The organism is Glycomyces salinus (genome assembly GCF_016428645.1).
In the GTDB taxonomy this organism is placed as follows: Bacteria; Actinomycetota; Actinomycetes; order Mycobacteriales; family Micromonosporaceae; genus Glycomyces; species Glycomyces salinus.
Genome location: NZ_JAELXW010000072.1, coordinates 1 through 46,476, shown reverse-complemented (window position 1 = coordinate 46,476; position 46,476 = coordinate 1). Strand labels below are relative to the sequence as shown.

Sequence of the window (46,476 nt, the reverse complement as noted above, 5' to 3'; positions counted from 1 at the left end):
TCCGAGCTGTTCTTCGGGGGTGTCCATGGCGCGCAGGAGGTTCAGGTGGGTCTCGGTGCCCAGCACGGTCGCACCGGTCTTGGCGGCGACGTACGGGATGTCGGTGATGTGGTCCCAGTGGCCGTGGGTGACCAGGATGCAGTCGGCCGCGCCGATGTGCTCGTCCACGGCCTCCTCGTCGATGACCAGGGGCGCCTCCCGGTTCCAGTCCGAGCCCTTCGGCGCGCCGGTCTCGAAGCGGGTCACCCACGGGTCGACCAGGACGGTCGCGCCGTCCCGCTCGATCTCCCAGGCGTTGGTCCCCAGCCAGCGGACGGTGATCTCAGAAGTCATGGCTCTCCAGGTGGTCGATGACGATGAACTCCGAGTCGGGGCTGGCCTCGGCCACGCGGTCGCGCACGGGCTCCCAGTCCAGGCCGGGCACGGCCGGCTCGGTCAGGGGCTCGTCGAAGTCGTCCCAGTGGGTCAGGACCACATAGGGCGGATGGCCGGTGGCCTCCAGCATCCGTCCGACGTAGTCGGGGGTGTGGCCGCCGCCGGGCTGCACGAACAGGACCGTGGGGCGGATGCCCTCGATCTCACGGTCGAGGAAGTTCGCCGAGCCGGCGTTGAAGAAGGAGACGCCGCCGAAGTCGATCAGGTAGGTCAGGCTTCCGCCCTCGATGAGGTCCTTGATCCTCTTGGGGCGCTTCGGAGCCTCGGTGGTGGTGCCGCCGAAGACGATCCGCTTGTGCTCGCCGCCGGCCGAGTGGGTGGAGCGGAACACCTCGACGGTGAACCCGTCGAACTGGTAGTACTCGCCTCCCTTGACTTGGCCGAGCTGTTCTTCGGGCGCGTCCATGGCGCGCATCAGGTTCAGATGCGTCTCGGTGCCCAGCACGGTAGCGCCGGTCCGCCTGGCGAGGTAGGGGACGTCGGCGATGTGGTCCCAGTGGCCGTGGGTGACCAGGATGCAGTCGGCCTCGGGAAGGTGCTCGTCGATCACGTCCTCGTGGACCTCGATCCGGGTGTCGGGATCGGCGCCGCCGGAGGAGTAGGCGCCGGTCGGGAACCGGCTGACCCACGGGTCGATGAGCACGGTGGCCGTCTCGGTCTTGAACTCCCAGGCGTTGGTGCCGAGCCAGCGGAGGCGGACGCCGCCGGTGGGGTTCTCGGTGTCCGAGTCGGCGAAGGCCGCGTCGACCGCGACCTTGCCTCCGGCCGCGGCCGCGACGCCGGCCCCGGCGGTGATGCCCAGCCGCCGCCTGGTGAGGCGGCCCGGTGTCCGCCGCCGTTGTTCCTCGTGTTCGGTCATGGGCTCAGTCAAGCCGCGGAGACCCGGTTTCGTCCAATATCAACGCTGACCGGGGTCCATATGGGGATTGATATCGTCCCCGCATGGACATCATGCGGCACTTGGAGTGCTTCCTGGCGGTTGGTGAGGAACGTCACTTCGGCAGGGCGGCAGAGCGTCTGGGCATGGAGCAGCCGCCGCTGAGCCAGCGCATCAAGCGGCTGGAGAAGGAGCTCGGGGCCGAGCTGTTCGACCGCGGCGGCAAGCAGGTGTCCCTGACCGCGGCCGGGCACACGCTCATGCGCGAGGCCCCCGAGCTGCTCAAACGCTACCGGCGGATGCGGGTGCTGGTGGCCCGGGCCGCCTCCGAGGAGCGCCCGGAGCCGCCGCGGCCCTGGTCGGAGATCTACTGACCGAGCCGCTCGGTCAGCAGCAGCGCGGCCCGGCTCATGGCCCGCTCGACCTCGCGGAAGTTGCGGCGGCCGGTCTTGGCGAACACGGCGAGCGCGTGGCGGCGGCCGTCGGGCCATTCCCAGACGGCGATCTCGTTGAGCCATCCGGGCAGGGTGCCCGAGCGGCCGAAGGTCACGACCTCGCTGGGCGCGAGGCGGGCGAGCCGCCCGCCGGTGAGCTGGCGGCCCATCCAGTGCCGCATCTCGCCGCGGGTCGGTTCGGGGCCGTTCCAGATCATGTCGAGGAACGCGGTCAGGTCGGCGGGGGTGGAGACGTTGGTGCGGTCGGTGTCCCAGGCGCTGGTCCGCCGCAGCTCCTCGGAGGTGACCGCACCGCCGGCGAGGACGTGGGCGAGCGCTTCGAGGTCGGCGATGTCGAGGTCGCGGGCCACTTCCTCCAGAATGGTCCTGGGGCTGCCGACCAGGCGGGTGCCGTCGAGTCCGAGGCCGGCCGGCAGGCGCCGGATCGATCCGGCGCCGAGGTGCCTCACGACCAGGTCGGCGGCGGTGTTGTCCGAGACCTCCATCATCAGCTGCACCAGGTCGCCGAGGCTGAGGACCGCGTCGTGCCGGAACCCGGACAGTCCGGTCCCGCCGAGCCGGTCGGCGGCGGTGGCCTTGACCGTCTGGGCGGGGTCGACCAGGCCCTGCTCGACCTGGCGGCTGAACTCCCAGGCGATGAAGATCTTGATGACCGAGACGAGGATGACCGGCTCGTGTTCGCGCTCTCCCAGGCTCCGGCCGTCGTCGAGGTCCCTGATGTGGGCGTGGACGGTGGCGCCGAGGGGTTCGAAGAGCTGGTCGAGCACCTGTCGGCCTCCGTTCTGTGCTCGGGCGCGGCCGAATGGACCCTAGCGGATCTCCACCCGCCCGACCACGGCGATCCGATGGGTCGGTATCGGTGACGGTAGGCTCGATCTGCAGGGTGTTAACAGGCTGGAGGATGAGACGTGGGGCGCGGCACGGTGACGATGAGCGATGTCGCCCAATTGGCCGGAGTGTCGAAGATGACGGTCTCCAACGTCGTCAACAACCGGGGAGGGGTGAGCGACCGGGTCCGCAAGCGCGTCCTGGAGGCCATCCGCGACTCCGGTTACCGCCTCAACGTCTCGGCGCGGGTGCTCAAGTCCGGGCGCACCGGCGTCATCGGCCTGGCCGTCCCCGAGATCGCCCCGCCGTATTTCAGCCAGCTCGCCGCCCACGTGATCGAGGCGGCCGACCGGCACGGCTTCCACGTCGCCGTCGAGCAGACCGGCGCGATCGCGGCCGGGGAGCGCGACGTGATCTCCCAGTCCCACAAGCTCCAGTTCGACGGCCTGATCCTCAGCGCGGTCGGTCTCGATTTGGAGCGGTACCGTCCGCCCGAGGGCGATTTCCCGATCGTGCTGCTGGGCGAGCAGGAGTTCGGCAAGAAGTTCGACCACGTGCTGATGGCCAACGAGGAGGGCTCGAAGGCCGCCACGCTGCACCTGATGGACCGCGGCTGCGAGCGGATCGCGATCGTGACCGGCTCGGTGTTCGACCGGATCAACATCGAGACCCGCCGCCACCGGGGCTACCTGGAGGCGCACGAGGAGCAGGGCATGGTCGCCGACCCGGACCTGCGGCTGACGCTGGCGGCGATGGACCTGGAGTCGGGGCGGGCCGCGGCGCACCGGCTGGCCGACTCGGGCCTGGACTTCGACGGGGTGGTCGCGGTGACCGACACCGTCGCGCAGGGGGTGCTGCGGGGCCTGTTCGACCGCGGGATCCGCGTGCCCGGGGACGTGCGCCTGATCGGCTTCGACGACATCCTGGAGTCGCGCTACATGGTGCCGGCGCTGTCGACGGTGGCTCCCGATCACCGGTGGATGGCCGACAGGGCCGTGGAGCTGGTGATCGCCCGCATCGGCGAGCCCGGCCGCCCCACTGGAGAGTACTTCGCGCCGTTCGAGTTGCGGGTGCGCGAGTCGACCTGCTGATCGTCGTCGGCTAGGTTCGTGGGTGTGGAGACCCTCGAGACTTCCAAGGCCGCACTGCTGGAGCGGGTCGGGGCCCTGCGCGGCGGCGGCCGCGTCCTGATCGGCATCGCCGGGTGCCCGGGGGCGGGCAAGTCGACCGTGGCCCGCTGGCTGGCGGCCGCGCTCGACCCGGGCGGGCGGCGGGCGGTGCAGGTGCCGATGGACGGCTTCCACCTCGCCGACGCGGCGCTGCGGCGGCTCGGCCGCCTGGACCGCAAGGGCGCCATCGACACCTTCGACGGCCGCGGCTATCTGTCCCTGCTGCGCCGCGCGGCCGCCGAGACCGGTGCGACCGTCTACGCCCCCGAGTTCGACCGGCGGCTCGAGGAGCCGGTGGCCGGGTCGATCCCGATCGGGCCGGAGGCCGAGGTCGTGGTGACCGAGGGGAACTACCTGCTGGACTCGGGCGAGCCGTGGCCGGCGGTGCGCGAGGCGCTCACCGAGGTCTGGTACTGCGAGACCGACGACGGTCCGCGCCTGGAGCGGCTGTCGGCCCGCCATCGGGCCTTCGGGAAGTCGGCAGAGGAGACCCGGGCCTGGATCGAGGCGGTCGACGAGCCGAACGCCCGCCGCATCCGCAAGTCGCGCGACCGCGCCGACCTCGTTTTCGACTACGACGCACTCGGACTTGGAGCCGCTGAATGAAACCGATCGACCCGGGAGTGCGCCGCCGCACCGTCCTCGGCGGGCTGCTGGCCCTCACCGCCGCCGGATGCGCCGATGACGACCAGGGCGGGGCCGAGCCGACCAGCAGCCCCACGCCGGTCGAGCCGTCCCCGAGCGCGAGCGACCCGACCGGCGCGCCGGACCTCGACGGCGGGCAGGAGCTGGTCCGGGGGCTGGCCGTGCCGTGGGGGCTGGCGTTCCTGCCCGACGGCTCGGCGCTGGTGTCCGAGCGCGGCACCGCCGACATCCTGCGCGTCGGCCTCGACGGTTCCGGTCCCGAGCAGGTGCAGCGGATCGAGGGTGTGCGCGCCGAGGGCGAGGGCGGCCTGCTCGGTCTGGCGGTCTCGCCGGACTACGAGGCGGACGAGCTGGTCTACGCCTATTTCGCCTCCGACGAGGGCGACAACCGGATCGTGCGGTTCCGGCTCGGCGAGGAGCAGGAGTCGGTGTTCACCGGCATCGCTGCGGCCGGGAACCACAACGGCGGCCGGATCGCCTTCGGTCCCGACTCGATGCTCTACGCCGCCACCGGCGACGCCGGGGACACCTCGCTCTCGCAGGACGAGAACAGCCCCAACGGCAAGATCCTGCGTCTGACCTCCGAAGGCGACGCCGCCGAGGGGAACCCGACCGAGGGTTCTCCGGTGTGGACGCTGGGGCACCGCAACGTCCAGGGGCTGGCCTGGGACGCCGACGGGCGACTGTACGCCAGCGAGTTCGGGCAGAACGCCCTCGACGAGCTGAACCTGATCGAGGCGGGGAACAACTACGGCTGGCCCGAGGTCGAAGGCGAGGGCGGCACCGACGACGGGCGGTTCACCGATCCGCTGCTGACCTGGCCGGTCGAGGAGGCATCGCCGTCGGGGATCGCGATCGCCGGGGACGTGCTCTACATGGCGGCGCTGCGCGGGGCCCGACTGTGGACGGTCCCGCTGAACGGCGACGGCACGGTCGGCGAGCCCGCGTCCAGGTTCGAGGGCGAGTACGGGCGGCTGCGGACCGTGGCGGTCGCGCCCGACGGGGCGCTGTGGCTGACCACGTCCAACACGGACGGACGCGGCGAGGTGCGCGACGGCGACGACAGGATCATCCGCTTCCCGGCGGGGTGATTCGCCCGGACCGGGTACTCCACTTTATGTCGCCAGGCGGTAACCTCCTGTTAAGGGCGGCTCAGCCCGTGTGCCGCCGGCCCCATCTCCGGGAGGCACCCCCATGGCGAGCAGACGACTGGTGACGCTTCGCGATCGCGGCCAGACCGCGGTCGTTCGGGACATCGGGGCCGAGGTCCTGGCCGAGTATCCGGACACGATGCTGGTGCGCTGCACCGACGCTCAGGCCGCGCGCCTGGTCGAGCAGGGCATCGAGTCCTCTCCTGTCGAGGATTCGCCGGTGCAGGTCACCGGCGCGAGGTTCGCGTTCGGCGCGGCCGTGGCCGCGCAGCAGTCGGCGCCGGTCGAGCCGCCGCCCGGGCGCACCGCGTACTTCCTGGTCAAGCTGGCCGGTCCGCCCGCTCCGGAGTGGATGCGCGAGCTGGCCGAGTCCGGTGCGACCGTCCACGGCACCCTGCGCGGCTTCACGCTGCTGGTCGGGGCGCTGCCCGAGCGGATCGAGTCGGTCAGGTCGCGGCCGTGGGTCGAGGACGTCACCCCGTTCCGCCCGGTCATGAAGGTCTCGCCGAAGCTGCGGCGCGGGGCGCGGCGGGAACTGGACGCCCGGGCCCTGGCCGCGCCCGCCGCCGACGAGATCGAGGACGGCGATGCGCGGCTGGTCGAGATCTCGGTCTTCCCCGGGGAGACCACCGACGAGGCCGTCGAGCGCATCGAGGGCGCCGGCGGGCTGATCATGACCCGGCTCCCGGACTCGCTGGTCGCGTCCGTCCCGGCCGGGACCGTGGCCGCGCTGGCGGACCTCCAGGGCATCCAGGCGATCATCCCGTTCTCCTACTCGCAGATGACCAACGACCGGGCCCGGGAGATCATGCGGGTGCCCTCCGAGACCGGAGGCTCGGGGACGGTCCCGGCCGGGGAGGGCCAGATCGTCGGCGTGGCCGACACCGGACTGGACTCCGGTGACGCCGCGACCATCCACCCCGACCTGCGCGGCCGCATCGCCGGGCTGGTCAGCTGGCCGGTCCGCCGGGTGCTGGCCCAATACACCAACGACCCGCCCGAGAGCGACGACGGCCCGGCCGACATCGCCTCGGGTCACGGCACCCACGTCACCGGCTCGGTCGCCGGGGACGGCTCGGCCGCGGCCGCGGCCGGAGGGAGCGCGGTCCCGGTCGGGGTGGCGACCGCCGCGGAGGTCTTCTTCCAGGCCATCGGGCAGCGCCTCCGGTGGAAGACCGAGGCCGAGCTGGCAGAGGAGGGGTTGCGGCCGTTCGAGCGGCCGTGGCCGCCGCCCGAGTACAGCCTCTACGGCATCCCGCACGACATCGGCGACCTGTTCTCCCAGGCGTACGAGGCCGGGGCGAGGATCCACACCAACTCCTGGGGCGCCGACGTGGCGGGGGTCTACAACCGCAATTCGTTCGCGGTCGACCGGTTCATGTGGGACCACCCGGACATGCTGATCCTGTTCGCGGCGGGCAATTCCGGGATCGACGCGGACGCCGACGGGACGATCGACCCCGACTCGATGGGCGCGCCGGGGACGGCCAAGAACTGCCTGACCGTCGGGGCCGGCGAGAACGCCCGCCCGGCCGAGTCTGATCCGCCGCCGGGAGTCGACAAGCAGTGGAAGGACCTGCGCTGGCCGAAGCTGGGCCCGGCCGGGCACGTCTCGGACGACCCGGACGGCATGGCCGCGTTCTCCTCGCGGGGTCCGACCGACGACCTGCGGGTCAAGCCGGACGTGGTCGCGCCGGGCACGAACGTGCTCTCGCTGCTGTCATCGGTGTTCCCCGAGAACGACGAGCCGCTGTGGGGCCGCCTCCCTGAGGGCCATCCGCTGCGGGACCGCTACTGCTGGAGCGGCGGGACGAGCATGTCGACCCCGCTGGTGGCGGGGGCGGCCGCGCTGGTGCGGCAGCGTCTGCTGGACACCGGCGGGTTCGACCAGCGCGGTCCGTCTGCGGCGCTGCTCAAGGCACTCCTGGTCGCCGGGGCCGCGCCGATGGCCGGGCAGTTCCCCGGGGAGATCCCCGAGGGCACCAACGACGTCAGCGGGTTCGGCCGCGTGGACGTGACCGGGACGCTGGCCGCGGGCACGCTCCACACCGACGATCCGGCCGACGCGGTGGCCACCGGCGAGGTCCGCAGGTACCGGGTCGAGGCCGGTCCCGGGCCGCTCAAGGTCGCGCTCGCGTGGACCGACGCGCCGTCGCCGATCGGCGCCGACGGCCTGGAGAACCGGCTCTATCTGCGGGTTCGCGCGCCCGGCGGCGAGGTGCTGGACGGCGACACGAGCGCCTTCCCCGATCCGCTGAACAACGTGCAGCAGGTGGTGGTCGACGATCCGGCCGAGGGCGGGTACGAGGTGCTCGTCCACGGCGTCGCGGTGGTGCACGCCGCCCCGGCGGCCGGTGCCGAGGAGGGCGGTCCCCGCCAGGACTTCGCGCTCGCGGTGGTGAACGCCTCCGGCGGGGACCTGGTTCGGGTTCCTAGCGCAGGATCGGGAGGCTCCTGACCGGGGCGAGCCGGCTCCATCGGCGTCCGAGCCCCCAGGTGTCGCCCGCGGAGGCCGCGGCCAGGGCGATCATGGTGAGCGCGTAGAACAGGTGGACGTCGAGGAACGGGTTCGACTCGAGCGGCAGCATCGAGGCCCACATGGTGACCATGAGGATCGAGCCGCCGATGGCGGCCGGGCGCAGCGCGATGCCGAGGGTGAGGGCGATCCCGAGTCCGGCCATGCCGATCATGAATCCCCAGTCGGCCCAGGCGCTGCCGGCCATGGCCTGGAACAGGTCGCCGAGCGCACCGTCGCGGCTGGCCAGGAAGCCGGAGGTCGGGCTCGCGCCGTCGATCCAGCCCTGTCCGGCGGGCGAGCTGTAGCCGAGGCCGAAGGTCTTGTCCAGGAAGGCCCACAGGAAGACCCAGCCGAGCGCTATGCGGACGAGGGCCAGCGCGCGGTCGACCGTCGCCGAGGCGCGGCCTTCGACCCGTTCTGGAGTGCGGATGGAGGTGGTTGAGGCCATGAGTTATCCCCTTTGTGCGTGTCGGGCGACGGCGGGGATCGGCGGCGGTCGACTTCCCTGTCCGTCTTGCGCCAAGGGTTGGCCGTCGTCGACTCACGAATGGAAGCGTTCCCACGATAACATAGATGCGCATCTATATCAAGTTGGCGGCCTATATACCGAGATGCGCCCCGAGGACCCCTCCCCTTGCAGGACCCCAGGGTTTCCTTCCCTCTTTATATGGATTTGGCACTGTGCCTGACCGATGGTGGGACCGTCCGTTCCGGGGGGCAATGAGCCAAACGATTTTGGCAAAACTTTTTCAGTGTTTGGCGTTGACAGTCGCTGATCCGGGGCAGCACACTCGTGCCAAGACGTTTTGTCAAAACGTTTTGTCACCGCTTCGACGGTGACCCCTCGCGCGTAGCAGTGCTGCTACAAGAATGGAGTCGAAGTCATGACGCTTCGCGATACCAGCGGTCGTGCCCGAACCGCATCCCTCGGAACCGCCGCGGCGATGGCGGGCGTGCTCGCGCTCTCGGGCTGTGGCGCAGGCGGCGACGCCGCGGCGGACGAGCTCACCGTCGTCGTCGAGGGCGGCGGACTGGCGGAACTGCAGCCGATCGCCGACCTCTACAAGAGCGAGACGGGAACGACGGTCACACTCGTCGAACTTCCGTATGACGGCCTCTACGACCGCGTCCAGTCCGAGCTCGGATCGGGCAGCGTGTCCTTCGACGTCGCCGCTCTCGACGCGATCTGGCTGAGCGCGTTCTCCGACGGCGTCTCGCCCCTCGACGACCTGTTCACCGAAGACGTGAAGGCGGATCTGTTCCCGGGCCTCGTGAGCGAGGCGCAGATCGACGGCGAGTACGTCGGCATGCCGATCTTCACCAACTCCGAGATCCTCTACTACCGCACCGACCTGTTCGAGGACCCGCAGAACCAGACCGACTTCGAGGCGAAGTACGGCTACCCGCTCGCGCCGCCGACGAACTGGGAGCAGTACCGCGACGCCGCGGAGTTCTTCACGCGCGACACCGACGGCGACGGTCAGATCGACCTCTACGGCACCGATGTCAAGGGCGCCGTCGAGACCGAGTGGCTCGCCACGGTCTCGCAGACGGGCGAGGAGCACATGGTCCTCGACCCGGAGACCGGCGAGGTCACCATCGACGACGCCGAGCACCTGGAGGCGCTCGACTACTACACGAGTCTGCTGCCGTACGCCCCCGCCGGGTCGGCGCAACTGGACTGGGCCGGAGCGCAGAACCTCTTCTACCAGGGGCAGCTCGCCATGATGCGGTTCTGGGGCCACGCCTACACCCAGACACCTGACGACTCGCCCGTCGCGGGCGAGATCGGTGCGGCTCCCATGATCGCGGGCGCGGGCGGCGTCGCGGGGGTGCCCGGCGCCTGGTACCTCTCGGTGCCCGCGGCGGGAACGAAGCAGGATCTGGCGAAGGACTTCATCGCCTTCGCGTACGAGCACAACGACCTCTCGATCGACACGTCGCTGGGTCTGGTCGCGCGCATCTCGGCGTTCGAGTCGCAGGCGGAAGTCGCCGGCAGGGAGAACTACCCCGCGATCCTCGAGACGCTCAACGCCCCGGCCACCCGCCCCCGCCCGGCGACACCGCAGTGGCAGGAGATCGTCGACACCGTACTCACGCCCATGCTGCAGAAGGCCGTCGAACCCGGGGCGGACAACGCCGCCCTGCTGCAGGAGGCGGAGGCGCAGATCGAGGCGATCCTCCAATAGCCGCCGACCGCTCCGCACCGGTGGCCGACCGCATCGCAGCCGTCGGCCACCCCGTCCGATCAGAAAGACCTTCCACGTTGCGTGTCACCGATCGCCGTTTCGCCTTGTTGCTCATGGCGCCGGCAGCCCTCTTCCTCGCGGCCTTCGTGCTCTGGCCGCTCGTCCGGTTCGTCTCGAACGCCTTCTACGACATCTCGCCGATCGCGGGCGGACCCCGCACCCCGGTCGGCCTGCAGAACTTCATCGACGCGTTCGCCTCGGCCTCGTTCCAGGGCGCGTCGGTCCGCACGGTCGTCTACACCTTCGTCGTCGTCTCGCTCGAGTTCGCGATCGGACTCGTCGTCGCGCTGATCTTCGCGGCGCTGGGTCGGCGCTCGGCGGTGTTCCGCACGGTCTTCATGTACCCGCTCATGATCGCGCCGGTCGTGGCCGGGTTGCTGTGGCGCTTCCTGCTCGTCGACAATTTCGGCATCGTCAACGAGATCCTCGTCCGGGCCGGCATCCTGGAGAGTTCAAGCCAGGTCGGCTGGCTGAGCGACCCGAAGATCGCGCTCTTCTCGGTCGCCCTCCCGGATATCTGGCTGACGACCTCGTTCATCACCCTCGTGCTCTTCGCCGGGCTGCAGACCATCCCGGGCGAGATCCTGGAGGCCGCCCGCATCGACGGAGCGCGATTCCCCACGATGCTGTTCCGGGTGATCATCCCGCTGCTGCGTCCCGTGATCGCCGTCGCGCTCATCGTGCGCGGCATCGACGCGGCCCGCGCGTTCGACATCATCCTGATCCAGACGAACGGCGGTCCGCAGGAGAGCACGACCACGCTCAGTCTGCTCATCTACCGCACCATGACCCGCTACGGCGACATCGGACTGGCGAGTGCGATGGGGACGATCTACCTGATCGGGATGCTCCTGGTCGCGTCGGTGGCCGTCACCGCGATCTGGCGTCCGGGGGAGGCCCGATGAACGGCATCGAAACCCGCCGCAGGTCGACGAAGGCGATCCTCTACGTCCTGCTCGCCGTGATCCTGGTGCTGTACGGCTTCCCGTTCGTCTACCTCCTGCTCACCTCCTTCAAGACCCCGAGTGAAGCGATCGCGGTGCCCCCGTCGGTGGTCCCGGACGTGTGGACGCTGGAGAACTACGTGGCGGCCCTGGCGAAGGAAGGCGTCGTTCCAGCGCTCGTCAACAGTGTCGTGACGGCCGTGCTCAGCACGTTGTTCTCCCTGGTGCTCGCGGTTCCGGCCGCCTATGCGGTCACCAGGTACCGCACGCCGAGCGGGCGGGTGTTCGTGCTCGCGGCGCTCGTCACCCGGATGGTGCCGACGATCGCGATCGGAGCCCCGCTGGTGGAGACGATGCGCGCCCTGGGGATCAGCGACACCTCGTTCGCCCTCGCGATCGCCCATACGACGATCTCGCTTCCACTCTCGATCTGGCTCATGGCGAGCTTCTTCGAGGCCATTCCCGACGAGCTCGAGGAGGCCGCGAAGATGGACGGGGCGTCGCGGCTCGGAGCCCTCTGGCGGGTCGTCCTGCCGGTGGTGTCCGGCGGTCTGGCGGTGACGGCGATCTTCGCGTTCCTCGCTTCGTGGAACGAGTTCCTGTTCGCGCTGCTGCTCACCTCGGTGCGCGCGCAGACGACTCCCATCGTGATCGCGAACTTCCAGACGCAATTCGGGCTCGACTGGGGCGCCATGACGGCACTCGCCGCCGTCTACTCGCTCCCGGTCATCCTGCTCACCCTCGCGCTCCAGCGCCACATCGTCGCGGGCCTCACCCTCGGCGCGGTGAAAGGATGAAGGGACCCAATCTGATGCAGGAAGGCAGGAGACGACAGTGGCGGTGAACGGAGTCGGCATCCGAGACGTGGCCCGGTTGGCCGGCGTCTCCATCACCACGGTGTCCCACGTACTCAACGACACGCCGCAGACGCGGGTCTCCGCGGAGACGCGAGCGCGCGTCCGCGAAGCGGCGGCGACGCTCGGCTACGGCCCCAACCGGGCAGCGCGTGCGCTGCGCACCAACCGGTCCGGACTGATCGGACTGCTCAGCGAGGAGATCGCGACCACCCCGCACGCGGGCCGGATCATCCTCGGCGCGCAGGACGCGGCCCGCGTCCACGACCTGACCCTGGTCATCGTCAACGCCGAACGTGAATCCAGCGGCAGTTCGCACGAGGACGACGTCCAGACACTGATCGACCGGCAAGTGGAGGCGATTCTCTACGCGACGATGTACCACCGCCAGATATCCGTGCCCGCGAATCTGCGGGGCGTGCCGGCCGTGCTGATCGACTCGACCGACCGGGACGGCGTCCTCCCCGCGGCCGTCCCCGACGAGGTGGGCGGCGCGGTCGCCGCCGTCGCCCACCTCGTCGAGGCCGGTCACCGGCGGATCGGCTTCCTCAACAACGACGACGACGTGCCGGCCACGCACGAACGCCTGATCGGCTTCAGGCAGGTGCTGCACCGGCACGGCATCCCGATCGACGAACGCCTGATCCTCCAGGCGCCGTCGGAGACCCTGCCCGGTTACGCGCTCGCGCGGGAGGTACTCGCCAGGCACGACCGGCCGACCGCCCTGTTCTGCTACAACGACCGGATGGCGATGGGCGCCTATAGGGCCGCAGCCGAGCTGGGCCTCGACATCCCGCGAGACCTGTCCATTGTCGGCTTCGACGATCAGGAGCTCATCTCCGCGAACCTGTTCCCCGGCCTCACTACGGTGGCACTCCCGCACTACGAGATGGGCGAGTGGGCCGTCTCGACGCTCGTGCGCCTGCTCAGCGGGGACACCGAGCACCGGCTCCCCCGCAACGGTCCGACCCGCCTCCACTGCCCACTGGTCACCCGCGGTTCAGTCGCCGCCCCCCAAGAGCACCGAAAGGCCTGAAATCATGCTTCGACTTGCCGCATCGTGGGTGTGGGACTTCTGGATCGCCGACGACGGCGATCGCTACCACCTGTTCTTCCTGAAAGCACCCCGGGCGCTCCTCGATTCCGACCGACGGCACTGGCGCGCGACGATCGGCCACGCGACCTCCACCGATCTGACGACGTGGACCGAGCACGCCGACGCGGTCGTCCCGGACGACGCCCCCGCATTCGACGACCTCGCGACCTGGACGGGGTCCGTCGTCCGCGGTGACGACGGCCGGTGGCGGATGTTCTACACGGCGGTCAGCCGCGCCGAAGGCGGGCTCGAACAGCGGATCAGCTCTGTCGTCTCCGATGACCTCTTCACATGGCGTCGCGAGCCCGAGCGGCAGGTGCTCGAACCGGACGCCCGCTGGTACGAGACGGCCGCGACGCGGCAGTGGCCGGACCAGGCATGGCGCGACCCGTGGGTGTTCCGCGACCAGGACGGCTGGCACATGCTGGTCACCGCGCGCGCGAACCGCGGCGCGTCCGACGACCGTGGCGTGATCGGGCACGCGACCTCACAGGACCTGGTCCACTGGACCGTTCAGCCCCCGTTGTCCGAGCCGGGCGCCGGATTCGGGCACATCGAGGTGGTCCAGGTCGCCGTCGTCGACGGCACACCGGTCGGGCTGTTCTCCTGCCTCGGCTCCGAACTGGCCCGCGGCCGCCGGGACGGGGACCCCGCGGGCGGCGTCTGGGCCTTCCCGATCGACTCCATGACGGGGCCGTTCCCGCTGGAGGAGGCGTACCGCATCACCGACGAGCGTCTCTACGTCGGCAGGCTGGTGCAGGACCGCGCGGGACAGTGGTGCTTCCTGGCGTTCCGCAACGACGACGAGCAGGGGAACTGGATCGGCGAGATCACCGATCCGCAACCGGTCCAATGGGTCGACGGCCGACTCGCAGTCGACGGGACAGGCCGGTCCGAAGTGCTGCGGACACGAAGGAGAACCTCGATGTCGACCGCCAACTACTACGATGTCACGCAGTGGCCCGTCGGCAATGCGGCCGAGGACATCGGCGAGGTGTTCAACAGCATCATCGCGGATATCAAGAGCCGGCAGAAGGCCACCGACGAACACGACGGCGGCAAGCCCGGGGCGGTGATCCACGTGCCTCCCGGGGACTACCGTCTTCGCACGCAGGTGCTGATCGACATCAGCTTTCTGCGGATCGAAGGCGCCGGACACGGATTCACGTCGTCGAGCATCCGCTTCAACGTTCCCGAGGACGAGTGGCCGGATCTGCACGAGCTGTGGCCCGGCGGCAGCCGCATCCTCGTCGACCTGCCCCCGGGAGACGAGGAGACCGCGGGCGCGGCCTTCTACGTCGCACGAAGCGGGAACCCGCGGATCAGTTCGGTCGAATTCGTGGACTTCTGCATCGACGGGTTGCATTTCAACTCGGACGGGTCGGGGCTCCACTCGGAGAACACCTACGTCAACGGCAAGAGCGGCATCCACGTCGCGGACGCCAATGATTCGTTCCGCGTCAACGGCATGGGCTTCATCTACCTCGAGCATGCGCTCACCGTCTGCAACGCGGACGCGCTTTCAGTCCATGACAACTTCATCGCCGAATGCGGCAACTGCATCGAATTGCGCGGATGGGGCCAGGCCTCCAAGATCACCGACAACCTGATCGGGGCCGGTTTCAACGGCCACTCGATCTACGCGGAGCACCATGGTGGGCTGCTGATCACCGCGAACAACGTCTTTCCCCGCGGAGCGAGCAGCGTCCGCCTCAACGGCGTCACGAGATCGAGCGTCACCAACAACCGGCTGCACTCGTTCTACCCCGGAATGGTCGTACTGGAGGCGAGTTCGGAGAACCTGGTCGGTTCGAACCACTTCCTGCGAGACCACGAACCCTGGTCCCCCTTCTTCGGCGTCGACAACGGACTCGACGACGGCTTCGGGTTGCTCACCGTCAGCGGCAGCGGCAACTCCGTCATCGGGAACCACTTCTCCGCGATCGTCGACGCTGACAGGATCCGCCCGGCGGGGGCGGCGCCTGTCATCATCCGTCTGAGGGCGGGAGGGGGGGAACTACGTCGCCACCAACCACGTCGTGTCGATGGACGTCCGCGGCAAGTCGAGCGGCTCCGCCTACGCGGCGCAAGTCGACGCCCTGCTCTCGACCGATGCCGCGGACGTCCTCGCCGTCACGACCGTCATGGTCGACCCGGAGTCGAAGCGGAACACGATCCTCGATTCGGGGACCGAAGGCCAAGTCGACATCGATGTCGCGGCGAATGCTTTTCGGGCCAGCCCTGCCGTCCCCTCTCAAGACGTCAGCGCAAGCGGATCTGTCTAGGTGAACGACCCACACATCGCTGCGAAGAGCCCTTATGAGCCGATGCTCGCCACGGCGAAGATCCCGGCGGCCAGCGCGAAGCCGACCAGGCCGATGAGGGTCTCCATGACCGTCCAGGTCTTGAGGGTGGTCTTGACGTCCATCTCCAGGAAGCGGCCGACCAGCCAGAACCCGGAGTCGTTGACGTGGCTGGCCATCACCGACCCGGCCCCGATCGCGATCACGATCGCGGCGAGCTGGACGCCGTTGTAGTCGCCGCCGGCGACGATCGGCTGGACCAGTCCGGCAGTGGCCGTCAGCGCCACCGTGGCCGAGCCCTGGGCGATGCGCAGGACCGTGGCGATGATGAACGCCGCCACGATGACCGGCAGGCCGATGTCGGACATGGCGTCGGAGAGCGCGTCGCCGATGCCGCTGGCGCGCAGGACGCCGCCGAACATGCCGCCCGCGCCGGTGATCAGGATGATCGCGGCGACCGGGCCGAGCGCGGAGTTGACCAGGTCCTCGATCATGGCGCGGGTCTTGCCGCGCCGGGTGCCGAGCACGTACGAGGCCACGAACACGGTCGCCAGCAGGGCGATCGTGGTCGAGCCGAGGGTGCGCAGGACGTTGAACCAGGTGGCCTCGCCGTCGACCCAACCGGCCTCGCCGGCGGTGTTGAGGCCGGTGTCCATGAAGATCAGGACCAGCGGCAGCAGCATGATGCCGATGACCGTGGCGGCCTTCGGCGGGTTCTCCTGGCGCTCGGCCTCGGGCCCGCCGCTGAGGATCTCGGGGACGGGCAGGTCGAACTTCCGGCCGGCCCACAGCCCGTACAGGTAGCCGGTGACGTACCAGGTGGGGATCGCGACCAGGAGGCCGAGGGCGACGACCAGGCCGACGTCGGCCCCGAGCAGGGCACTGGCGGCGACCGGGCCGGGGTGCGGCGGCAGGTAGATGTGCATGATCGAGAACGCGCCGGCCGCGGGCAGCGCGTACAGCAGGACGCTGCCGCCCAGCCGCCTGGCGACGGCGAAGATGATCGGCAGCATGACCACGAAGCCGGCGTCGAAGAAGATCGGGAAGCCGAAGATCATGGAGGCCACGCCGAGGGCGAAGGGCGCGCGTTTCTCTCCGAAGCGGCGCAGGAGCGCGTCGGTGAGCGACTGCGCGCCGCCGGAGACCTCGACCAGGCGCCCGAGCATGGCGCCGAGGCCGACCAGCAGTGCGACCGCGGCCAGGGTCGAGCCGAAGCCTTCGGTGAGGGTGGGGATGACGTTCTCGGCGGGTATGCCTGTGGCGAACGCGGTCGCGACGCTGACGGTGACCAGCGCCAGGAAGGCGTGCACCCGGAATTGGATGATCAGCAGCAGCAGTACCGCGATCGCCGCGGCGGCGATCAGCAGGAGCGGTCCGGCTCCTAGCGTCTGTGTCCACTCGGTTTCCATGGGCTAAAGCTCCTTTGCTTTGCGGGGGACGGCGTTTCACCCGGGTCAGGCGGTCACGCCGGGAGTTCGAGTTCGTTGAGGGCGGTCTGGACGATCTGCTCGGGGGTCGCGGCGACGTCGACGGTGACGCCGTCTTCGTCGGGGCGCAGCGGTTCGAGGTCGCCGAACTGCGAGTCGAGCAGGCTGGGCGGCATGAAGTGGCCGGAGCGGGCGGCGATCCGCCCGCCGATGACCTCGCGGCTGCCGCTCAGGTGGACGAACCGGACTCGCGCGGCGGCGCCGCCGAGGATGTCGCGGTAGGAACGTTTCAATGCCGAGCAGGTCACGACGGTGCTCTGGCCGTCGGCGGCGCGCTCGCTGATCCAGTCGCGCAGGCTCCGCAGCCACGGGGCCCGGTCGTCGTCGGTGAGGGGGTCGCCCGACTCCATCTTGGCGATGTTGGACTCCGGGTGGAACTCGTCGCCCTCGGCCATGGGCCACCCGAGGCGCTCGGCCAGCTCCCGGGCGACCGTGGTCTTCCCGGCGCCGGATACGCCCATCACCACCAGACTGGTCGCGCTCACGACCCCTCCTCATCGAAAGGTACTATCTTTGGAACGAAAAGATAGCACCATTGAACCCCGGCGGCAAGTGGTCCCGGATAGACTCTTGACATGGATTTGAGGGCCAGGACGAACGGGACCGCGCTGCACGACCCCGTGCTCGACGCCATCGGCCTGGAGATCGCCTGCGGCGAGCTGCCTTCGGGCCACGTTCTGACCCTCGACGGCATACAGGAGCGCTTCGAGGTCTCCCGCACCGTCGCCCGCGAGACCATGCGCATCCTCGAGTCGATGGGCCTGGTGCGGTCGCGCCGCCGCGTCGGCATCACCGTCCAGCCGCGCGAGTCGTGGAACCTGTTCGACCCCCGCGTGATCTGGTGGCGGTTGTCGGGATCCGGCCGCGACGCCCAGCTGCGGTCCCTGACCGAGCTGCGCATCGCCGTCGAGCCCCTGGCGGCCGGCGCCGCGGCCCGCAACGCCTCGGGCGACCAGCGCGCCCGCGCCGTCGAACTGGCCGCCGAGCTGCGCAAGCTCGGCGAGGCCGGGGATCTCGACGAGTTCATGGAGTGCGACGTCGAATTCCACACCCTGCTGCTGCGGGCCAGCGCCAACGAGATGTTCGCCGCGCTCGCGGACGTGGTCGGCGCGGTCCTGCGCGGCCGCACCCAGCTCGGGCTGATGCCCCACCATCCGGTGCCCGAGGCGCTCGACCTGCACGAGGCGGTCGCCGCCTCGGTCTCGGCCGGACGCGGCGGCCCCGCCGAGGAGGCCATGCGCGAGCTGCTGGCCGAGGTCCGCTCCGCGGTCCTGCACCCGTGAAGATCCGATTATTCTGACGGGATGTCCTATCCCGAACCGAAGTACCACGGCGAGGACGGCGAGGTCAGTGCCGTCTTCCGTCCCGCCGGAACCCCTGCCGACCTGCTGTTCCACCGGAGCGGCGGCTCCGCCGACTACCTCGCCACCGGCGCCACGACCGGCGGCAAGTTCGGCCTGTACCAATGGAACATGGGTCCGGGCCGCTCGGGCCCGGACCCGCACTTCCACAAGACGATCACCGAGTCGTTCTACATCCTCAGCGGCACCGTCAAGATCTACGACGGCACCAAATGGGTCGAGACCCACCCGGGCGACTTCGTGCACGTGCCCGAGGGCGGCGTCCACGGCTTCCGCAACGAGTCCGGCGAACCGGCCTCAATGCTGCTGCTGTTCGCCCCCGGCGCACCCCGCGAGGGCTACTTCGAGGGCCTGGCGACGCTCGGCGAGATGAGCGACGCCGAGCGCCGGGAGTTCTTCGAGTACCACGACAACTACTGGGTCGAAGAGTAGAAGATCCGCGCGGCCGGTCCGGCCGGGACGCGCACGGTCGGCACGCCGTCGGCGTCGGCGACCTCCCACTCGGGGAGCGCGGCCGGGTAGCGCTGCTCGAGCTCTCGGCCGCGCAGGCCCGGCAGCGGCACCTCGGTCGCCTCGCCGCGCGACCAGACGGCCAGCAGGGTCTCGCCTTCGGTTTCGAAGGCCAGCGCGATCACGTCGTCGTCCCAGCCGGGCAGGCCCAGCGGCCAGGCCGGGTGGGAGGCGGCGATGCGGCCGCGCCAGTCCTTGTGGAGCGCGACCGCCTCGTGGACCAGCGCGCGCTGCTCGGCGCCGAGTTCGTAGAGGAAGCCGGAGAGGTACAGGCGGCCCATGACGCCGGCGACCATGGCGAAGGCGGTCTCCTCTTCGGACATGCCCGGGGCCGGGTAAGCCCAGTTCCCGGCCTGCTCGGGCACGAGGCCGGCCGGGGCAGCGGCGGCGACGGCCGGGTAGCGGCGGAAGTCCTCCTGGTCGCTGGTGGACTGCATGTGGACCGCCGAGAGCAGGCCGTAGTCCATGCGCATCGCCCCCGACGAGCAGGCCTCGATAACCAAGTCCGGGTGGCGGTCCTGGACGTCGAGGAGCCACTGCCGGTAGGCGCGGGAGTGGTCGAGCAGTCCGGCCCCTGGAGAGGTCGCGTCGGTCTCGGTGCCGGCGCCGGGGTTGATGTTGTAGTCGAGTTTGAAGAACCCGGTCCCGTGTTCGGCGATGAGCCGGTCGACGGTCTCGTCCAGGTGGGCGCGCGCGGCCGGGTGCCGGAAGTCCAGGTGGTAGCGGCCGCCTTCGGCCAGGCGGGTGCCGAAGCGGCGGAAGAACGCCTCCTCGGGGAGCAGGTCGGCGACGGGCGAGTCGATGCCGACGACCTCGGGTTCGAGCCACAGTCCCGGCGTCATGCCCGCGGCCCGGATCGCGTCGATGACCTCCTTGAGGCCGCCGGGGAACCGGTGGGCGGCCTCGCGCCAGGCGCCGACGCCGCTCCACCAGCCCTCGAAGCCCTCGCCTTCGGCGAACCAGCCCGCGTCGATGCAGAAGTACTCGGCTCCGGCCGCCGAGGCCGATTCGACCAGCGGCAGGAGCTTCTCGGTCGTGGGGCTGCCCATGAGGGTGTTCATGTAGTCGTTGTAGACGACCGGGAGGGCGTCGTCGGCGCGGTGGCGGACGCGGATGGCGCGGCGGTAGTCGGTCAGGGCCGCGAAGGCCGCGTCCGGGCCGCCCGCGGCGACCACCAGACCGGCCGGGACGGTGGTGAACTCCTCCCCCGGCGCCAGCCGCCGGGCCGCCTGGTGCTCGGTGTCGGTCGGCCCGAGCACGGCCACCCGCACCGACTCCTCGGTCCGCACGGCCTCCCAGTGCCATCCAGCGCTGGTCTCGACCTGCCAGGCGATCGACGGGCCGCCGTCGGAGGCGAGCGCGCCGGTCGGCAGGTGGTCGCCGGTCGACCAGGAGCCGCGGCTGGTCAGCGCGAACCGGTCCTTGCCTTCGCCGCCGCGGTGCTCGAAGTGGAGATCGGGAAGGACTTCGGCGACCGGGGCGCGGTGCCAGCGGCCCTCGGCGATCCAGGCGCTGTCGCCCCACAGCAGGTCGTGCTCGCCCGACGCGGTCGCGAAGGCCAGGGAGGTGACCGCGGTCAGGACCACGTCGCCCGCTCCGGTGTTGCGGACGGCGCTGGCGACCTGGAGTCCGGGGCCGGCGGCGCGGATGGCGGTCTCGACCTCGATGCCGGTGGTCTCGTCGCGCTGGCGCACCCGCAGTTCGTCGGCGGTCGCCGAGTGGTCGGCGTAGCGGAGCCGGCCGCCGACCGTGGAGTGCGAGTAGGACTGGGTCGGGATGGTGTGCATTTCGGCCGAGGTGAAGACCTCCACCAGCATGTGATCGCTAACAATGTTAGGGGAGTCGGCGTCGGCGGCCAGGAAGTCCCACTGGACCGGGTGGTCGCCGTGGGCGAGCCGGAGGTGCAGGTCCTGGGGGTTCCATTCGATGAGGGACATGCGGTTGCGCTTCCTTCTCTCGGTCGGCGGCGAGCACCGGTGCCGGAGTCCGAGTCGGGATCGTCCTCCGGCACCGGTGTGCCGTCTTTCACGGTGGTCACCTTACGCCGCTCGCACCCGCAAACGCACCTCGACTGCGGGAGCGGCGGCCCCGCGCGCCAGCGCTCCGGGGTCGACCACCGCCGGACGGCGGTTCCCGTCCGGCCCGATCAGCACAGGTAGCGCGCGTAGGCCGGCAGGGTCAGGAACGTCGGGTAGTCCTCGCCGAGCGCGCATTCGGTGAAGATCTCCAGGGCGTCGTCGAAGCGGTCGCCGTCGAACCGCTCCAGGGCCCCGAACTCCTCACGCACCAGCTTGTCGACCCAGTCGCGGGTGACCAGGCGCCCGGCGTCGGTGACGGCCTCGCCGTGGATCCACTGCCAGATCTGGGAGCGGGAGATCTCGGCGGTGGCCGCGTCCTCCATCAGGTTGTTGATGGCCGCCGCGCCGTTGCCGCGCAGCCAGGACTCGACGTAGCGGATGCCGACCTCGATGTTGCCCCTGATGCCGTCCTCGGTGATGTCGCCTTCGGTCGAGGCCACGTCGAGCAGCGCCCGGTCGTCGGGGACCACGTCGTCGCGGAGCCGGTCGATCTGGTTGGGCAGGCCGCCGAGGGTCTCGTCGAAGACCTCCATGGCGACCGGCACCAGGTCGGGGTGGGCCACCCAGGAGCCGTCGAAGCCGTCGTCGGCCTCGCGGGTCTTGTCGGCGCGGACCTTCTCGAAGGCGGCGGCATTGGCCTCGGGGTCGCGGCGGTCGGGGATGAACGCGGCCATCCCGCCGATCGCCGAGGCGCTGCGCCGGTGGCAGGTGCGCACCAGCAGCTCGGTGTAGGCGCGCATGAACGGCTGGGTCATGGTCACCTGCCCGCGGTCGGGCAGGATGAACCTGGTGCCCCGCTCGCGGAAGTTCTTGATGACCGAGAATATGTAGTCCCAGCGTCCGGCGTTGAGCCCCGAGGAGTGGCGGCGCAGCTCGTAGAGGATCTCCTCCATCTCGAAGGCCGCGGTGATCGTCTCGATGAGGACGGTGGCCCTGATGGTCCCCTGCGGAATGCCGAGCAGGTCCTGGGCGAGGACGAACACGTCGTTCCACAGCCGCGCCTCGAGGTGGGACTCGAGTTTGGGCAGGTAGAAGTAGGGTCCGCGTCCCAGTTCGAGGAGCCGGTGCGCGTTGTGGAAGAAGTAGAGCCCGAAGTCGACCAGGCCGCCGCTCATGGGGACGCCGTCGACGGTCAGGTGCCGCTCGGCCAGGTGCCAGCCGCGGGGCCGGACGATGATCGTCGGAAGGTCGGTGAGCGTCCGCCCGGTCAGCGCGTAGCGCTTGCCGCCCGCACCGGTGAACTCGATGCGGCCCTCGATGGCGTCGATCAGGTTCGCCTGCGAGGCGATGACGTTCTCCCAGCTGGGCGTGGAGGAGTCCTCCATGTCGGCCAGCCAGCACTTGGCGCCGGAGTTGAGGGCGTTGATCGTCATCTTGCGCTCGCACGGCCCGGTGATCTCGACGCGCCGGTCCTCCAGGCCCGGGGCGAGCGGGGCCACCGTCCAGGAGATGTCCTCGCGGATCTCGGCGGTCTCGGGCAGGAAGCGCGGGTCGTGGCCGTTGGCGATGGCGGTCCGGCAGTGCTGTCGGCGCTGCAGCAGCTCCTGGCGCCTTCCGGCGAAGGCGCGGTGCAGCCGGGCCAGGAACTCCAGGGCCTCGGGCGTCAGGATCTCGTCCTGTCGGTCGACGCGCGGACCGGCGGCGGTCGCCGGTTCGGGTCGGGTCTCGGTGGCGGTGATCATTGCGTTCTCCTCGGTGTGCGGCGGTGTCCTGGTGTCATTCGAACTGGCCGGTCTCGGTGGAGCCGACCAGCGCGAGCGTCGAGCCGCTGGGGTTGAGCGCGCTGGTGACGTGGTCGAAGTAGCCGGTGCCGACCTCGCGTTGGTGCTTGGTGGCGGTGTATCCGCGGTCCTCGGCGGCGAACTCGCGTTCCTGGAGGTCCACGTAGGCGCTCATGCCCTCGCGGGCGTAGCCGTGGGCCAGGTCGAACATCGAGTAGTTGAGGGCGTGGAAGCCGGCCAGGGTGATGAACTGGAAGGTGTAGCCCATCGCGCCCAGTTCGCGCTGGAACTTGGCGATCGTGTCGTCGTCGAGGTGCCGCTTCCAGTTGAAGGACGGCGAGCAGTTGTAGGCGAGCATCTGCTCGGGGTGGTCGGCCTTGACCCGCTCGGCGAAGGCGCGCGCCAGTTCGAGGTCGGGCGTGCCGGTCTCCATCCACAGCAGGTCGGCGTACGGCGCGTAGGCCTTGGCGCGTTCGACGCAGGCGTCGAGGCCCGCCCGGACCCGGTGGTAGCCCTCGGCGGTGCGCTCGCCGGTCAGGAACGGCCGGTCGCGCTCGTCGATGTCGGAGGTCAGCAGCGTGGCGGCCTCGGCGTCGGTGCGGGCGACGATGACGGTCGGCACGCCTTCGACGTCGGCGGCGAGCCTGGCGGCGTTGAGGGTGCGGATGTGCTGGGTGGTCGGGATGAGGACCTTGCCGCCCAGGTGGCCGCACTTCTTCTCGGAGGCGAGCTGGTCCTCCCAGTGGACGCCCGCGGCGCCGGCGGTGATCATGCCCTTCATCAGCTCGTAGGCGTTGAGCGGGCCGCCGAATCCGGCTTCGGCGTCGGCCACGATGGGCGCCAGCCAGTCCTCGACGCTGCGCTCGCCTTCGGCGTGCTCGATCTGGTCGGCGCGCATCAGGGCGTTGTTGATGCGGCGCACGACCTGCGGGACGGAGTTGGCCGGGTACAGCGACTGGTCGGGGTAGGTGTGCCCGGACAGGTTGGCGTCGGCGGCGACCTGCCAGCCGGACAGGTAGATGGCGCGCAGGCCGGCCTTGACCTGCTCGACGGCCTGGTTGCCGGTGAGGGCCCCGAGCGCGGCGGTGTAGCCGCCGGTGGCGGCGTCGTCGTTCAGGCGGTCCCAGAGGCGCTCGGCCCCGCGGCGGGCGAGGGTGTGCTCCTCGGTGACGGTGCCGCGCAGGCGCACGACGTCGGCGGGCCGGTAGTCGCGGACGACGCTCCGCCAGCGCGGGTCGGAGGCCCACTCGAGGGCCAGCCGCTCGGCGGTGAGGTCCTGGTCGCGTGCTTGATCGGACATCGTCTTCTCCACTCGGCTTCTGTGGCGGCTCCAGGAGCGGCCATTACTTGCAGGTAACAGAATTCTTCCGCCGTGTGGACCCGAAATACAGCGGAACGGACTGGAAAGATCGGCAGTTCTTCGCTAATAATGAAGAAGTGGCAAAGAATTTTCCGAGCGAGCGCTCCCAACCGCGCGAGCATCGCCCCTGGGGCGCGGCCGAGGCCGCCGAGCTGGCCGCCGACGACGACGCCCTGGACCTCATCAGCCTCGGCAAGCAGATCCGGCACCTGCGCAAGCAGAGCGAGCTGAGCCTCGACGAGCTGGGCGAGGCGGTCGGCACCGCCCCGTCGCAACTGTCGCTGATCGAGAACGGCAAGAAGGAGCCGAAGCTCTCGCTGCTGCGGTCCCTCGCCCGGGCGCTGGGGGTGTCCTCGGACGAGCTGCTGGGCGCGAAGCCGCCGAACCGCCGCGTGGCCCTGGAGATCGAGCTCGAACGCGCCCAGCGCGGCAAGCAGTACCGGGACCTGGGACTGCCGAGCGTCAAGCCCTCCTCGCGCATCCCCACCGAGTTCCTGGAGGCCCTCGTCGGGCTGCACCGCGAACTGGAGCACCAGGTGAACCTGCACACGGCCACTCCCGAGGAGGCCCGCCGCGCCAACACCGAACTGCGCCGCCGGATGCGGGAGAAGGACAACTACTTCGGCGACATCGAGGCCGAGGCCAGGCAGCTGCTGGGGCACGTCGGCTACCGCAGCGGCCCGCTCTCGCAGCACCAGATCTCCGACCTGGCCTCGTACCTGCGGTTCTCGCTGCACCACGTGGACGACCTGCCGCATTCGACCAGGTCGGTCACCGATCTGCGCAACCGGCGGATCTACCTGACCCCCAACAAGGACTCCTCGCACGACCCTCGCACCGTGCTGCTCCAGGCCCTGGCCAGCCACGTGCTCCAGCACGAGGTGCCGCGGACCTATCTGGAGTTCCTCGGCCAGCGGGTCGCGACGAACTACCTGGCGGCGGCGCTGCTGATCCCCGAGGCCAGCGCGGTGAAGTTCCTGCGGAAGGCCATGGACGAGAAGGAGATCGCGATCGAGGACCTGCGGGACCTGTTCGCGGTGTCCTATGAGGCCGCGGCCCACCGGTTCACGAACCTGGCCACCCGGCATCTGGACATCCGCACCCACTTCCAGAAGGTCCACAAGTCCGGGATCATCTTCAAGGCCTACGAGAACGACGACGTGACCTTCCCGGCCGACCCGACCGGCGCGATCGAGGGCCAGCCGGTGTGCCGGTACTGGACCAGCCGCGAGGTCTTCGACGTGCCCGACAAGTTCAACGCGTTCAACCAGTACACCGACACCCCCAGCGGCACCTACTGGTGCACCGCCCGCACCGAGCGCGGCCCCGACGGCGAGTTCTCGCTGAGCATCGGCGTGCCGTACGAGTCGGCCAAGTGGTTCCGCGGCAAGGAGACCACCGCCAGGTCGATCTCCCGCTGCCCGGACCCCGACTGCTGCCGCAACCCGCCGAGCGCCCTGGCCGAGACGTGGGCCGGACACGCCTGGCCGACCGCCAGGGCCGCGTCGTCCCAGTTCGCGGCGATGCCGATGGGCTCCTTCCCGGGCGTGGACGAGACCGAGGTCTACCAGTTCCTGGAGCGCCACTCCCTCCGCTGACGCGGCGGGCGGTACGGGAGGGGCGGGTGGGAGAATCCCCGCATGACGCCTACATACGTCCTCATCCACGGCTCGAACGCGAACTCCTTCACTTGGGCGCCCCTGCAAAGGGAGTTGGCGCTTCGCGGCCACCGGTCGCTCGCGGTCGACCTGCCGGGCCACGGCTTCGAGGCGGGTTTCCCGGAGTCCTTCCACTCGCAGGACGCGGCCGCACTCGCGAAGGCACCGTCCAACATGTCCGGTAAGACTTTCGCGGAGACCGTGGAGCGAGTGGCCGAGGACGTGCGGCGGGCCCGCGAGCACGGCCCGGTGATCGCGGTGGCGCACAGCCGCGGCGGGCTCACCCTCACCGCGCTCGCGAACCGGCACCCCGAGCTGCTGGACCGGATCGTCTACTTCTCGGCCTGGTGCTGCGTCGACCGGACTCCGGGCGAGTACATGCAGCTGCCCGAGTACCAGGAGGGGAGCGTGCTGGAAGAGACGATGGGAGTGCTCGCGGCGGACCCGGCCGAGCTGGGGGCGATCCGCATGAACTGGCGCACCACCGATCCGGGTCTGCTGGCGGCGCTGAAGAAGTCGATGTTCGAGGACGGGACCGACGACGAGTTCCTGATCTTCCTGAACTCGCTGCAACCGGACGAGGCCCTGGACGGAGGCGGCCCAGACGACCGGGCCGAGGCCGAGACCTGGGGCAGGGTCGACCGCACCTACATCCGGCTCGCCAAGGACACCTCGATCCCGGTCGCGTTGCAGGATCTGTTCATCTCCGAGGCGGACACGCTGGTCCCGGACAACAAGTTCGACGTCCGGACCCTTGAGGCGGCCCACATCGAACCCCTGGTCCGCCCCGCTCGGCTCGCCGAGCTCCTGGCGGACCTCTAGGGCCCGAGATCCTGCGCCCCGCAGTCTGGACGGAAGGTCATGGTGGAGTTTCGGATCCTCGGGCCGGTCGAGGTCGTCCGCGACGGCCGCGAGATCCGGTTCCCTCGAAGGGCCGCGGTCAGGCTCCTGGCCGCGCTGCTGATCAGGCCGGGATGGAGGGCCCCGGCCGACGAACTGGCCGAGACGATATGGAACGACGCCCCGCCCCGGACCGCCCGCCGCCAGATCCAGAACGCGGCCGCGCTCATCCGGCGGGAACTCGGAGACGACGGCCGGATCCTGTCGGGCGACGGCGACGGCTACGCGATCGAGGCCGACGAATCGGTCTCCGACTCGATGCGCTTCAGATCGCAGGTCGGCCTCGCGCGCGCCGCCCGCGCCCGCGGCGACCTGGCGGCATCGCTGTCCCACCTCCGCGCCGCGCTGGAGCTCTGGCGGGGACCGGCCCTGGCGGGCCTGGAGGGCCCCCGCTTCGAGGCCGCGGCGCAGGCCCTCGACGAGGAGCGCCGGCGCGCCGTCGAGGAACGCCTCGATCTGGAGATGCGCGTCGAGGGCGATTTCGAGGGCGCGCTGCCGGAGCTGCGGCGCCGGTGCGCCGAGCACCCGCACCGGCAGCGGCTGTGGGCGCTGCTGATGACCGCGCTGCACCGCCTCGGCCGCACCCCCGAGGCGCTCGACGCCTACCAGTCGCTGCGGCGGTCCCTCGTCGAGGACCTCGGCATCGACCCGGCGACCGAGCTGCGGGAACTGCACGCGGCGATCCTGCGCGACGACCTGCCCGTCGAGGCCCCGCCCCCGGCCGAAGCGAGACCGCGGCCCTCCCAGCTCCCCTCGGACACCGCGACCTTCACCGGGAGACCGGACGAACTGGACCGACTCGAACGGTCCCTGCGCGACGAGCCCACCCGGCCGATCGTGGTCACCGGCCTGGCCGGCTCCGGCAAGACCGCCTCGGCGATCCGCGCGGCGCACCGCGTCCGGGACCGGTTCCCGGACGGGCAGCTGTTCATCGACCTGCACGGAGAGGACCGGGAGAGCGCGGTCGGGCCCCGCGAAGCGCTGGCCCACCTCCTCGACGCCCTCGGCACCGCCGCCGTGCCCGAATCGACCGACTCGGCCGCCGGGCTGTACCGCTCGACGACCGCGGGCAGGCGCGTCCTGGTGGTGCTCGACAACGCGCTCGACGCCGCGCAGGTCCGGCCGCTGCTGCCCGCGGAGGGCTGCGCCGCCGTGGTCACCAGCCGGAACCGGCTCTCCGGGCTCGCGGTCCGCGACGACGCCAGGTCGGTCAGGCTCGAACCTCTCGGGCCCGAGGCTTCGCTCGACCTGCTCGCCGCGCTCGTGGGCGCCGAACGGATCGCGGCCGCGCCCGAGGCCGCCCGCGAACTGTGCGCCCGCTGCGCCGGGCTGCCGCTGGCGCTGCGCATCGCCGCCGCGCGCCTGAACGAGGACGGCGGCCCCACCGTCGCCGAGCTCTGCGAAGAACTCCGGACGCACCGCCTGGAGGCGCTGGCGATCGACGACGATCCGGCCGCGGCCGTCGAGGCCGCCTTCGACACCTCGCTGAAGGCCCTCGACGCGGACGCCCGGGACCTCTTCCTGCGCCTGGGGCTGCTGCCGGGGAACGACTTCGCCCACGAGACGGCCGCCGCGGTCGCCGGGTCCGACCTGGCCGCGGCGGCCCGTCTCGTGCGGCGCATCGAGGGCGCCTCGCTGCTCGACCCGAGCGGCAAGGGCCGCAGCCGGTTCCACGACCTGGTGAAGGAGCACGCCCGGGTCCGGGCCGAAGCGGAGCTGGACGGGAGCGTCCAGCAGCTGATGCACGACCGCCACGCCCAGTGGTGCCACTCGATGTCCGGACGCCTTCCCGCCGCCGAGTTCCCGAACGTCCGGTCGGCGCTCCAGCGGTGGCGCGGCCACCGCCGCGGCCCGCTGCTGGCCCAGGCGCTCGGCGGTTTCGTGCTCCTCGGCTTCGACGCCGAGCGGATCCGCCGGGACGTCGAGGCCGCGATCGCCGCCGACGGCGGCGATGCCGACGCCTCGAGCCGACATGAAGCCTATTTCGCGCTGTACCAGGTGCATTGGACCGCGGGCCACCCGGCCCGGGCGCTCGAATACGCGCGCGCGGCCGCCTCGATGGCCGAGGGGCTCCCCCCGGAGGAGGACGCGGCGGCTCACTACAACCTCAGCGCCAGCCTGTACGTCACCGGGAACTACGCCGAGTCCGAGACCCATCTGCGCCGCGCGGAGCTGCTGGCGCGGAAGACCGGCAGCCCTAGGTTGAGCGACTACCTCGGGAGCCTCGGCCACCTGACGCGCGCGCTCGGCGACTATCCGCGGGCGGAGGCCCTGTGCCGGGAGGCGATCGACCTCGCGGTGAGCGGCGGGAAGGAGACCGTCGCCCCCGAGTACCGGATCTCGTACGCCGTGGTGCTGATCGACCTCGGGCGGCACCGGGAGGCGGCGGAGGTGATCGACGAGGTGGAACGGCAGGCCGAGGCCGACGGGGCGACCCGGTTCACGATGATGGCCCGCTGGTGGCGCGGGGAGTCCCACCGGCTCCAAGGCAGGTACGACCGGGCCCGCCCGCAGCTGGAGTCGGCGCTGGCCGAAGCGGTCGAGACCGGTCGGCACGCCATGGCCCGGGGCATACGGATGTTCCTGGCCGACGCGCTCAACGACGCGGGCCTGCCCGAGCGGGCGCTCGAACTCGCGCGCTCGGCCGTCGAAGGGCAGGAATCGCGGCTCGCCGAGCTCGAACGGGCCCGCCTGGACCTGCTGCTGTGCAAGATCCACCACCGCTCTGGCGAGCACCGCCTCGCCGTCGAGCACGGAGAGCGGGCCCGCGAGCGGTACGGCCGCATGCCCGACCGGCTGCGCCACGCCCGCTCGCTGGCGGCCCTCGCCGAGGCGCACGCCGGCGCCGGTGAAACGTCGGCGGCCGAAGCCCTGCGCCGGGAGGCCGACGACGCCTTCGCCGCGCTCGGCGTCCCGCGCGCCTGAGGCTCACCGGTCCTGCACCGGATCCGCACCGGAGGCTCCGCGGCCGTGGCGGGGGCGGCGAACCGCGGGGCATCCTGGTACCCCCGTTCCGATCCCGGTGTCCCGACAGAAAGACGCTTCGTGCCTCCCGCTACCGTTCCGACGATCCCCGGCTACCGCGACCTCACGGCGGTCGCAGGCGGGTCGACCGCCGTGGTCTACCGCGCCGTCCAGGAACGCCTCGACCGGGTCGTCGCCGTCAAGGTGCTGGTCGACGGCGAGATGAACACCACCGACTCGATGGCGAAGGAGCTGGAGACGACCGTCCTGGTGTCGGGACACCCCCACATCGTCTCGATCATCGACACCGGCTCGACCGGGGACGGACGCCCCTACATCGTCATGGAGTACTGCGAGGGCGGCTCCTACTCGTCGATCCTGAAGGACCGGGGGCCACTGGGCGTCGAACAGGTCGTCGAGGTCGGCGTCAAGATCGGGCAGGCGCTTCAGGCCGCGCACGAGGCCGGGATCATCCACCGGGACGTCAAGCCGCAGAACATCCTGCGCGGCCAGTACGGCCCGGCGCTGGCCGACTTCGGGATCGCCCGCGCCCCCGAGGCGCTGTCGGCCACCCAGGCGATCGACATGCTCACGCCGCTCCACGCCTCCCCCGAGGCGCTGCTGCGCCGGGCCCAGTCTCCGGCCAGCGACCTCTACAGCCTGGCCTCGTCGATGTGGCACCTGCTGGCCGGGCACGCCCCGTTCGCCGACCCCGAGGGCGGCACCGACCCCGACGCGCACCGGCGGCGCGTCACCTCCGCCGTGCCGCCACCAGCGCTGCCGCGCGAGGACGTCCCCGAATGGCTCGAGCGGCTCCTGGTCCGCTCGCTCGACCGCGACCCGGCCCGGCGCCCCGAGTCCTGCCGCGCCTTCGCCGAGTCCCTCCAGATGGCCGACGTCAGCGACCGCATGGAAGCCAAGGAGGCGGCCGAGCGAACCGTCGTCCTCCCCTCCGAGAACGGTGCGGCCGCTCCGCCCGCACCGGACCGCGCGGCCTCTGGTCCGCCGTTCGAGTCGACCCCGGCGGACCGGGCCGCGCCGTTCACGCCGCCGGCCCCGCCCGGTCCGGCGCACCGGTCCCGGTTCCGCACCCGGCGGGTCGGCCCCGGGCTCTACCCGGTGCTGACGGCGCTGGTGGTCACCGTCGTCATGGTCCTCGGCGGCGTCGGCATCGTCTGGGCGGTCGCCTCCGGCGTCGACCGGGACGAGCCCGCCTCCCAGTCGTCGGCCGCGCCCGACGACGGCCACGGCACCGAGACCGGACGGCCGACCGACGCCGCCGCGGAGGAGATCGAGATCAGCCTGGTCGACCCGTCCTACTCGTCGTTCACCGTCTACACCAGCGCCGAACCGGACACGCTGCGGTGCACGGCGACGGTCAAGGAGACCGATGTGGAGGCGGCGGGCGACTGCAACGAGCTCACCGTCGACGGACTCCGCGCGGGAGTCCCGTACGTCTTCGTGCTCGAAGTCGAGGGCTCGGACCAGGCGCCGCTGACCGAGTGGGTCTCGACCACGCCGGTCCTCGGCAAGGTCCGCTTCGAATGCCCCTCGCCGCTGGAGCACTGCGGGAGCGGCGGCGCCCGCGTCGATGTCGGCGCCGACCCCGACCGGAACGAGTCCATCGGGGACGCCTATTCGGGCGACCAGTACTACCTCTACTGCTACACGGAGACCGACCGGAGGATCGACCCGCGAGGCGAGGAGGGCGGCGTCTCCTGGGACTCCCACCCGGGCAAGGCCGCCTCGAACCTCGTCGTCGAGTTCGACCATCACGGCCAGGTCGGATACCTCCCCTTCGTCTGGTTCGAGCTCGACCCGGACGACCCCGACTCGACCGGGCCGCTCGCCGAGTGCTGACGGCCGCTCGTCCCCCGCATTTTCCCGTTCTGAAAGAGGTCCCATGCGACACAAGGCCATCCTCCTGGGCATCGCCGTGGCGCTCATCGCGCTCCCGGCGGCCGCCTGCGACGCCGACGGCACCACCGACATCGGCGACGGCACCGAGGCCGCGACGACGGAGGAGGCGACCGAGTCCCCCACCGCCGCCGAGTCCGCCTCCGAGTCCCCCACCGCCGCGGACCCGACGACGAGCGACGACGGCCTGCCGCCATACGACCGGTGCGGCGCCCGCATCGTGGAGCTGCGAGAGTTCTCCACCATCGCCGAACAGGAATCGGACGACCTCCGGGCCCTGGCCGAGGAGTGGGACGAGCACGCCGAGACCACGATCGACGAGGGCCTGGCGCTGACGGCCCGGGACGTCGCCGACCAGCTCCAGCACGCCGTGGAGAACCAGGACCTGTACTACCCCGGCACACCGGAGTCCCTCGAACTCGCATCGCTGCTGGAGGACTACGCCACGGCCTGCGACAACGTGGGCCGGTAGCCGCGGCGCACCGCACGGCCCGGGTGGCGTGGAGCCCACGTGATGGGATGATCCGATGAGCCGATTGATTCAAGTCGGTTCGTAGACCTTGCGGTGAGATGTCGGAGGCTGCGATCGTGAATCGAGCCGGCCGCCACGCCGTGGCGCCGCCGGGACACGGTCATCGGCGCTTGGGAGCCAGAACATTGCAACGCCTCGACGACGGTCGCGCGACGGAATCCGCCGCGCGGAGCACCGAGTACCCACCGACGTGCACCGATCAGCACACCTGCGAGGCCCCTCCGTGGGCTCACGCAGCAGATACGTCCACTTTAACTTTCCGAGAACGCGAGATAATGATCGCGCTCGGAGACTGCCTGTCGAACGCGGAGATCGCTTCGGCACTGTTCATATCCGAGCGGACGGTCCGCAAGCACATTGCCAGCGTCTTCACGAAGCTGGGTATATCCTCGCGCGCGGAGGCGGCGGTGATCGCTTCTCACCAACGGCGCTCGCTGCTTTCAAAGAGTGGCGTTTCCGACACTTTCTAAGTCCTTTCAGAAGCGGCACCATTAATGGCGTATCCCACATCCGAAAGGAGGAAGAACATGTCTATCGCTACTCTCGCGGCCAAGCCGGTCGTCATGGCTCAGAACGGTACCGCTCGGGCCGTCGAGTCCATGAAGGAGAAGCTCGACAGCGCCCTCGTCCGGTATGACGCCTGGTACGTGGTGCTGCTCGCGGTGATCCTCGCCCTTGGTGTCACGATTCTCGCCGGTCTGTCGATCTGGTGCGTCGTCTACAAGGACCGGACGTTCACCGGCAGCTGGAACTGGAGCTGGTCCGGCGTCTCGATCAACGTCGAGTGCGTCTAGCCTCTTACGGGTCGGCTCAATCAGACCCACTATAAAAGTGACGATCACGGTGACCCAGGACGCCTCAATTCCTGGGCCGCCGTGACTCGTCGCATTGCAATTGCGGCAGGCGGGAAGGAAACCATGGCACTCCTGGAAATTGAGGACCTGTCCTATTCGTACGACAGCCTGGTGAAGGCCGTAGCGGATGTGTCGTTCGAAGTGCCCCAAGGGACCATTGTCGGCCTCATCGGACCGAACGGCTCCGGCAAATCGACTCTGATCAAGAACGTCTTCGACCTGCTGCGGCTGCAGGCCGGCAACGTGCGGATCGACGGGCACCGGCACGACCACCCGCGCGCGCGGGCCCAGGGCATGTACCTCTCCAGCAACGACTACCTTCCCGAATTCCTCACCGCGCGCGAGTACATAGCGATGATGGCCTCGCTATACGGGGTCGACGCGGACCACGCCGAGGCCGAGGAGCTGTTCCGGCGGTTCGCGATGGCCGAGCGCTACGACCACCTCATCGAGGACTACTCGCACGGCATGCGCAAGAAGACCCAGCTGGTCTCGGCCCTGGTCATGCGGCGTCCGCTGACCGTGATCGACGAGACGCTGAACGGCATCGACCTGGAGGCGCTGCGACTGGCGGAGGCCGAGTTCGCGCGCCTCCGCGAGGAGGGGCGCTCCCTCCTGCTGTGCACACACGACTTCGCCGTCCTGGAGCGGCTGGCCGACCGGATCGTCCTGCTGGACTTCGGGCAGGTCATCTACGACGCGCCCGCCGGCGACCTCGTCGATGAGCACGGCTCGCTCTCCGAGCTGGTGTTCGACTACCTCGAGTCGGACGAGCGCTAGTCATGCGCCTGCGACAATCGATCGTCCTCGCGAGGATGCTGCTGGTGTTCTTCCGCCGCCGCGTCCTCAGCGTCGGGGCCCTGAAATCCACTCCGGTGCGCGTCTTCGCGGTCGTCGGCACCGTGATCTTCGTCGGCGTCCTCACCGTCGCCGCCTACTTCTTCCTCAAGGAGCTCACCGACCGGCGCGAAGTGTGGGACCTGCTGTTCGACACCACGACGGTCTCGGTGCTCCTGTGGGTCCAGGTCGCGTTCCTGATCGTGAAGGTGCTGTTCGTCAACGCCGACGGGATGCTCGAACTGAGCTTCCAGATGCCGGTGACCAACCGGGAGCGCTCGCTCGCGTTCCTCCTCTACGAGGCCGCCATGACCGGCGTCGTCACCGTGGCCGGAGTGTTCGCCCTGGTCGCCAACTCGATCCTGCTGCTGGGGCCGGACGCGCTCATCCCGATCTGCGTCTCGGTGGTGCTGCCGGGGATCCTCGCCTACTTGGCGCTGTCGGTGGTCCACCAGCTGCTCACCCGACTGTGGACGGTCGTCCGCCTCGAACGCGTCTCCGGCATCCTCAACATCCTGGTCCTGTTCGTGCTCGTAGCGGTGTACGCCTCCGTCTCCAACTCGATGATCGTCGACATCACCGACGCCTACCTGAACGAGGAGCCGGCCGGGACTTGGGCCACCGCGATCGCGGACAGCGCGGACCGCTACGGCGCGCTCGGGGTGATCGCCGCCGCCCTGGCCGCGGCGGCCGTCCTCGCCCTGCTCACGGTTGCGCTCTCCCCCAACCGGCACGTCCGGCAGTCGCGGTACCTGAACATCCGCGCCGGCTCGTGGGCCCGCAGGTTCCTTACCCCCTACGACTGGTGCCAGATCCGCAGCTCCCACACCGCCACGGCCGCCGTCCTCGCCGTCGCACTGTTCGTGTACCTGCTGCTGAACGGGGGCACCAATCCGATCTGGGCGCTCTCACTGCTCACCGTCGGCGGCCTGTACCAGTTCACCGCCACCGCGGTGCTGCGGTCGATTCCCGGCACGCGGGTGCCGCCCTGGCGGGTGTTCGCCCGGATGCTGCGCGCCCAGTGCGTCCTCATCGGCGTCTTCGCGGTCCCGTTCACGCTCGCGGCCGCGGTCGTCCGCCTCGACTGGGTCGGGGACTCGTGGCTGGCGATCGCCGCCGCCGTCGCGGCCGCGGTCATGACCACCGGCATCGGCGTGATCTTCCCGGCCGAGAAGGACAACCCGCTCTCGGTGTTCCTCGGCCTGTCCGCCGTCGCGATCGTCGCGGGCCTGGTCGTCGTCGGCCTCGGAGTGCTCAACCTCTCCCCGTGGACGCTGGGCGCGGTCTTCACCGCGGCCACCGCATTGTTCGCCGCATACGCGATCCAAGGTATCCACCTCGACGAATCAAGGAGGCGCAATGAAAAAGGCGCTGCTGGTCATCAACTCCGTGGTAGGAGCGGGACTCCTCACACTCGCGATAACGGTCTTCGCCATGCTGGTGCTGATGTTCACGGGTGACAACGAGGGCGACGTCCACAAGACCGGCCTGTTCGGGGCCCTGGAGTTCGACGCCGTCGAACGCCCCGACGGGGTCGTGGACGTCACCGCGGGGCTGGGCAATCCGGTGCCCATCCTCATCATCTTCCTGGTGCTGGTCGTTCAGATGGCCCTGATCCAGGTCATGTTCCGGCGGTTGAAGCGGCGGCGCGAGCAGCTGCTCGAGGAGATGCGGGCGCGTGAAGCGGACGACGTACCGGCGGGATGAACTCCGGGTGGCCCGGGTCGCCTGGACCGTGGCCGCCTCGGTCTGGCCGCTGCCGGCGTTCCTCGCACTGCCCACGCTCGCCGCGCTGGCGTGGTGGGCGCACTCGGGCGATTCCGGATTCGTCCTGCTGGCCCTCCTGTGCGGCAAGGCGGCCGTGCTCGGACTGATCTGCTCGTTCGCGCTGCACGAGTCGGCCCACGCCGCGGTCCTCAAGGCGCTCCCGGGCATCACCGCAGTCACGATCGAGACCGGCGCCCTGCGAACCTCGCTCGTCCCCGAGGGCACGCTCACCCGCGGCGAGAACGCCCTGGTCGCGCTGGCGGGCCCGCTCTCCTGCGCGGCCGTCGGCGCGGGCCTGTGGCTGACCGGCCTCGACCGCTCTCTGGCCTGGTGGTATCTGCTCCACCTGGCGTTCCTCCTGCCCGTGTTCGGCGACGGGCAGGCGCTCTGGCGCAGCCTCCGCGGCGCAGTCGGGCACCGACAACACCCCTAGCGACGAAGCCCTGCCGGGTCCGGACGGACCCGGCAGGGCTCGGCTCGTTCCGGCTTCCCCACCCAGCGTGCCTCGAGCCGTCAGCGGACTTCAGATTCGCACCGGGACCGCCTCGACGGCTTCCCCGAAGTGCTCCTCGACGATCAGCCCCGCGCGATACGCCAGTGCTCCCAGCGCTTCCGGGGACGAGGCCCCGAGGCAGCGGGTCATGTCTCGGATGTCGCGGTTGACGGTGCTGCGCGAGAGGTAGAGGTTTCTCGCAATGGCTTCCCTGGTCTTGCCGTGCACCAAATGTATGAGGATCTGGCGTTGGCGCGGAGTCACGTGGTCGAGGGGATCGAGATCCGGGTATCGACTGCCGGGCACGGATGGTTCTCCTTTCTCCACAAGCGGCTCGCCGCGTGCCGGACGCCGCGGCGGTGGGATGGCCGGCGGTACGTCCTGATTCGCGATCGGCTCGACGGCGGGCCGAAGGCTCATTGTCTCTCCAGGATGCCCAGTGCCGCTTACAGTTCCCTTACACTCAGCCCGCGCGCGGTTACCGGGTACTGCGGTGCGAAAATCGGATAACTGGGCCGAAGGGCCCGACCGTACTATTCTGGACAGGCCCCGTAGCTCCTCGCAAGGCCGGTGACACGTGCAGACCATGTCAGACGAGCTTCAGATCAGAGTCCTCGGTCCAATGTCGGTCACTCTCGGCGGTGAACCGCTGCTCGGCCGCGCCCCGTTGCAGCGTCGCCTCCTCGCGACCCTGCTGGCGGGTTCGGGCAAGGTGATGACCGTCGAAGCGCTCGCCGAAGAGATGTGGGCCGGGTCGCCACCGCGCAACGCCAGGAACACCGTGCAGGTCTACCTGTACCGGGTGCGGCGGTCCCTCGGGAGCGAACACCGCATCGTCCGCGAGTCGACCGGATACCGCATCCAGGTGTCGGCCGACGACTTCGACGCGAAGGCGTTCGAGGAGCTGGCGGCCGCCGCCGGCGAGGACCGCCGCAAGGGCCGACTCGAGCGGGCGGCCGAACGATACGCGAGCGCCCTGGGGCTCTGGCGCGGCGAGCCCTACACCGACGTGCCGTCGACCGGGATGATCGCCGCCGAGGCCCAGAGGCTGAGCGAACGGCGGTCGCTGGTCCACCAGGAGTCGCTCGAGATACGCCTCGACCTGGGCTCGCACGCCTCGGTGATCGGCGAGCTCGAGGTCCTGGCGCGCGAGCACCCGTTCCGCGAGCGGCTCACCGCCCTGCGGGCGGTGGCGCTGTACCGGTCCGGACGCCAGGCCGAGGCCCTCCAGGTGCTCCGGGAGAACCGCCGGGTACTGCGCGAGGAGTTGGGCATCGATCCCGGACCGCTGCTCCAGCGCGTCCACGACGCCGTCCTGCATCGCGACGAGCGGCTCCACTCGGTGTCGACCGGCAGCATCGAGGGCGACTGGACCGCGCCGCCGGAGTCGCGGATCGAGCTCGGGTCCCCCGCCGCGACGACCCCGCGCGAGCTGCCCCCGGACGTCGGCGGGTTCACCGGCCGCGCAAGCGAGCTGCGCGCGTTCGAGGCCGCGCGGCTCGGCGACGAGGCCGAGGGCATCCCGCCCTCGCCGATCATCGTGATCTCCGGCATGGCGGGGGTCGGCAAGACCTCCTCGGCGATCCACTGGGCGCGCCGCATCGCCGACGAGTTCCCGGACGGGCAGATCTTCTCGGACCTGCGCGGATACTCGGGACTGCCCGCGCTGCGGCCGATCGAGGCGCTCGCGGCGATGCTGCGTTCGCTCGGCCTGACCGACGACCAGATCCCCGCGGACGCGGACCACGCCGCCGCGCGGCTGCGCACCGAGACGGCGAACCGGCGGATGCTCGTCCTGCTCGACAACGCCAAATCGGCCGAGCAGGTGGTGCCGCTGCTGCCCAGCGGTCCCGGGTCGCTGGTGATCGTCACCAGCCGCAACCGCCTGGGCGACCTGCTCGCGCGCCACGGGGGCGTCCACCTCACGCTCGCGCCGCTCACCACCGACGAAGCGGTCTCATTGCTCAAGTCCCTGCTGCGGCTGCCCCGTTCGGCGCGGGACCCCGAGATCGTCGATCTCGCCCGCAGGTGCGGCCACCTGCCGCTCGCGCTGCGGATCGCGGCCGCGAACCTCACCGACCGCCCGCAGGGGCTCAGCGAGTACACCGACCGGCTCTCGACCGGAGACGCCCTGGCGGCCCTGGAGATCGGCGCCAGCCCGGAGGCCGCCGTCAGGGCCACCTTCGACCGCTCCTACGTGGCACAGTCCGACGACGCCCGGCGCCTGTTCCGCATGCTCGGACGCGCACCGGTCGTCTCCCTCCCGGTCGAGGCGCTCGCCGCCGTCACGGGCAGCGACGCGGAGACGGCCGAACGGGCCGCGGCGCGGCTGGCGAACGCCAATATGGCCGTCCGCGACGGCAGCGGTCGGCTCTCACTCCACGATCTGCTGCGCGACTACGCGAACGGCCTCACCGACGTCACCGACCCGCCGCAGGAGGAGATCCTGGAGCGCCTCTTCACCTGGTACCTCGAGACCGCCGAGGCGGCCGGCGAGCGCCTGTACCCCGCCAACGCCCGTCTCTCGCAGCGCGAACCGGCCGACGGCCCGCCCCGCTTCGACGCCCCTGATGCCGCCGCGCGGTGGCTGGACGACGAGCGCGGACCGCTCATCGAGCTGGCCCGGTTCGCGGCCGAGCACGGCCGGGGCTCGGTGTCGTGGCGGCTGGCGGACGCCCTCCGCGCCCACGCGTGGGCGACGATGGACAGCGTCGACTTCCTGGCACTGGCCGACGCGGCCCTCGAAGGCGCCCGCCAGGATCGCAGCGAGTGCGGGGAGGCCGTGGCCGAACTCTGCGTCTCGACCGCGTACGCCAAGGCCCGCGAATTCATGAAGGTGGTCGACCACGCCGAGCGCGCCGCCGAGCTCTCCCGCCGCATCGGCTGGACCTCGGGGCAGGCGTCGGCCCACCACAACATGACGCTCGCGTGCTGGCTGATCGGACGGCTCCAGGCCGCGCTGGAGCACGGGAAGGCGGCGCTCGAGATCAACCGCCAGCAGGGCAGGCTGCGCGGCCAGAGCGTCAATCTCGGCGCGCTCAGCTCGGTCTACGGCTCGCTGGGAGACCTGCGCCGGAAGGTGCGCCTGCGCCGGGAAGGGCTCGGCATCGCCGACCGGATCGGCGACGCGCGGCTGCGGAAGTCGCACCTGTGCGGCATCCTGTCGGCCTCCGTCGAGCTGGGCGACATGGAGACGGCCGAGCACTGCATGGACCAGGCGATGCGGATCGAGACCGGTTCCGGGAAGGGCACGTTCACTCCGGTCGAGGCGGGCAGCCTCGCGGAGCTCTACGCGGGTCTCGGCAAGCACCAGGACGCCCTGCCGTACGCCGAGGCGGTCGCGCGGGTCGGGAAGGCGAGCGGGGACCGGCGGCACGAGGCCGACGGCCTGGTGGCCATGGCCTTCTCGCTCAACCTGCTCGGACGCCACTCGGAGGCGGTGGACGCGGTCGACCGGGCCCTGCGCTCGGTGCGGGACGACCTCAGGGGCACCGAGATCAGTGCCCTCATCGAACGCGGCGTCGGCCTGATCGGGCTGGGGAGGTTCGAGGCCGGGCTGGCGGACGCGGAATCGGCGCTCGGCATGGCCCGGGACTGCGGCTACCGCGTCAGCGAGGGTCTGGCGCTGGACGTCCTCGCCGAGGGGTCGCTGCGCCTCGGCGACACGGGCCGGGCCCGCGGGCATGCCGAGCAGGCGGAGGAGCTCCTGCGCCCGGTCGGGCATCGCGCCGGAGAGGCGTGGGCGCTGTGGGTCCTGGCATCGGTGGCCCGCGCCGAAGGCGACGCGGTAGCGGCCGACCGGTACCGGCAGCGGGTCGAGGACGCGCACGCGCAGATGGGCTCGCCGGTGCCGTGCCGGTTCGACTTCGAGTCGAATTAGGTCCGCCATGGAGCACTGATCCGGGGTGTCCTCAGCGCTCGGTGAGTGCTGCCAGGAGCTCGTCGCCGGGCCACCGGCGGCGGCCTCCGTTCTCGGCGTCGTGGACGAGTTCGACCAGGCGCGCGTTGGCCGGAGCGGCCGTGCCGTGGCGTTCGGCCAGGGCCGTGATCTCCCCGTTGAGATAGTCCACTTCGGTGGGCCGCCCGTCGCGCAGGTCCTCGGACATGCTGGTCCGCGCGAGCGGGTCGATGGCCAGCATCCGGGCGGCCGCGCGGGTGAAGACCGCGTCGGGGGCGGTGAGGAGCGCGGGCATCCAGCGCGGGGGCAGCGGCAGGATCTTGGCCGGGGCGATCCCGGCCGCGGCGAACGCGGCCAGGCCCTCGCGCTGGGTCAGCGCCCAGCAGCGGCGGTAGTCGCGCTGCCCGAGTTCGGCCTTCAGCGGCAGGCCCGAGAGCGCGTTGATGGCGTTGTTGAGGTTGAGCAGCAGTTTGGCGGACTGGACTCCGGTCAGGTCGGCGTGCAGGGAGAAGTCCAGCCCGGCCCGCTCGAAGACCGGCGCGAGCGCGGCCAGCGCCCGGTGCTCCTGGGCCTCGAGGGCGCCGGACACGGCGCAGTGGAAGCGGCCTTCGCCGCGACCGACCACGTTGAACCCGACCATGCCGGGGAGGACGGTCGCCTCGGGGAGATGTTCGCGCAGCACTTCGGTGTTGTGCAGGCCGTTCTGGAAGCTGACCACGACCGTTCCGGGCCGCAGCTGCGGCGCCAGTTCCCGGGCGGCTTCGGCGGTGGCAGCGGACTTGACGGTCACCAGCACCACGTCGGCTTCGGCGGCCGCCTCGGGGGTGGTCTCGAACCTCGGGTGCTCGACCCGCAGTTCGCTGCCGCGCCAGTCGGTGACGGTCAGCCCGTGCGCTTCGGTCTGGGAGGCGATGCGCTCACGCCCGATGAACACGACGTCGGTCCCGGTCGCGGCCAGTCGGCCGCCGGTGTAGCAGCCGATGACCCCGGCACCGTATACGCAGATCGTCATGTACCGGATGGTAACCCCGGAACGCGAGCACCATGGGTTTCGAAGTCCGTATCCAGCGCACCGATGAATCCGCGGCGGCCGCGTCGTCTGCTCTCGGAGAGGACGACACAGAAAGGTAGAACACCACATGACCACCGCCAAGACCCTCGCCGTCTCCGACGCCGAACTGTATTACGAGGTCCGCGGGACGGGCCCGGTGCTGCTCGCGCTCGGCTCCCCGATGGAGGCCGCCGCTTTCGCGCCCATCGCCGAACTCCTGTCCGACCGGTACAGGGTCGTGACCCATGACCCGCGCGGCATCTCGAACAGCCGCCTGGCCGATCCCGAGCAGGATTCGACGCCGGACCTGCGCGCCGGTGACGTCGCCGCCATCCTCGACGACCTCGGAACGGACAGGGCCGACGTCCTCGGCTCCAGCGGCGGCGCTGTCACCGCGCTCGCGCTGGCGACCCGGCACCCGGACCGGGTGGGCACGGTCATCGCGCACGAGCCGCCGCTGCTGACACTGCTGCCGGACTCCGAGGACCGTCTGGCCTCGTCCCGGGAGAACGTCGAGATCTTCCACCGGGACGGTCTCGGCGCGGCGTTCGGGCGGTTCATGGCCGACGCCGGTTTTGGCGAGAACGACGCCCCGCCGCCGCAGCAGGAGCCCTCGGAGCAGGACATCGCCAACGGCTCCCGGTTCTTCGCGCACGAGCTGCTGCACACGGTCCAGTACGAGCCGGACATCGAGGCGCTCCGGAAGTCAAGGGTGGTCGTCGGCATCGGCGAGCTGTCGTACGGCCTGACCACCTTCCCGACCTCGACGGCGCTGGCCGATCTGCTCGAGGTCGAGCCGGTCGGCTTCCCCGGCGGGCACGCCGGGTTCGCCGAGCAGCCGGAGGCGTTCGCGCCGGTGCTGCGGAGCGTCCTCGCCGCCGGATAGGCGTTCGCGGCCCTGAACGGCCGAAAGCCCCGTTCCCGGTGGTCCGGGAGCGGGGCCGTGCGGTCGCGGCTCAGTCGTTGGCGAGTCTGGCGAGGCGTTCGGGGGTCGGCCACTTCACGTTCGTGACCCAGCCGGCCTTCTCCATCAGCCAGATGATCCTCGCGGAGGTGTCGATCTGGCCGCGCTTGACGCCGTGGCGGGCGCAGGACTGGTCGGCGTGGTGCGAGTTGTGCCAGGACTCCCCGCCGGAGACGATCGCCAGCGGCCAGAAGTTGGCGGCCTTGTCGCGGCTCTTGAAGGGGCGTTCGCCGATCATGTGGCAGACCGAGTTGGTCGACCAGGTGGCGTGGTGGAGCGCCGAGACGCGCACCAGGCTCGCCCAGAAGAACGCGGTCAGCGCGCCGGCCCAGGACATGGTGATCAGGCCGCCGAGGACGGCCGGGAGCAGGAAGGTCAGGATCGTCCACAGCCAGAACAGCTTGTTGACCATGACCAGGTCGCGGTCCTTGAGCATGTCGGGGGCGAACCGCTCCGCGTTGGTGGTGTTCCGGCCGAACGTCCAGCCCATGTGGGCGTGCCAGAAGCCCCTGGTGAGCGCCCAGGCCGAGGTGCCGAACAGCCACGGCGAGTGCGGGTCGCCCTCTTTGTCGCTGAAGGCGTGGTGACGGCGGTGGTCGGCGACCCAGGTGATGATCGGGCCCTGGACGGCCATGCTGCCGAGGATGGCGAGGGTGACCTTGACCGGCCGGTTCGGCTTGAACGAGCCGTGGGTGAACAGGCGGTGGAAGCCGACGGTGACGCCGTGCAGAGTCAAGAGGTAGAACCCGACGGCCAGGCCCACGTCGGTCCAGCTGAGCAGGCCGGTGGTCCATGCGAAGGGCACCGCCGCGGCGAGCGCGAGCATCGGGACGATGAGGAAGAGGTAGACCAGGGACTGCCGCCCGACGTCACGCTGCTCGCCGAGCACGGGTTTGGTCGCGCGCGGCCGCCTCGGGGCCTCGGTGGGTCTCGTGTCGGCCAGAATCGCCATCGCTCGTCCTCTCTCGACGGGTTCGGATGACTCAATGGTCGCCGCGACGAGGACATTGCGCAGTGGGGCGAACTGACCGAATCGGGGGCTCGAACCCCCGAGGCGCAGGTGGGTCTAGGCCCCCTGTCAGCTGCCCTCGAGATAGGCCAGGACCGCCAGGACGCGGCGGTTGTCGTCCTCGGACTGGTCCAGGCCGAGCTTGCGGAAGATGTTGGCCGAGTGCTTGCCGACGGCCTTCTCGGTGATGTAGAGCCGCGCGGCGATGGCGGCGTTCGTGCGGCCCTCGGCCATGAGCGCGAGGACCTCCTTCTCGCGCGCGGTCAGGGAGTCGAGGGTGTTCTGCTGCCTGCCGAGCAGGCGGGCGACGACCTCGGGGTCCATGGCGGTGCCGCCGCCGGCGACGCGATGCAGCGCCTCCAGGAACTCCCCGACGTTGGAGACGCGGTCTTTCAGCAGGTAGCCGACGCCGCCGCGGCGGTCGCCGAGGAGTTCTCGCGCGTAGAGCTGCTCGACGTACTGGGAGAGCACGAGGATCGGCAGCGCGGGGATGCTGCGGCGGGCCTCGATGGCGGCGCGCAGGCCCTCGTCGGTCAGCGTCGGCGGCAGCCGGATGTCGATCACGGCCACGTCAGGACGGTGCTTGAGCAGCGCGGCGGTCAGGCTCGGGCCGTTGTCGACCGCTTCGACCACGGTGCAGTCGTGTGCCTCGAGCAACCGGGTCAGGCCGTCGCGCAGCAGCGGGTTGTCTTCGGCGAGGACGACGTCCATCGGTCGCTCCTTAGCGGTTCGGCGCGGTCCGCTCGGCGGGCGCAATGGGGATGTGCATGGTCACGACAGTTGGACCGGCTTCGGGGCTGAGGACTTCGAGGAGGCCGTCGAAGGCCGCCAGCCGGTGCTTGACACCGTCGAGTCCGCCTCCGGGGGAGAGCCTGGCGCCGCCCCGGCCGTCATCGTAGACCTCGATGCGGACCTCGTCGTCGAACTGGTCGACGACGATCCGGATGTGGCTGGCCTCGGCGTGCTTGGTGATGTTGGTCAGCACCTCGTTGGTCGCGAAGTAGGCGGCGGCCGCGACCGGCGCGGGCAGCGGGTCGCGGAGCCGGTCGACGACGGTGACCGGCAGCGGGTGGTCCAGGGCCATGGCCTGGAGCGCGCCGGAGAAGCCGCGGTCGGCCAGCACCGGAGGGTGGATGCCGCGGACGAGCTGGCGGATCTCCTCGAGAACCTCGGTGCAGGCGTCGCGGGCCTCCCCGATGAGGACGGCGGCCTGGTCGGGGTGGGTCGACCGGAGCAGTTCCTCGGCCATGCCGAGGGTGAGGCTCAAGGCGGCGATGCGGGCCTGGGCGCCGTCGTGGAGGTCGCGTTCGATGCGCCGCAGTTCGGCGGCGGCGTGGTCCACGGTCTGGTCGCGCGCTTCGCGCAGCTCGGAGACGCGGGCGGTGAGCAGGACCTTGGAGGTCGGCCCGAGGAGGATGACGCCGAGGTGGGAGTACCAGCGCAGGAACATCTCGCCCCAGCGCCACCAGGCGACGCCGCAGGACAGCGCGAAGGGGACGAGCAGGAGGGTCTTGGCGGGGGTGTCGAAGTAGTAGAAACCGAAGTCGTTGACCATGGGACTGGGTGTGGAGGAGAAGACGGTGGCCAGCAGCAGCGGCTGCACGAGGTAGTAGACGGCGACGCCGAAGACGCCGAGGTAGAGCAGGTTCACCATGAAGCCGAGGGTGGCGTCGATGGCCAGCCAGGCGACGTCGCGCCAGGTGGCGGCCTCGCGGATGAGCGCGAGCGCCTGCCGGTCGAGGCGGCTGGAGGTGTCGCGCTTCTTGTAGGGGGCGGGGATGGTGAGGCCGAGTTGGGCGCCGATCACGCGCCGCTGGGAGTTGGCCCAGAGCCGGATGGCGAGGACGACGAATACCACCAGGGGGACGCCGATCCAGAAGACCACGAGGGCCCCGGTGACGAAGGAGGCGGCCAGGAGCGCGGCGGCGACGAGTGTGAGGCTGAATCGGACGACGGACCAACCGGGCAGGGCGAGGCGTCGGGTGAGTCTCGTGATGGGGCTGGTCTGTTCTGCCATAGCGGCCCAAGCCTACCTGGGGATTCGCAGAGCGATCCGGGGCAGTCGGGCGGTGTGTCACTCGAGGACGCGCACGATGGAGAGACCGTCGTATCCCTTGACGCCGACGGTCTGCATGACCGTGCCCTCCAGGTTCGGGTGGGCGGCCACGGATTCGAGGTAGGCGCGCACGCCCTGGACGTTGCTGTCGCTGCTGAGGGCGTCGGCCACGGCGCCGCCGCGCACGACGTTGTCGGCGACGATGAGGCTGCCGGGGCGGGTCAGCTTGAGGGCCCATTCCAGGTAGTGGGGGTAGCCGGCCTTGTCGGCGTCGATGAAGACCATGTCGAACGGCTCGGGGTCCTCGCCGCCGAGCGCGGCGAGGCTGTCGGCGGCCAGGCCGACGCGGATCTCGACCGTGCCGACCAGTCCGGCGCGGGTGATGTTGGCGCTGGCGACCTCGGCGTGCTTGGGGCTGGCCTCGAGGCTGATGAGGTGTCCGCTGGAGGGCAGGGCGCGGGCCATCCAGATGGCGCTGTAGCCGCCGAGGGTGCCGATCTCGAGCACTCGCCGGGCGCCGAGGGTCTTGGCCAGGAGGTACAGGAGTTTGCCTTGGGCCGCCGAGATCTGGATGGGCGGCAGTCCGGCGCGCTGGCTGGCGGCGATCGCCGCGGCGAGGACCTCGTCCTCGCCGACCAGGAGTCGTTCGAGGAACTCGTCGACTTCTGTCCACTGCGACTGCCCCATGGGATGCCCCTTCCGGTAATGCGGCACTTCGGGCGAAACGCTATCACCCGGTGAACGTGCCGGTCACTTATGTTTTCCGAGGATCGGGACCCTCCCGTTTTCGGGGAGGGCGAATCGTACTCCGATTGCGTGAACGACGGTGTTGTAATTACCGCTCTGACGGTGAAAAGTCGGCGCTCTTTGTCAGTTTTTGCCCCCGTATCAGCAGAACCCGCCGGGATCGGTCTTGCCGATCGTCGTACGGCGCAACAGCTTGAATGATAGACCTGAATCACGACAGGTTCGCCGCCGCGAATCCGGGGGGCCGAGCGGCGGGGACGGCAAGTCGGTCGGCTTCGGGGGGAGTCGGCCGCGCTATGGGGGGTACCGCTATGAGCATGGCACGATCGGCGACCGTCGACATCGGCACCACCATGCGACTCGTCGCGCCCGATTTCGCCACCGTGAGCGTGCGCGCGAGTCTGCGATACGACCCTGACGACCCCTACGCGGTCTGCGTCATGTTCCACCCCGACGGCGGCGACTCCGACCAGGTGGCGTGGTCGTTCTCGCGGGAGCTGCTGGCCAAGGGCCTGGAGGAGCCGACCGGGATCGGGGACGTGCGGGTCTGGCCGTGGACCACGCCGCGCGGGGAGTCGATCGCGCTCGCCCTGTCGTCGCCGGACGGGAACGCCCTGTTCGAGGTCAACCGCGCGGTGGTGCAGCGCTTCCTGCGGCGCGCCTACAGCCTGGTGCCCCGGGGCCGCGAGTCGGGCCACATGGACTTGGACAGCACCCTCACCAAGCTCCTGGCCGGAGGCGTCTAGACCCAATGCCGTTCGGTTAGGGGTCTGCGTAGACGATGATGT

The 46,476-nt window shown here is 70.5% G+C and carries 40 protein-coding genes and 2 pseudogenes; 27 read left to right on the top strand and 15 right to left on the bottom strand.

All coding sequences use genetic code 11. The features are described 5' to 3' along the window. Positions 1–333: MBL fold metallo-hydrolase (locus JFB92_RS18065; RefSeq protein ID WP_199042096.1), on the bottom strand; the 333-nt coding region annotated here is incomplete at its 3' end. Continuing rightward, complete coding sequence (locus JFB92_RS18060; RefSeq protein WP_199042094.1) at positions 323–1,294, bottom strand: MBL fold metallo-hydrolase; 972 nt, start codon at positions 1,292–1,294, stop codon at positions 323–325. The genes JFB92_RS18060 and JFB92_RS18065, both read right to left, overlap by 11 nt. 83 nt (positions 1,295–1,377) lie before the next feature. On the opposite strand from JFB92_RS18060, the gene JFB92_RS26290 reads away from it, so the two are divergent. Continuing rightward, positions 1,378–1,686, top strand: coding sequence for a LysR family transcriptional regulator (locus tag JFB92_RS26290; RefSeq protein WP_199042092.1), 309 nt, complete (start codon positions 1,378–1,380; stop codon positions 1,684–1,686). On the opposite strand, the gene JFB92_RS18050 is transcribed toward JFB92_RS26290, so the two are convergent. After that, on the bottom strand, positions 1,680–2,534 hold the full coding sequence (locus JFB92_RS18050) for a serine hydrolase (protein WP_199042090.1): 855 nt from the start codon (positions 2,532–2,534) through the stop codon (positions 1,680–1,682). The two genes, JFB92_RS26290 and JFB92_RS18050, sit on opposite strands and share 7 nt — an antisense overlap. 141 nt (positions 2,535–2,675) lie before the next feature. On the opposite strand from JFB92_RS18050, the gene JFB92_RS18045 reads away from it, so the two are divergent. From JFB92_RS18045 to JFB92_RS18030, 4 genes are all read left to right on the top strand, one after another. After that, positions 2,676–3,686 (top strand): LacI family DNA-binding transcriptional regulator, encoded by a 1,011-nt coding sequence (locus JFB92_RS18045; protein WP_199042088.1) that lies wholly within the window; start codon positions 2,676–2,678, stop codon positions 3,684–3,686. Between the two features lie 24 nt (positions 3,687–3,710). Next, positions 3,711–4,370 (top strand): nucleoside/nucleotide kinase family protein, encoded by a 660-nt coding sequence (locus JFB92_RS18040; RefSeq protein WP_199042086.1) that lies wholly within the window; start codon positions 3,711–3,713, stop codon positions 4,368–4,370. After that, positions 4,367–5,500, top strand: coding sequence for a PQQ-dependent sugar dehydrogenase (locus JFB92_RS18035; RefSeq protein WP_199042084.1), 1,134 nt, complete (start codon positions 4,367–4,369; stop codon positions 5,498–5,500). Before JFB92_RS18040 ends, JFB92_RS18035 begins: the two co-directional genes overlap by 4 nt. Positions 5,501–5,603: 103 nt before the next feature. After that, positions 5,604–8,018: a S8 family serine peptidase gene (locus tag JFB92_RS18030; RefSeq protein WP_199042082.1), complete on the top strand. Its 2,415-nt coding sequence runs from the start codon at positions 5,604–5,606 to the stop codon at positions 8,016–8,018. On the opposite strand, the gene JFB92_RS18025 is transcribed toward JFB92_RS18030, so the two are convergent. Beyond that, positions 7,993–8,526 (bottom strand): DoxX family membrane protein, encoded by a 534-nt coding sequence (locus tag JFB92_RS18025; protein ID WP_199042080.1) that lies wholly within the window; start codon positions 8,524–8,526, stop codon positions 7,993–7,995. The two genes, JFB92_RS18030 and JFB92_RS18025, sit on opposite strands and share 26 nt — an antisense overlap. A 436-nt stretch (positions 8,527–8,962) precedes the next feature. Here JFB92_RS18025 and JFB92_RS18020 point away from each other — a divergent pair, with 436 nt between their 5' ends. The 6 genes and pseudogenes from JFB92_RS18020 to JFB92_RS27020 all read left to right on the top strand — a co-directional run bounded on the left by JFB92_RS18020 (position 8,963) and on the right by JFB92_RS27020 (position 15,506). Then, positions 8,963–10,267 (top strand): ABC transporter substrate-binding protein, encoded by a 1,305-nt coding sequence (locus tag JFB92_RS18020; RefSeq protein ID WP_199042078.1) that lies wholly within the window; start codon positions 8,963–8,965, stop codon positions 10,265–10,267. 77 nt (positions 10,268–10,344) lie between these two features. After that, entirely contained in the window at positions 10,345–11,232 is an 888-nt protein-coding gene (locus tag JFB92_RS18015; RefSeq protein WP_372451661.1) for a carbohydrate ABC transporter permease, read from the top strand. Then, positions 11,229–12,068: a carbohydrate ABC transporter permease gene (locus JFB92_RS18010; protein ID WP_199042068.1), complete on the top strand. Its 840-nt coding sequence runs from the start codon at positions 11,229–11,231 to the stop codon at positions 12,066–12,068. The genes JFB92_RS18015 and JFB92_RS18010 overlap by 4 nt, the downstream gene beginning before the upstream one ends. Positions 12,069–12,105: 37 nt before the next feature. Next, positions 12,106–13,161 carry a LacI family DNA-binding transcriptional regulator gene (locus JFB92_RS18005; RefSeq protein WP_199042065.1) on the top strand — a complete coding sequence of 352 codons (1,056 nt, stop codon included), beginning with the start codon at positions 12,106–12,108 and terminating at the stop codon, positions 13,159–13,161. A gap of 4 nt (positions 13,162–13,165) precedes the next feature. Beyond that, positions 13,166–13,801 (top strand): annotated as a pseudogene (locus JFB92_RS27025) (glycosyl hydrolase family 32); the annotation flags it as partial. Between the two features lie 345 nt (positions 13,802–14,146). Beyond that, a pseudogene (locus tag JFB92_RS27020) lies at positions 14,147–15,506 on the top strand (NosD domain-containing protein). 32 nt (positions 15,507–15,538) lie between these two features. On the opposite strand, the gene JFB92_RS17995 reads toward JFB92_RS27020, so the two are convergent. Together JFB92_RS17995 and JFB92_RS17990 are read right to left on the bottom strand one after the other, a co-directional pair. Continuing rightward, positions 15,539–16,933 (bottom strand): GntP family permease, encoded by a 1,395-nt coding sequence (locus JFB92_RS17995; RefSeq protein WP_199042061.1) that lies wholly within the window; start codon positions 16,931–16,933, stop codon positions 15,539–15,541. A gap of 53 nt (positions 16,934–16,986) precedes the next feature. Beyond that, positions 16,987–17,496, bottom strand: coding sequence for a gluconokinase (locus tag JFB92_RS17990; protein WP_307789202.1), 510 nt, complete (start codon positions 17,494–17,496; stop codon positions 16,987–16,989). 90 nt (positions 17,497–17,586) lie between these two features. On the opposite strand from JFB92_RS17990, the gene JFB92_RS17985 reads away from it, so the two are divergent. Then, complete coding sequence (locus JFB92_RS17985; RefSeq protein ID WP_199042059.1) at positions 17,587–18,294, top strand: FadR/GntR family transcriptional regulator; 708 nt, start codon at positions 17,587–17,589, stop codon at positions 18,292–18,294. 21 nt (positions 18,295–18,315) lie between these two features. After that, positions 18,316–18,804, top strand: coding sequence for a cupin domain-containing protein (locus tag JFB92_RS17980; protein ID WP_199042057.1), 489 nt, complete (start codon positions 18,316–18,318; stop codon positions 18,802–18,804). On the opposite strand, the gene JFB92_RS17975 is transcribed toward JFB92_RS17980, so the two are convergent. The 3 genes from JFB92_RS17975 to aceA all read right to left on the bottom strand — a co-directional run bounded on the left by JFB92_RS17975 (position 18,786) and on the right by aceA (position 23,981). Beyond that, positions 18,786–20,819: a glycoside hydrolase family 36 protein gene (locus JFB92_RS17975; RefSeq protein ID WP_199042055.1), complete on the bottom strand. Its 2,034-nt coding sequence runs from the start codon at positions 20,817–20,819 to the stop codon at positions 18,786–18,788. The genes JFB92_RS17980 and JFB92_RS17975 overlap by 19 nt on opposite strands. Before the next feature lie 209 nt (positions 20,820–21,028). Beyond that, a complete protein-coding gene (aceB, locus tag JFB92_RS17970) occupies positions 21,029–22,642 on the bottom strand; it encodes a malate synthase A (protein WP_199042053.1) in 1,614 nt (537 codons plus the stop codon). A gap of 34 nt (positions 22,643–22,676) precedes the next feature. Beyond that, a complete protein-coding gene (gene aceA / locus JFB92_RS17965) occupies positions 22,677–23,981 on the bottom strand; it encodes an isocitrate lyase (RefSeq protein ID WP_199042050.1) in 1,305 nt (434 codons plus the stop codon). A gap of 137 nt (positions 23,982–24,118) precedes the next feature. Here aceA and JFB92_RS17960 point away from each other — a divergent pair, with 137 nt between their 5' ends. The 11 genes from JFB92_RS17960 (at position 24,119) to JFB92_RS17910 (ending at position 35,903) form a co-directional block, all read left to right on the top strand. Next, positions 24,119–25,639 carry a helix-turn-helix domain-containing protein gene (locus tag JFB92_RS17960; RefSeq protein WP_199042048.1) on the top strand — a complete coding sequence of 507 codons (1,521 nt, stop codon included), beginning with the start codon at positions 24,119–24,121 and terminating at the stop codon, positions 25,637–25,639. A 42-nt stretch (positions 25,640–25,681) separates the two neighbouring features. After that, the gene (locus JFB92_RS17955) at positions 25,682–26,521 is read left to right on the top strand and encodes an alpha/beta hydrolase (protein WP_199042046.1); all 840 of its coding nucleotides are present in this window, start codon (positions 25,682–25,684) and stop codon (positions 26,519–26,521) included. A gap of 42 nt (positions 26,522–26,563) precedes the next feature. Then, entirely contained in the window at positions 26,564–29,524 is a 2,961-nt protein-coding gene (locus tag JFB92_RS17950) for an AfsR/SARP family transcriptional regulator (protein ID WP_199042044.1), read from the top strand. Positions 29,525–29,644: 120 nt separating this feature from the next. Next, positions 29,645–31,423 carry a serine/threonine-protein kinase gene (locus tag JFB92_RS17945; RefSeq protein WP_199042042.1) on the top strand — a complete coding sequence of 593 codons (1,779 nt, stop codon included), beginning with the start codon at positions 29,645–29,647 and terminating at the stop codon, positions 31,421–31,423. A 43-nt stretch (positions 31,424–31,466) separates the two neighbouring features. Then, positions 31,467–31,952 carry a hypothetical protein gene (locus JFB92_RS17940; protein WP_199042040.1) on the top strand — a complete coding sequence of 162 codons (486 nt, stop codon included), beginning with the start codon at positions 31,467–31,469 and terminating at the stop codon, positions 31,950–31,952. A 98-nt stretch (positions 31,953–32,050) separates the two neighbouring features. Continuing rightward, the gene (locus tag JFB92_RS27015) at positions 32,051–32,482 is read left to right on the top strand and encodes a helix-turn-helix transcriptional regulator (RefSeq protein ID WP_372451660.1); all 432 of its coding nucleotides are present in this window, start codon (positions 32,051–32,053) and stop codon (positions 32,480–32,482) included. Positions 32,483–32,539: 57 nt separating this feature from the next. Next, positions 32,540–32,806 carry a hypothetical protein gene (locus JFB92_RS17930; protein WP_199042036.1) on the top strand — a complete coding sequence of 89 codons (267 nt, stop codon included), beginning with the start codon at positions 32,540–32,542 and terminating at the stop codon, positions 32,804–32,806. A 123-nt stretch (positions 32,807–32,929) separates the two neighbouring features. Beyond that, on the top strand, positions 32,930–33,646 hold the full coding sequence (locus JFB92_RS17925; RefSeq protein ID WP_199042034.1) for an ABC transporter ATP-binding protein: 717 nt from the start codon (positions 32,930–32,932) through the stop codon (positions 33,644–33,646). 2 nt (positions 33,647–33,648) lie between these two features. Continuing rightward, positions 33,649–35,163 carry a hypothetical protein gene (locus JFB92_RS17920; RefSeq protein WP_199042032.1) on the top strand — a complete coding sequence of 505 codons (1,515 nt, stop codon included), beginning with the start codon at positions 33,649–33,651 and terminating at the stop codon, positions 35,161–35,163. Next, the gene (locus JFB92_RS17915) at positions 35,150–35,410 is read left to right on the top strand and encodes a hypothetical protein (RefSeq protein WP_199042030.1); all 261 of its coding nucleotides are present in this window, start codon (positions 35,150–35,152) and stop codon (positions 35,408–35,410) included. Before JFB92_RS17920 ends, JFB92_RS17915 begins: the two co-directional genes overlap by 14 nt. Beyond that, positions 35,382–35,903, top strand: coding sequence for a hypothetical protein (locus JFB92_RS17910; RefSeq protein WP_199042028.1), 522 nt, complete (start codon positions 35,382–35,384; stop codon positions 35,901–35,903). The genes JFB92_RS17915 and JFB92_RS17910 overlap by 29 nt, the downstream gene beginning before the upstream one ends. Positions 35,904–35,993: 90 nt before the next feature. Here the strand turns inward: JFB92_RS17910 and JFB92_RS17905 are convergent, their stop codons facing one another. Next, positions 35,994–36,269, bottom strand: coding sequence for a response regulator transcription factor (locus JFB92_RS17905; protein WP_199042026.1), 276 nt, complete (start codon positions 36,267–36,269; stop codon positions 35,994–35,996). 316 nt (positions 36,270–36,585) lie between these two features. Here JFB92_RS17905 and JFB92_RS17900 point away from each other — a divergent pair, with 316 nt between their 5' ends. After that, positions 36,586–39,843, top strand: coding sequence for an AfsR/SARP family transcriptional regulator (locus tag JFB92_RS17900; RefSeq protein ID WP_199042024.1), 3,258 nt, complete (start codon positions 36,586–36,588; stop codon positions 39,841–39,843). Between the two features lie 31 nt (positions 39,844–39,874). On the opposite strand, the gene JFB92_RS17895 is transcribed toward JFB92_RS17900, so the two are convergent. After that, positions 39,875–40,873: a 2-dehydropantoate 2-reductase gene (locus tag JFB92_RS17895; protein ID WP_199042022.1), complete on the bottom strand. Its 999-nt coding sequence runs from the start codon at positions 40,871–40,873 to the stop codon at positions 39,875–39,877. A 127-nt stretch (positions 40,874–41,000) separates the two neighbouring features. On the opposite strand from JFB92_RS17895, the gene JFB92_RS17890 reads away from it, so the two are divergent. Further along, positions 41,001–41,798: an alpha/beta fold hydrolase gene (locus JFB92_RS17890; protein ID WP_199042020.1), complete on the top strand. Its 798-nt coding sequence runs from the start codon at positions 41,001–41,003 to the stop codon at positions 41,796–41,798. 70 nt (positions 41,799–41,868) lie between these two features. On the opposite strand, the gene JFB92_RS17885 is transcribed toward JFB92_RS17890, so the two are convergent. The 4 genes from JFB92_RS17885 to JFB92_RS17870 form a co-directional block, all read right to left on the bottom strand. Next, a complete protein-coding gene (locus JFB92_RS17885) occupies positions 41,869–42,828 on the bottom strand; it encodes an acyl-CoA desaturase (protein ID WP_199042018.1) in 960 nt (319 codons plus the stop codon). A 126-nt stretch (positions 42,829–42,954) separates the two neighbouring features. Beyond that, complete coding sequence (locus tag JFB92_RS17880) at positions 42,955–43,596, bottom strand: LuxR C-terminal-related transcriptional regulator (protein WP_199042017.1); 642 nt, start codon at positions 43,594–43,596, stop codon at positions 42,955–42,957. A 10-nt stretch (positions 43,597–43,606) separates the two neighbouring features. Further along, positions 43,607–44,902, bottom strand: a complete 1,296-nt coding sequence (locus JFB92_RS17875; protein ID WP_199042015.1) for a sensor histidine kinase — start codon at positions 44,900–44,902, stop codon at positions 43,607–43,609. A 57-nt stretch (positions 44,903–44,959) separates the two neighbouring features. Next, positions 44,960–45,628 carry an O-methyltransferase gene (locus JFB92_RS17870; protein ID WP_199042013.1) on the bottom strand — a complete coding sequence of 223 codons (669 nt, stop codon included), beginning with the start codon at positions 45,626–45,628 and terminating at the stop codon, positions 44,960–44,962. A gap of 371 nt (positions 45,629–45,999) precedes the next feature. On the opposite strand from JFB92_RS17870, the gene JFB92_RS17865 reads away from it, so the two are divergent. Then, positions 46,000–46,434, top strand: a complete 435-nt coding sequence (locus JFB92_RS17865; RefSeq protein ID WP_199042011.1) for an SsgA family sporulation/cell division regulator — start codon at positions 46,000–46,002, stop codon at positions 46,432–46,434. Positions 46,435–46,476: the final 42 nt, after the last annotated feature.

Bases quoted from the DNA above. Each gene is read 5' to 3' on its own strand.
- JFB92_RS18060 (WP_199042094.1), bottom strand. From the start codon at position 1,294: ATGACCGAACACGAGGAACAACGGCGGCGGACACCGGGCCGCCTCACC.
- JFB92_RS26290 (WP_199042092.1), top strand. From the start codon at position 1,378: ATGGACATCATGCGGCACTTGGAGTGCTTCCTGGCGGTTGGTGAGGAA.
- JFB92_RS18035 (WP_199042084.1), top strand. From the start codon at position 4,367: ATGAAACCGATCGACCCGGGAGTGCGCCGCCGCACCGTCCTCGGCGGG.
- JFB92_RS18030 (WP_199042082.1), top strand. From the start codon at position 5,604: ATGGCGAGCAGACGACTGGTGACGCTTCGCGATCGCGGCCAGACCGCG.
- JFB92_RS18025 (WP_199042080.1), bottom strand. From the start codon at position 8,526: ATGGCCTCAACCACCTCCATCCGCACTCCAGAACGGGTCGAAGGCCGC.
- JFB92_RS18020 (WP_199042078.1), top strand. From the start codon at position 8,963: ATGACGCTTCGCGATACCAGCGGTCGTGCCCGAACCGCATCCCTCGGA.
- JFB92_RS18010 (WP_199042068.1), top strand. From the start codon at position 11,229: ATGAACGGCATCGAAACCCGCCGCAGGTCGACGAAGGCGATCCTCTAC.
- JFB92_RS17995 (WP_199042061.1), bottom strand. From the start codon at position 16,933: ATGGAAACCGAGTGGACACAGACGCTAGGAGCCGGACCGCTCCTGCTG.
- JFB92_RS17985 (WP_199042059.1), top strand. From the start codon at position 17,587: ATGGATTTGAGGGCCAGGACGAACGGGACCGCGCTGCACGACCCCGTG.
- JFB92_RS17980 (WP_199042057.1), top strand. From the start codon at position 18,316: ATGTCCTATCCCGAACCGAAGTACCACGGCGAGGACGGCGAGGTCAGT.
- JFB92_RS17975 (WP_199042055.1), bottom strand. From the start codon at position 20,819: ATGTCCCTCATCGAATGGAACCCCCAGGACCTGCACCTCCGGCTCGCC.
- aceB (WP_199042053.1), bottom strand. From the start codon at position 22,642: ATGATCACCGCCACCGAGACCCGACCCGAACCGGCGACCGCCGCCGGT.
- aceA (WP_199042050.1), bottom strand. From the start codon at position 23,981: ATGTCCGATCAAGCACGCGACCAGGACCTCACCGCCGAGCGGCTGGCC.
- JFB92_RS17955 (WP_199042046.1), top strand. From the start codon at position 25,682: ATGACGCCTACATACGTCCTCATCCACGGCTCGAACGCGAACTCCTTC.
- JFB92_RS17940 (WP_199042040.1), top strand. From the start codon at position 31,467: ATGCGACACAAGGCCATCCTCCTGGGCATCGCCGTGGCGCTCATCGCG.
- JFB92_RS27015 (WP_372451660.1), top strand. From the start codon at position 32,051: ATGTCGGAGGCTGCGATCGTGAATCGAGCCGGCCGCCACGCCGTGGCG.
- JFB92_RS17930 (WP_199042036.1), top strand. From the start codon at position 32,540: ATGTCTATCGCTACTCTCGCGGCCAAGCCGGTCGTCATGGCTCAGAAC.
- JFB92_RS17925 (WP_199042034.1), top strand. From the start codon at position 32,930: ATGGCACTCCTGGAAATTGAGGACCTGTCCTATTCGTACGACAGCCTG.
- JFB92_RS17920 (WP_199042032.1), top strand. From the start codon at position 33,649: ATGCGCCTGCGACAATCGATCGTCCTCGCGAGGATGCTGCTGGTGTTC.
- JFB92_RS17915 (WP_199042030.1), top strand. From the start codon at position 35,150: ATGTTCACGGGTGACAACGAGGGCGACGTCCACAAGACCGGCCTGTTC.
- JFB92_RS17900 (WP_199042024.1), top strand. From the start codon at position 36,586: ATGTCGGTCACTCTCGGCGGTGAACCGCTGCTCGGCCGCGCCCCGTTG.
- JFB92_RS17895 (WP_199042022.1), bottom strand. From the start codon at position 40,873: ATGACGATCTGCGTATACGGTGCCGGGGTCATCGGCTGCTACACCGGC.
- JFB92_RS17890 (WP_199042020.1), top strand. From the start codon at position 41,001: ATGACCACCGCCAAGACCCTCGCCGTCTCCGACGCCGAACTGTATTAC.
- JFB92_RS17885 (WP_199042018.1), bottom strand. From the start codon at position 42,828: ATGGCGATTCTGGCCGACACGAGACCCACCGAGGCCCCGAGGCGGCCG.
- JFB92_RS17880 (WP_199042017.1), bottom strand. From the start codon at position 43,596: ATGGACGTCGTCCTCGCCGAAGACAACCCGCTGCTGCGCGACGGCCTG.
- JFB92_RS17875 (WP_199042015.1), bottom strand. From the start codon at position 44,902: ATGGCAGAACAGACCAGCCCCATCACGAGACTCACCCGACGCCTCGCC.
- JFB92_RS17870 (WP_199042013.1), bottom strand. From the start codon at position 45,628: ATGGGGCAGTCGCAGTGGACAGAAGTCGACGAGTTCCTCGAACGACTC.
- JFB92_RS17865 (WP_199042011.1), top strand. From the start codon at position 46,000: ATGAGCATGGCACGATCGGCGACCGTCGACATCGGCACCACCATGCGA.